The 55,947-nt window shown below is 50.5% G+C and carries 62 protein-coding genes, 1 pseudogene and 1 other annotated feature (1 of these 64 cut by a window edge); of the genes and pseudogenes, 31 read left to right on the plus strand and 32 right to left on the minus strand.

What is annotated here, in order from left to right:
- A protein-coding gene (locus BEB42_RS11480; RefSeq protein ID WP_000028542.1) for a YciC family protein crosses the window boundary here: on the minus strand, positions 1–236 show its beginning. Its footprint begins 508 nt before the window's first position; only the first 236 of its 744 coding nucleotides appear in the window; the start codon lies at positions 234–236; the stop codon falls past the left edge of the window.
- Positions 237–263: 27 nt separating this feature from the next.
- Positions 264–353, minus strand: a pseudogene (locus tag BEB42_RS11485) (YkgJ family cysteine cluster protein); the annotation flags it as partial.
- Between the two features lie 238 nt (positions 354–591).
- Between BEB42_RS11485 and ompW the strand changes: the two are divergent.
- Entirely contained in the window at positions 592–1,230 is a 639-nt protein-coding gene (gene ompW, locus BEB42_RS11490) for an outer membrane protein OmpW (RefSeq protein ID WP_105267375.1), read from the plus strand.
- 58 nt (positions 1,231–1,288) lie between these two features.
- On the opposite strand, the gene BEB42_RS11495 is transcribed toward ompW, so the two are convergent.
- From BEB42_RS11495 to trpL, 9 genes are all read right to left on the minus strand, one after another.
- On the minus strand, positions 1,289–1,795 hold the full coding sequence (locus tag BEB42_RS11495) for a ferritin-like domain-containing protein (protein ID WP_001079516.1): 507 nt from the start codon (positions 1,793–1,795) through the stop codon (positions 1,289–1,291).
- 45 nt (positions 1,796–1,840) lie between these two features.
- Positions 1,841–2,341: a YciE/YciF ferroxidase family protein gene (locus tag BEB42_RS11500; RefSeq protein WP_001056440.1), complete on the minus strand. Its 501-nt coding sequence runs from the start codon at positions 2,339–2,341 to the stop codon at positions 1,841–1,843.
- A 92-nt stretch (positions 2,342–2,433) separates the two neighbouring features.
- On the minus strand, positions 2,434–2,613 hold the full coding sequence (locus BEB42_RS11505) for a general stress protein (RefSeq protein WP_000807647.1): 180 nt from the start codon (positions 2,611–2,613) through the stop codon (positions 2,434–2,436).
- Between the two features lie 380 nt (positions 2,614–2,993).
- Positions 2,994–3,800 (minus strand): tryptophan synthase subunit alpha, encoded by an 807-nt coding sequence (gene trpA, locus BEB42_RS11510; protein ID WP_000443077.1) that lies wholly within the window; start codon positions 3,798–3,800, stop codon positions 2,994–2,996.
- Complete coding sequence (gene trpB, locus BEB42_RS11515) at positions 3,800–4,993, minus strand: tryptophan synthase subunit beta (protein ID WP_000209510.1); 1,194 nt, start codon at positions 4,991–4,993, stop codon at positions 3,800–3,802. The genes trpA and trpB overlap by 1 nt, the downstream gene beginning before the upstream one ends.
- Before the next feature lie 11 nt (positions 4,994–5,004).
- Complete coding sequence (gene trpCF / locus BEB42_RS11520; RefSeq protein ID WP_000983864.1) at positions 5,005–6,366, minus strand: bifunctional indole-3-glycerol-phosphate synthase TrpC/phosphoribosylanthranilate isomerase TrpF; 1,362 nt, start codon at positions 6,364–6,366, stop codon at positions 5,005–5,007.
- Positions 6,367–7,962, minus strand: coding sequence for a bifunctional anthranilate synthase glutamate amidotransferase component TrpG/anthranilate phosphoribosyltransferase TrpD (gene trpD, locus BEB42_RS11525; protein WP_000763524.1), 1,596 nt, complete (start codon positions 7,960–7,962; stop codon positions 6,367–6,369).
- A complete protein-coding gene (trpE, locus tag BEB42_RS11530) occupies positions 7,962–9,524 on the minus strand; it encodes an anthranilate synthase component I (RefSeq protein ID WP_001194646.1) in 1,563 nt (520 codons plus the stop codon). The genes trpD and trpE overlap by 1 nt, the downstream gene beginning before the upstream one ends.
- A gap of 21 nt (positions 9,525–9,545) precedes the next feature.
- Positions 9,546–9,639, minus strand: a sequence feature (Trp leader region).
- Entirely contained in the window at positions 9,616–9,660 is a 45-nt protein-coding gene (gene trpL, locus BEB42_RS11535) for a trp operon leader peptide (protein WP_071986690.1), read from the minus strand. Its footprint overlaps the feature before it by 24 nt.
- Before the next feature lie 136 nt (positions 9,661–9,796).
- Here trpL and rnm point away from each other — a divergent pair, with 136 nt between their 5' ends.
- From rnm to BEB42_RS11560, 5 genes are all read left to right on the plus strand, one after another.
- A complete protein-coding gene (gene rnm, locus BEB42_RS11540) occupies positions 9,797–10,678 on the plus strand; it encodes an RNase RNM (RefSeq protein WP_001353241.1) in 882 nt (293 codons plus the stop codon).
- Complete coding sequence (locus tag BEB42_RS11545; RefSeq protein WP_001353240.1) at positions 10,675–11,295, plus strand: L-threonylcarbamoyladenylate synthase; 621 nt, start codon at positions 10,675–10,677, stop codon at positions 11,293–11,295. Before rnm ends, BEB42_RS11545 begins: the two co-directional genes overlap by 4 nt.
- Positions 11,296–11,395: 100 nt before the next feature.
- Positions 11,396–12,271 (plus strand): 23S rRNA pseudouridine(2605) synthase RluB, encoded by an 876-nt coding sequence (gene rluB, locus BEB42_RS11550; RefSeq protein WP_001291206.1) that lies wholly within the window; start codon positions 11,396–11,398, stop codon positions 12,269–12,271.
- A gap of 169 nt (positions 12,272–12,440) precedes the next feature.
- Positions 12,441–13,442: a hypothetical protein gene (locus tag BEB42_RS11555; protein ID WP_105267376.1), complete on the plus strand. Its 1,002-nt coding sequence runs from the start codon at positions 12,441–12,443 to the stop codon at positions 13,440–13,442.
- Between the two features lie 11 nt (positions 13,443–13,453).
- Positions 13,454–13,762: a hypothetical protein gene (locus BEB42_RS11560; RefSeq protein WP_001000709.1), complete on the plus strand. Its 309-nt coding sequence runs from the start codon at positions 13,454–13,456 to the stop codon at positions 13,760–13,762.
- Between the two features lie 52 nt (positions 13,763–13,814).
- On the opposite strand, the gene cobO is transcribed toward BEB42_RS11560, so the two are convergent.
- On the minus strand, positions 13,815–14,405 hold the full coding sequence (cobO, locus tag BEB42_RS11565; protein ID WP_001278877.1) for a cob(I)yrinic acid a,c-diamide adenosyltransferase: 591 nt from the start codon (positions 14,403–14,405) through the stop codon (positions 13,815–13,817).
- Positions 14,402–15,160, minus strand: coding sequence for a YciK family oxidoreductase (locus BEB42_RS11570; RefSeq protein ID WP_000559303.1), 759 nt, complete (start codon positions 15,158–15,160; stop codon positions 14,402–14,404). Before BEB42_RS11570 ends, cobO begins: the two co-directional genes overlap by 4 nt.
- A gap of 219 nt (positions 15,161–15,379) precedes the next feature.
- On the opposite strand from BEB42_RS11570, the gene sohB reads away from it, so the two are divergent.
- On the plus strand, positions 15,380–16,429 hold the full coding sequence (gene sohB, locus BEB42_RS11575) for a protease SohB (RefSeq protein ID WP_000422059.1): 1,050 nt from the start codon (positions 15,380–15,382) through the stop codon (positions 16,427–16,429).
- 35 nt (positions 16,430–16,464) lie between these two features.
- Here sohB and BEB42_RS11580 read toward each other — a convergent pair whose 3' ends face one another.
- Positions 16,465–16,716, minus strand: coding sequence for a YciN family protein (locus BEB42_RS11580; RefSeq protein WP_001031530.1), 252 nt, complete (start codon positions 16,714–16,716; stop codon positions 16,465–16,467).
- Between the two features lie 379 nt (positions 16,717–17,095).
- Here BEB42_RS11580 and topA point away from each other — a divergent pair, with 379 nt between their 5' ends.
- The 6 genes from topA (at position 17,096) to acnA (ending at position 24,554) form a co-directional block, all read left to right on the plus strand.
- Positions 17,096–19,693 (plus strand): type I DNA topoisomerase, encoded by a 2,598-nt coding sequence (topA, locus tag BEB42_RS11590; protein ID WP_001309471.1) that lies wholly within the window; start codon positions 17,096–17,098, stop codon positions 19,691–19,693.
- Between the two features lie 209 nt (positions 19,694–19,902).
- Entirely contained in the window at positions 19,903–20,877 is a 975-nt protein-coding gene (cysB, locus tag BEB42_RS11600) for an HTH-type transcriptional regulator CysB (protein WP_000776253.1), read from the plus strand.
- Positions 20,878–21,195: 318 nt separating this feature from the next.
- Positions 21,196–21,336: a YmiA family putative membrane protein gene (locus BEB42_RS11605; protein ID WP_001300896.1), complete on the plus strand. Its 141-nt coding sequence runs from the start codon at positions 21,196–21,198 to the stop codon at positions 21,334–21,336.
- A 2-nt stretch (positions 21,337–21,338) separates the two neighbouring features.
- On the plus strand, positions 21,339–21,506 hold the full coding sequence (yciX, locus tag BEB42_RS11610; RefSeq protein WP_001353237.1) for a protein YciX: 168 nt from the start codon (positions 21,339–21,341) through the stop codon (positions 21,504–21,506).
- 113 nt (positions 21,507–21,619) lie between these two features.
- The gene (gene ymiC / locus BEB42_RS26240) at positions 21,620–21,715 is read left to right on the plus strand and encodes a small membrane protein YmiC (RefSeq protein ID WP_001310756.1); all 96 of its coding nucleotides are present in this window, start codon (positions 21,620–21,622) and stop codon (positions 21,713–21,715) included.
- A 163-nt stretch (positions 21,716–21,878) separates the two neighbouring features.
- The gene (gene acnA / locus BEB42_RS11620; protein ID WP_000099554.1) at positions 21,879–24,554 is read left to right on the plus strand and encodes an aconitate hydratase AcnA; all 2,676 of its coding nucleotides are present in this window, start codon (positions 21,879–21,881) and stop codon (positions 24,552–24,554) included.
- Between the two features lie 63 nt (positions 24,555–24,617).
- On the opposite strand, the gene ribA is transcribed toward acnA, so the two are convergent.
- Complete coding sequence (gene ribA / locus BEB42_RS11625; protein ID WP_001176295.1) at positions 24,618–25,208, minus strand: GTP cyclohydrolase II; 591 nt, start codon at positions 25,206–25,208, stop codon at positions 24,618–24,620.
- A 169-nt stretch (positions 25,209–25,377) separates the two neighbouring features.
- Between ribA and pgpB the strand changes: the two genes are divergently transcribed.
- The 5 genes from pgpB (at position 25,378) to yciH (ending at position 29,030) form a co-directional block, all read left to right on the plus strand.
- On the plus strand, positions 25,378–26,142 hold the full coding sequence (gene pgpB, locus BEB42_RS11630) for a phosphatidylglycerophosphatase B (RefSeq protein WP_001256529.1): 765 nt from the start codon (positions 25,378–25,380) through the stop codon (positions 26,140–26,142).
- Positions 26,143–26,290: 148 nt separating this feature from the next.
- Positions 26,291–26,599 (plus strand): lipopolysaccharide assembly protein LapA, encoded by a 309-nt coding sequence (gene lapA, locus BEB42_RS11635; protein WP_000876284.1) that lies wholly within the window; start codon positions 26,291–26,293, stop codon positions 26,597–26,599.
- A gap of 6 nt (positions 26,600–26,605) precedes the next feature.
- Complete coding sequence (gene lapB, locus BEB42_RS11640; protein ID WP_000891336.1) at positions 26,606–27,775, plus strand: lipopolysaccharide assembly protein LapB; 1,170 nt, start codon at positions 26,606–26,608, stop codon at positions 27,773–27,775.
- A 191-nt stretch (positions 27,776–27,966) separates the two neighbouring features.
- A complete protein-coding gene (gene pyrF, locus BEB42_RS11645; protein ID WP_024218644.1) occupies positions 27,967–28,704 on the plus strand; it encodes an orotidine-5'-phosphate decarboxylase in 738 nt (245 codons plus the stop codon).
- Positions 28,704–29,030, plus strand: coding sequence for a stress response translation initiation inhibitor YciH (gene yciH, locus BEB42_RS11650; protein ID WP_001353236.1), 327 nt, complete (start codon positions 28,704–28,706; stop codon positions 29,028–29,030). Before pyrF ends, yciH begins: the two co-directional genes overlap by 1 nt.
- A gap of 125 nt (positions 29,031–29,155) precedes the next feature.
- Here the strand turns inward: yciH and osmB are convergent, their stop codons facing one another.
- The 3 genes from osmB to BEB42_RS11665 all read right to left on the minus strand — a co-directional run bounded on the left by osmB (position 29,156) and on the right by BEB42_RS11665 (position 30,655).
- Positions 29,156–29,374, minus strand: coding sequence for an osmotically-inducible lipoprotein OsmB (gene osmB / locus BEB42_RS11655; RefSeq protein ID WP_000498253.1), 219 nt, complete (start codon positions 29,372–29,374; stop codon positions 29,156–29,158).
- A gap of 268 nt (positions 29,375–29,642) precedes the next feature.
- On the minus strand, positions 29,643–30,392 hold the full coding sequence (gene yciT, locus BEB42_RS11660; RefSeq protein ID WP_001088621.1) for a DNA-binding transcriptional regulator YciT: 750 nt from the start codon (positions 30,390–30,392) through the stop codon (positions 29,643–29,645).
- A gap of 89 nt (positions 30,393–30,481) precedes the next feature.
- Positions 30,482–30,655 carry a YciZ family protein gene (locus BEB42_RS11665; RefSeq protein WP_001288368.1) on the minus strand — a complete coding sequence of 58 codons (174 nt, stop codon included), beginning with the start codon at positions 30,653–30,655 and terminating at the stop codon, positions 30,482–30,484.
- Positions 30,656–30,692: 37 nt separating this feature from the next.
- On the opposite strand from BEB42_RS11665, the gene BEB42_RS26685 reads away from it, so the two are divergent.
- On the plus strand, positions 30,693–30,821 hold the full coding sequence (locus BEB42_RS26685; protein WP_213054837.1) for a hypothetical protein: 129 nt from the start codon (positions 30,693–30,695) through the stop codon (positions 30,819–30,821).
- Here BEB42_RS26685 and pdeR read toward each other — a convergent pair.
- Positions 30,803–32,788 (minus strand): cyclic di-GMP phosphodiesterase, encoded by a 1,986-nt coding sequence (pdeR, locus tag BEB42_RS11670; protein WP_000859968.1) that lies wholly within the window; start codon positions 32,786–32,788, stop codon positions 30,803–30,805. The two genes, BEB42_RS26685 and pdeR, sit on opposite strands and share 19 nt — an antisense overlap.
- Before the next feature lie 53 nt (positions 32,789–32,841).
- Here pdeR and BEB42_RS11675 point away from each other — a divergent pair, with 53 nt between their 5' ends.
- The gene (locus BEB42_RS11675) at positions 32,842–32,946 is read left to right on the plus strand and encodes a hypothetical protein (protein ID WP_000221855.1); all 105 of its coding nucleotides are present in this window, start codon (positions 32,842–32,844) and stop codon (positions 32,944–32,946) included.
- Between the two features lie 76 nt (positions 32,947–33,022).
- Here the strand turns inward: BEB42_RS11675 and rnb are convergent, their stop codons facing one another.
- The 3 genes from rnb to fabI all read right to left on the minus strand — a co-directional run bounded on the left by rnb (position 33,023) and on the right by fabI (position 37,072).
- On the minus strand, positions 33,023–34,957 hold the full coding sequence (gene rnb / locus BEB42_RS11680; RefSeq protein ID WP_105267377.1) for an exoribonuclease II: 1,935 nt from the start codon (positions 34,955–34,957) through the stop codon (positions 33,023–33,025).
- Between the two features lie 67 nt (positions 34,958–35,024).
- A complete protein-coding gene (locus tag BEB42_RS11685; protein ID WP_105267378.1) occupies positions 35,025–36,140 on the minus strand; it encodes a carboxymuconolactone decarboxylase family protein in 1,116 nt (371 codons plus the stop codon).
- Positions 36,141–36,283: 143 nt separating this feature from the next.
- Positions 36,284–37,072: an enoyl-ACP reductase FabI gene (gene fabI, locus BEB42_RS11690; protein WP_000506490.1), complete on the minus strand. Its 789-nt coding sequence runs from the start codon at positions 37,070–37,072 to the stop codon at positions 36,284–36,286.
- Positions 37,073–37,265: 193 nt separating this feature from the next.
- Here fabI and BEB42_RS11695 point away from each other — a divergent pair, with 193 nt between their 5' ends.
- The gene (locus BEB42_RS11695; protein WP_198444746.1) at positions 37,266–37,898 is read left to right on the plus strand and encodes an SMI1/KNR4 family protein; all 633 of its coding nucleotides are present in this window, start codon (positions 37,266–37,268) and stop codon (positions 37,896–37,898) included.
- On the opposite strand, the gene sapF is transcribed toward BEB42_RS11695, so the two are convergent.
- The 9 genes from sapF to puuA all read right to left on the minus strand — a co-directional run bounded on the left by sapF (position 37,895) and on the right by puuA (position 46,975).
- Positions 37,895–38,701: a peptide ABC transporter ATP-binding protein SapF gene (gene sapF, locus BEB42_RS11700; RefSeq protein ID WP_000573407.1), complete on the minus strand. Its 807-nt coding sequence runs from the start codon at positions 38,699–38,701 to the stop codon at positions 37,895–37,897. The genes BEB42_RS11695 and sapF overlap by 4 nt on opposite strands.
- 1 nt (position 38,702) lies before the next feature.
- On the minus strand, positions 38,703–39,695 hold the full coding sequence (gene sapD / locus BEB42_RS11705) for a peptide ABC transporter ATP-binding protein SapD (protein WP_001128858.1): 993 nt from the start codon (positions 39,693–39,695) through the stop codon (positions 38,703–38,705).
- On the minus strand, positions 39,695–40,585 hold the full coding sequence (gene sapC, locus BEB42_RS11710) for a peptide ABC transporter permease SapC (RefSeq protein WP_001146163.1): 891 nt from the start codon (positions 40,583–40,585) through the stop codon (positions 39,695–39,697). Before sapC ends, sapD begins: the two co-directional genes overlap by 1 nt.
- Positions 40,572–41,537, minus strand: coding sequence for a putrescine export ABC transporter permease SapB (gene sapB, locus BEB42_RS11715; RefSeq protein ID WP_105267380.1), 966 nt, complete (start codon positions 41,535–41,537; stop codon positions 40,572–40,574). Before sapB ends, sapC begins: the two co-directional genes overlap by 14 nt.
- Positions 41,534–43,177: an ABC transporter substrate-binding protein SapA gene (gene sapA, locus BEB42_RS11720; protein ID WP_001250213.1), complete on the minus strand. Its 1,644-nt coding sequence runs from the start codon at positions 43,175–43,177 to the stop codon at positions 41,534–41,536. Before sapA ends, sapB begins: the two co-directional genes overlap by 4 nt.
- A 312-nt stretch (positions 43,178–43,489) precedes the next feature.
- On the minus strand, positions 43,490–43,735 hold the full coding sequence (locus tag BEB42_RS11730) for a YmjA family protein (RefSeq protein ID WP_001015099.1): 246 nt from the start codon (positions 43,733–43,735) through the stop codon (positions 43,490–43,492).
- 133 nt (positions 43,736–43,868) lie between these two features.
- Complete coding sequence (gene puuP / locus BEB42_RS11735) at positions 43,869–45,254, minus strand: putrescine/proton symporter PuuP (RefSeq protein ID WP_000996856.1); 1,386 nt, start codon at positions 45,252–45,254, stop codon at positions 43,869–43,871.
- Positions 45,244–45,408: a YmjE family protein gene (locus BEB42_RS26245; RefSeq protein ID WP_123058307.1), complete on the minus strand. Its 165-nt coding sequence runs from the start codon at positions 45,406–45,408 to the stop codon at positions 45,244–45,246. Before BEB42_RS26245 ends, puuP begins: the two co-directional genes overlap by 11 nt.
- 148 nt (positions 45,409–45,556) lie before the next feature.
- The gene (gene puuA / locus BEB42_RS11740) at positions 45,557–46,975 is read right to left on the minus strand and encodes a glutamate-putrescine ligase (protein WP_001296746.1); all 1,419 of its coding nucleotides are present in this window, start codon (positions 46,973–46,975) and stop codon (positions 45,557–45,559) included.
- Positions 46,976–47,186: 211 nt separating this feature from the next.
- Here puuA and puuD point away from each other — a divergent pair, with 211 nt between their 5' ends.
- From puuD to puuE, 5 genes are all read left to right on the plus strand, one after another.
- Complete coding sequence (gene puuD / locus BEB42_RS11745; RefSeq protein ID WP_105267381.1) at positions 47,187–47,951, plus strand: gamma-glutamyl-gamma-aminobutyrate hydrolase; 765 nt, start codon at positions 47,187–47,189, stop codon at positions 47,949–47,951.
- 26 nt (positions 47,952–47,977) lie between these two features.
- Entirely contained in the window at positions 47,978–48,535 is a 558-nt protein-coding gene (gene puuR / locus BEB42_RS11750; RefSeq protein ID WP_001278727.1) for an HTH-type transcriptional regulator PuuR, read from the plus strand.
- Between the two features lie 150 nt (positions 48,536–48,685).
- Positions 48,686–50,173: an aldehyde dehydrogenase PuuC gene (gene puuC, locus BEB42_RS11755; protein WP_105267382.1), complete on the plus strand. Its 1,488-nt coding sequence runs from the start codon at positions 48,686–48,688 to the stop codon at positions 50,171–50,173.
- A 1-nt stretch (position 50,174) separates the two neighbouring features.
- Positions 50,175–51,455, plus strand: a complete 1,281-nt coding sequence (puuB, locus tag BEB42_RS11760; protein WP_105267383.1) for a gamma-glutamylputrescine oxidase — start codon at positions 50,175–50,177, stop codon at positions 51,453–51,455.
- A gap of 36 nt (positions 51,456–51,491) precedes the next feature.
- Positions 51,492–52,757, plus strand: a complete 1,266-nt coding sequence (puuE, locus tag BEB42_RS11765; RefSeq protein ID WP_000069238.1) for a 4-aminobutyrate transaminase — start codon at positions 51,492–51,494, stop codon at positions 52,755–52,757.
- Between the two features lie 119 nt (positions 52,758–52,876).
- Here the strand turns inward: puuE and pspF are convergent, their stop codons facing one another.
- On the minus strand, positions 52,877–53,854 hold the full coding sequence (gene pspF, locus BEB42_RS11770) for a phage shock protein operon transcriptional activator (protein WP_105267403.1): 978 nt from the start codon (positions 53,852–53,854) through the stop codon (positions 52,877–52,879).
- A 166-nt stretch (positions 53,855–54,020) separates the two neighbouring features.
- Between pspF and pspA the strand changes: the two genes are divergently transcribed.
- The 5 genes from pspA to pspE all read left to right on the plus strand — a co-directional run bounded on the left by pspA (position 54,021) and on the right by pspE (position 55,945).
- On the plus strand, positions 54,021–54,689 hold the full coding sequence (gene pspA, locus BEB42_RS11775) for a phage shock protein PspA (RefSeq protein ID WP_000511033.1): 669 nt from the start codon (positions 54,021–54,023) through the stop codon (positions 54,687–54,689).
- Positions 54,690–54,742: 53 nt separating this feature from the next.
- Positions 54,743–54,967: an envelope stress response membrane protein PspB gene (gene pspB, locus BEB42_RS11780; protein ID WP_001274963.1), complete on the plus strand. Its 225-nt coding sequence runs from the start codon at positions 54,743–54,745 to the stop codon at positions 54,965–54,967.
- Positions 54,967–55,326 (plus strand): envelope stress response membrane protein PspC, encoded by a 360-nt coding sequence (gene pspC, locus BEB42_RS11785; RefSeq protein ID WP_039020818.1) that lies wholly within the window; start codon positions 54,967–54,969, stop codon positions 55,324–55,326. Before pspB ends, pspC begins: the two co-directional genes overlap by 1 nt.
- Before the next feature lie 8 nt (positions 55,327–55,334).
- Positions 55,335–55,556 (plus strand): phage shock protein PspD, encoded by a 222-nt coding sequence (gene pspD / locus BEB42_RS11790; protein ID WP_001295585.1) that lies wholly within the window; start codon positions 55,335–55,337, stop codon positions 55,554–55,556.
- 74 nt (positions 55,557–55,630) lie between these two features.
- Positions 55,631–55,945 carry a thiosulfate sulfurtransferase PspE gene (gene pspE, locus BEB42_RS11795; protein WP_000473128.1) on the plus strand — a complete coding sequence of 105 codons (315 nt, stop codon included), beginning with the start codon at positions 55,631–55,633 and terminating at the stop codon, positions 55,943–55,945.
- Positions 55,946–55,947 lie beyond the last annotated feature (2 nt).

Consider the following 55,947-nt stretch of genomic DNA (forward strand, 5'->3'; position numbering starts at 1 on the left):
AGCAAAATTTGTTGCTGTTCAGGTGACATATTCTGAACCAGGTCGAACAATCCACTACTGCCGCTAACGGGCACGCCGTCATTGAGCTGAGCAAGCTGTGCATCACTGGGTGAGAAAACATGCCCTAACACCACTGTGATAAACGCACATAGCAACGATACCAACAGAATGGTCATAAATTGATTACGGAAGAAATTTCCGGTGTCACGGTATACGGACTGCGCCGTGATAGACATGCACTCTCCTTGAGTTTTATGCAGGTGTTAATTAGCGGGCAATTGTACCCTGGTTAAGCCTCGGGTGGCAGCATCAGGTCTTGTATGGAAAAGCATATCTTTGTAAAGCGGAGGTAATTGCGGGGCTAAGCTATGGGCAAACCGCTGCAAGTGGCGAGCGAGTTAATATTTGCGTAGCGAAAATATTTAAAAATTGATTTAAATCACATTAACCAGGATTTCCAGTGCAACTTCTAAATTAATCCAGATCAATAAATGGTGAATTATCATATGTAATGTGATCTATGTAGGATCATTTGTTACTCCAATGTGGGTATATTCGTCACGTTTTTATAACCATAACGACGGAGCGGATATGAAAAAGTTAACAGTGGCGGCTTTGGCAGTAACAACTCTTCTTTCTGGCAGTGCCTTTGCGCATGAAGCAGGCGAGTTTTTTATGCGTGCAGGTTCTGCAACTGTACGTCCAACAGAAGGTGCTGGTGGTACATTAGGAAGTCTGGGTGGATTTAGCGTAACCAATAACACTCAACTGGGCCTGACGTTTACTTATATGGCGACCGACAATATTGGTGTGGAATTACTGGCAGCGACGCCGTTCCGCCATAAAATCGGTACCCGGGCGACCGGTGATATTGCAACCGTTCATCATCTGCCGCCAACACTGATGGCGCAGTGGTATTTTGGCGATGCCAGCAGCAAATTCCGTCCTTACGTTGGTGCAGGTATCAACTACACCACATTCTTTGATAATGGATTTAACGATCATGGCAAAGAAGCGGGGCTATCCGATCTCAGTCTGAAAGATTCCTGGGGAGCTGCCGGGCAGGTGGGGGTTGATTATCTGATTAACCGTGACTGGTTGGTGAACATGTCAGTCTGGTACATAGATATTGACACCACCGCAAATTATAAGCTGGGTGGTGCACAGCAACACGATAGCGTACGCCTCGATCCGTGGGTGTTTATGTTCTCAGCTGGATATCGTTTTTAATTCCGCACAAAAATGACCCCGTGATTACGGGGTCAAGAAGGACATGGCATAAAGGGTATTATTTCTTCGCTTCTACGCCATCAGTTTCGGAGCGAATTAAAAATTTCTCCGTTGTTTGCGGAATATGCTGAATCAGCCAGTCGGCCATTTGCTTTTCCTCATTTAAAATCGCTTCGATAATCGGAATTGAGGCTGTATCACCGGCATTTTTTGCTGCTGCTAAGAGTGAGGTATAACAGGCGATTTCAAATTGCTCGAAGACATATCCGCTAATAGAGCCTTTGACTATTTCATCAGAAGGGAATATACCACCGATTGACTGCCCAAGTGCAGCCATTTTACTCATAGAATCTTTAATGACTGAGCGTGAAATGTCATTACGATCAAGAATAGTTTCCAGTTGTACAATCTGGTTTTTGGTTTCACTAACATGTTGTTCAATACGAGCGCGTAGCTCAGGATAATTATCTATGCGGCTGGCCATGGATTCAAGCATAGATTCTGCTTGCTTTTCCATTGCGTGGGCGTCACGTAACCAGTCATGATAATGTTCAATACGATTCATGAAAATGTCCTCTTTATAAAATGACTAAAAGTTAAAGTTCATATTTCAGGCTTTATTTTCGGCTTTCTTATTTACGTTATTAAGGGCCAGATCAGTTAGTTTCATGTCGGTGGCCTTTTCTTCTTCCAGAGTTTCTTTCAGAAGCTTCGCTGCTTTACGATAACCTAATTGCTCAGCCAGTGTCGCTAATGTCCCATAACTGGCGATCTCATAGTGCTCAACTTTCTGTGCAGCGGCAATCAGTGCGGCATCACGTACTTCGTTTTTCTCGGTACTTTCGATGACCTCATTAGCTTCTTCAATGAGACCTTCCATTGCCACACATTTCATGCGCTTAATTTTCAGGTTCGGTTCAGATTCCACAACTTGATCAATACGTTCAATCTGTCCATGAGTTTCCTCGAGGTGTGCATGAAAAGCCTGACTTAATTTTTCGTTTGATGTTGCTCTGGCGAGTTTTGCTAGTGCCCGTGTTAATTGTTTTTCTGCACTGTAGGTGTCTGAAAGCAGGTGAATAAATACATCTTCAATGGACTTCATATTCATATTTTTACTCCAGTGAAATCACTGCGAGCCATACGGCCCGCAGAAGAAATTATCTTTATCAACGTCAGCTGATATTAATAATTAACGGCGGATCAGGATTTTCCTGATTTATTTCCACCGCTGTGCTGACCGCCTTTTTTACCCGCTTCGGATGCGCGTTGCGGATCATTTTTAAAATTACCGCCGCTGTGTTGACCGCCTTTACGGCCTGCGTCGGATGCCTTCTCACGATCTTCGGCGAAATTTCCTGAACCACCACGATGTTCGGCCATGTTATTTCTCCCGTTACGTTGTATTGTTTCATAAATATAAGTGTTGTGTGTCGACACTCATTAAAATTAGTCGGTAATGAGAATTAGTCAAATTGAGCAAAGTGAGGAGGAATGTGAGAAATATATTTTGAAAAAGACTTTCGATATATTCATAAATACCCAAGAAATAAGTGGGTTAGAGAAAATTATTGATTTTAGTAGTGTTTTGTTGCGGGATTAATTTGTTTGATTATATTACTTTTGGGCGGAAAAATGACGTAAGTTGACGTACGTCAGGGGTAAGCGAAACGGTAAAAAGATAAATAATAAATGAATTTAGGATTTTTCCTGCTTCATTAAAGATAGTTAAAATGCCGCCAGCGGAACTGGCGGCTGTGGGATTAACTGCGCGTCGCTGCTTTCATCGGTTGTACAAAAGCTTTCAGTACCGCCAGCATTTTCTCTGGCTCATTAACATATTGCTCGATGATTTTAACAATTGCCGAACCAGAAATCGCGCCCGCAGCTCCTGCATCAATCGCTGCTTTTACCTGATCCGGGGCGGAAATACCAAATCCTTGCAATGGAGGCGCAGCGTTGTACTCTTTCAGCTTCGCAACCAGATGATTGAGAGGTAACGCGGCGCGGTTTTCAGCTCCGGTCACGCCCGCACGCGACAATAAATAGGTGTAACCACGGCCATAAGAGGCAATCTGGCGCAGCAAATCCTCGTCGGCATTCGGCGGGCAAATAAAGATAGGTGCGACATTATGGCGCAACGCGGCCTGGCGGAAGGGCGCAGACTCTTCCACGGGCACATCGGCAACCAGCACCGAATCGACGCCGACTTTTTCGCACTGGGCATAAAACTCATCAATGCCTTTGTTAAACACCAGGTTGGCATACATCAAAAGGCCGATGGGAATGGTCGGGTGCTTCTGGCGAATGAGTGCCAGCATCTCAAAGCACTGCGCCGGGGTTACTCCCGCCGCAAAAGCACGCAGTGTGGCGTTTTGAATCGTCGGACCATCTGCCAGTGGGTCGGAGAAGGGGATACCTAACTCCAGCGCGTCAGCACCGGCTTCAATTAGCGTATCGATAATTTTCAGCGACTGCTCAATGCCCGGATCACCGAGGGTGACGAAAGGAACGAATGCGCCTTCTTTGCGCTCCTTCAGTTGGGCAAACAGAGATTCATAGCGTTCCATCAGATTTCCCCTCGTGCTTTCAAAATATCGTGAACGGTGAAGATGTCTTTATCGCCGCGACCGGAAAGGTTAACCACCAGTAGCTGCTCTTTTTCCGGGTTTTCGCGCATCATTTTCAGTGCGTGGGCCAGCGCGTGGGAGGATTCCAGCGCCGGGATAATCCCTTCGTGCAGGCACAGCGTTTTGAAGGCTTCCAGTGCTTCATCATCGGTAATCGACACGTAATTAGCACGACCTATGCTGTTGAGATACGCATGCTGTGGGCCAACGGACGGGAAATCCAGCCCGGCAGAAATCGAGTAAGACTCTTCAATCTGCCCGTCTTCGGTTTGCATCATTGGCGCTTTCATACCGAAATAGATGCCCACGCGACCATGTTTTAACGGTGCGCCGTGCTCGCCAGTTTCGATACCGTGACCACCAGGCTCTACACCAATCAGGCCGACGTCGGTTTCATTGATGAAATCTGCAAACATGCCGATGGCATTCGAACCGCCGCCAACACAAGCGATGACGGCATCCGGCAGACGACCTTCTCTTTCCAGAATCTGCGCTTTCGTTTCTTCGCCAATCATCCGCTGAAACTCACGCACAATGGTCGGGTAAGGATGCGGGCCAGCTGCAGTGCCCAGCATATAGTGCGCGGTTTCATAACTGCCGGACCAGTCGCGTAGCGCCTCATTACAGGCATCTTTCAGCGTCGCGGAACCGCTATGCACCGGGATCACTTCCGCACCCATCAAGCGCATACGAAAAACGTTAGGCGACTGGCGTTCAACGTCTTTGGCACCCATATAAATACGGCATTTCAGGCCGAGCAGGGCGCTGGCAAGCGCAGAAGCCACGCCATGCTGACCTGCACCGGTTTCGGCAATGATTTCAGTTTTACCCATCCGCTTCGCCAGTAAAGCTTGACCGAGCACCTGGTTAGTTTTATGCGCGCCACCGTGCAGTAAATCTTCACGCTTCAGATACAGCGTGGTGTTAGTGCCGGCTGTAATGTTCTGGCATTTGGTCAACGCGGTTGGGCGCCCGGCATAGTTTTTCAGCAGGTCGTTGAACTGGGCCTGAAATTCAGGATCTTTTTGCGCGCTGACAAAAGCTTCTTCCAGCTGGCGCAGAGCAGGCATCAGGATTTGTGGCACATACATGCCGCCAAACTCACCAAAATACGGGTTAAGTAATGTTGTCATTGTTCCTTTCCTTAATATGCGCGCAGCGTCTGGAAAACCGAGGCCAAAAGACGTGCGTCTTTGATGCCCGGTTGCGACTCTACAGCAGAATTAAAATCAAGCCCGGCGCAGCCGGTTTGTGCCGCTTCCACGCAGTTATCTGCGCCTAAGCCACCCGCCAGCAGAACGTTGCCAAGCGATTGACCGTTTAACAGTGACCAGTCGAAACGTTGTCCGCTCCCGCCCTGACCGTTGTCGAATACATATTTATCGATGTGCTGAAAATCGCGCGCGGGAAGAGTTTCACCGACACTTAAAGCCTTCCAGATGGCGACGTTTGCTGGCAGAGCCTCACGCAGAGTGTCGATATACAGCTGATCTTCATTACCATGCAGTTGCACTGCCGCCAGCGATAACACCTTAGCTTTGTCCACCACATCGGCAATATCGTGATTGCGGAACACGCCAACGTATTGCAACGGTGCCGCAGCCATCACTTCCTGCGCCTGTTCAACGCTGACGCAACGGGGTGACGTTGTAACAAATATCAATCCACCGTAAATCGCGCCCGCGTCATGAGCTGCTTTAGCATCTTGCCCACGCGTCAGACCACACACTTTATTCTCACCCAGCAACACCCGGCGCACGGCGGCGTTCAAATCATCATGGGCCATCAACGCCGAACCAATTAAAAAGCCGTTAGCGAAGTGGCTTAACTCACGCACCTGGCCGTAAGTATTAATGCCGGATTCGCTGATCACCGTCACGTTGTGCCCCAGTTTCGGCGCAAGCTCGCGGGTACGGTTAAGATCAATCGACAAATCACGCAGATCACGGTTGTTGATACCAACGACTTTTGCTCCCAATGCAATGGCGCGCTCCAGTTCCTCTTCATTACTGACTTCGGTCAGCACGCCCATCTCCAGACTGTGGGCTACAGCAGCGAGCTGGCGATACTGATCGTCGTCCAGCACCGACAGCATTAATAAACAGGCATCGGCCTGGTAATAGCGCGCCAGATAGATCTGGTAAGGGTCGATAATAAAGTCTTTACACAAAATCGGCTGCGGGGCGATTTGGCTGACGATGGGGAGGAAATCAAAGCTCCCCTGAAAATATTTCTCATCAGTCAGCACCGAAATTGCCGAAGCGTAATGTTTATAAATGGCGGCAATGCGTGCCGGATCGAAATCATCACGGATCACGCCTTTTGACGGTGACGCTTTTTTGCATTCCAGAATAAACGCCGTGCGTGCGCCTTGCAGTGCATCATAAAAATGTCGCGTGCTCGGCTGAACCTCATTCTGAAAACTGGCCAGCGGTTGCTGCTGTTTGCGGGCTTCTACCCAAATCGCCTTGTCTGCGACGATTTTCGCTAAAACGGTTTGCATCATTTACCCTCGTGCCGCCAGTGCGGTGACTCTGTCGTAAGCGGAACCACTGCGCAGTACCTCAAGAACGGTTTGCGCATTGGCTTGCAGATCTTCATGGCCATGCAGGCGCATTAACATGGCGACATTCGCCGCGACGGCTGCTTCATGGGCGGCGTCGCCTTTACCTTGTAACAAGCGTGTTAAAATGTCACGGTTTTCTTCCGGTGTTCCGCCTGCCAGTTGCTCCTGATGGTAGGGTGTCAGGCCAAAATCTTCAGCGGTCAACTGATAGCTCTTAATTTCGCCGTCATGCAGTTCGGCAACGATTGTCGGCGCGTGTAATGAAACTTCATCCATCCCACCGCTATGCACCACCGCCGCACGTTGATACCCCAACACGCGTAGGGTTTCGGCAATCGGTAGTACCAGTTCCGGGCTGTAGACACCAATTAATGCCAGCGGCGGATGTGCCGGGTTAATCAATGGCCCCAGCACGTTGAACAGGGTGCGGGTTTTCAGTTGCTGGCGAACGGGCATCGCGTGGCGAAATCCGGTGTGGTATTTCGGCGCAAAGAGAAAGCAGACGCCTAACTCGTCGAGCGCCTGGCGCGATTTATCGGCATTCATATCCAGGTTGATACCGAACGCAGCCAGCAGATCTGACGAGCCAGATTTACTGGAGACGCTGCGGTTACCGTGTTTCGCCACTTTCAGTCCACAGGCCGCAGCGACAAAAGCACTGGCAGTAGAAATGTTGATGCTGTTGCTGCCGTCACCACCTGTGCCGACGATATCAGCAAACAGATAATCAGGGCGTGGGAACGGCGCAGCATTTTCCAGAAGGGCAGTTGCTGCCCCGGCGATTTCGTTCGGGTGCTCGCCGCGAATTTTCATGCTGACCAATGCAGCCGCCAGTTGTTCCGGTTTCAGCTCGCCACGCACCACCGCTGAAAACAGCTGGTGGCTTTCTTGTTGGCTAAGCGTCTGCGCCTGATACAGTTTTTCCAGAATTGGTTGCAGTGTGTTGGTCGGCTCCAGCTTCTGTTGCGCCCAGGCCAGCGTTTGTTCCAGCAGGCGAGCGCCCTGGGTGGTGAGAATGGATTCCGGATGGAACTGGAATCCACAAACGCGATCCGCATCATGACGCACCGCCATCACCATGCCATTAAAATGGGCGTTGATGGTTAAACCGGCCGGAATATTACTGCCAACCAGCGAGTGATAACGCGCCACCGGCAGCGGGTTTGTTAATCCGGCAAACATCGCCTGGCCGTCATGTTCAATGCTCGACGCTTTACCGTGAAGAATTTCGCCCGCCTGACCGACATAGCCCCCGTAAGCTTCGACAATCGCCTGATGACCGAGGCAAATGCCGATAATTGGCAGCTTGCCGCGCAGTCGGGTGAGGAGTTCCGGCATACAACCGGCCTCACTCGGCACACCGGGGCCAGGAGAAAGCATCAGCACCGGATTGCTCATGGTCGCCAGACGTTCAATTAATGTTTGCGCTGGGATATGGTTGCGGTAAATCACCACGTTATGACCATTACTGCGCAACTGATCTGCCAGGTTATAAGTAAAAGAGTCGATATTATCGAGCAGCAGAATGTCAGCCATCAGAAAGTCTCCTGTGCATGATGCGCGGTGGCGATAGCGCGCAGTACAGCGCGGGCTTTATTACGGGTTTCGTCGGCTTCCGACTGCGGAACAGAATCAAGGACTACGCCAGCACCGGCCTGCACGGTGGCGATACCGTTTTCCAACAGCGCCGAACGGATGACAATGCAGGTGTCGAGATCGCCATGTGCGGTGAAATAACCTACCGCACCGCCGTAGCTGCCGCGTCGACGACCTTCCGCTTCGGCAATTAACTGCATGGCGCGCACTTTCGGGGCACCGCTTAACGTGCCCATATTCATACAGGCGCGGTAAGCGTGCAGGGCGTCAAGATCGTGGCGCAGCTCACCGACCACGCGGGAGACGAGATGCATCACGTAAGAGTAACGGTCAACTTTGGTGAGATCGGCTACGTAGCGGCTGCCAGGAGTGCAAATGCGTGCCAGATCATTACGGGCGAGATCCACCAGCATCAGATGTTCAGAAAGCTCTTTATGGTCGGTACGCATCTCCAGTTCAATGCGGCTGTCCAGGTCTCTGTCCAGTGAACCATCGGCGCGACGTCCTCGTGGGCGTGTTCCGGCAATCGGGTAGATCTCAATCTGGCGGCTGGAGGCGTCATACTTGAGCGAACTTTCTGGCGACGCACCGAACAGGGTGAAATCATTATCCTGCATAAAAAACATGTACGGGCTGGGATTACTCTTTTTCAGCACGTAATAGGCCGCCAGCGGTGACGGACAGGGCAGCGAGAAACGGCGAGATGGCACGACCTGGAAAATTTCTCCGGCGCGAATCGCTTTTTGCAACGAACGCACTACGCCACCGAACTCTTCATCGCTCTGATTACATTCACAACGCATATGCGGCACGGAAACTACCGGCAGCGGTGGCGCAGTTTCGGTCAGTTGCTGGCGAAGTTCGTTCAGGCGAGCAGTGAGACGTTGTTTTTCTTCTTCATTTGGAGTAAACAGGCTGGCCTGAATACGGGTACTTTTTTTCTGATGATCGATAACCATCAGCGTTTCAGCGAGATAAAAACAGAAATCAGGGCAGTTATTTTCCGCTGCCAGTTGCGGTAAATCTTCAAACCCCGCCACAAGGTCATAAGAGAACAGGCCGCCAAAGAACATCGCTTCCCGTTCTTCCTTCGGTACATTCAACAGATTCTGTAATAAGCGGAAAGCGTCAAAAACCGAAAGAGAGCATAAGCGGGCGTCTTCATCCAGCAATGGACTGACAGGAGGGAAGCGCAGCACGCGGCAGTTTGGTGATTGTTCATTTTCCACACCCGCAGGCAGGGCGTTATCCAGTAATGCCAGCAGAGCTTCGCCATTGCCGGAAAGTGCCTGAATAGTGACAGTGTCACCTAATGCTATAATGCGCAGCGCACTGTCCACTAGCAATAGACTTTTTAAATCATCTTTGCTGTCGATATCTGCGGATTCCAGCAGCAGCGTTGCCGGACGATCCCCACACAACTGATGAAAAAGCGCGGTCGGATTATCGCGATAAGCACCTTCGCCGGTTAACAGTTCGAGAGTCGGTTTTTGTGTTTGCATTGTTATTCTCTAATTTTGTTCAAAAAAAAGCCCGCTCATTAGGCGGGCTGGGTATCTGATTGCTTTACGCATGGTGAATACACTGCCCGTTTCAGGAAGTGCGCCACCAACCGTTCAGTACGAAAATCGCTTTCATTGTCGATACCCTTTTTACGTGAACTTGCGTACTAGTTAACTAGTTCGATGATTAATTGTCAACAGCTCATTTCAGAATATTTGCCAGAACCGTTATGATGTCGGCGCAAAAACATTATCCAAAACGGGAGTGCGCCTTGAGCGACACGAATTACGCAGTGATTTATGACCTGCACAGCCATACCACAGCTTCCGATGGCTGCCTGACGCCAGAAGCATTGGTGCACCGTGCAGTCGAGATGCGCGTCGGCACCCTGGCGATCACCGACCATGACACCACAGCGGCAATCGCGCCAGCAAGAGAAGAAATTTCACGTTCAGGACTGGCACTGAATCTTATTCCTGGCGTGGAAATATCCACCGTCTGGGAAAATCATGAAATTCATATTGTCGGGCTGAATATTGATATTGCACATTCGGCAATGAGTGAGTTCCTCGCGCAGCAGACAGAACGGCGCAATCAGCGGGCGAAGTTAATTGCTGAAAGACTGGAAAAAGCGCAAATACCTGGGGCGCTGGAAGGCGCTCAACGACTGGCGCAGGGCGGTGCGGTGACGCGCGGTCATTTTGCTCGTTTCTTGGTTGAATGTGGCAAAGCCAGTTCAATAGCGGATGTCTTTAAAAAATATCTGGCACGCGGGAAAACCGGATACGTTCCGCCACAGTGGTGTACAATAGAACAAGCTATTGATGTCATTCATCATTCTGGCGGTAAGGCGGTGCTAGCTCATCCTGGGCGGTACAATCTTAGTGCTAAATGGCTGAAAAGATTGGTTGCGCATTTTGCCGAACACCACGGCGACGCGATGGAAGTCGCGCAATGCCAGCAATCGCCCAATGAACGCACCCAGCTGGCGACACTTGCGCGTCAGCATCATTTATGGGCATCACAAGGATCTGATTTTCATCAGCCATGTCCGTGGATCGAACTGGGTCGTAAACTCTGGCTGCCCGCAGGCGTTGAGGGCGTCTGGCAGCTATGGGAACAGCCGCAGAACACCACAGAGAGGGAATTATGAGCCAGTTTTTTTATATTCATCCTGATAACCCGCAGCAACGTCTGATCAACCAGGCGGTGGAGATCGTGCGTAAAGGCGGGGTGATTGTTTATCCAACTGATTCCGGCTATGCGCTCGGTTGTAAAATTGAAGATAAAAACGCCATGGAGCGTATTTGTCGTATTCGCCAGCTGCCGGACGGTCACAACTTTACCCTGATGTGTCGCGATCTTTCTGAACTCTCGACCTATTCATTTGTCGATAACGTTGCGTTTCGTTTGATGAAAAACAATACGCCGGGTAACTACACTTTCATCCTGAAGGGGACGAAGGAAGTGCCACGCCGTCTGTTGCAGGAAAAACGCAAAACCATCGGTATGCGTGTGCCTTCTAACCCGATTGCGCAGGCGTTGCTTGAAGCATTGGGCGAACCGATGCTTTCCACATCACTGATGCTACCTGGCAGCGAATTTACCGAGTCTGACCCGGAAGAAATTAAAGACCGTCTGGAAAAACAGGTGGATTTGATTATTCACGGCGGCTATCTCGGGCAGAAACCGACAACGGTTATTGATCTCACCGATGATACGCCAGTCGTATTGCGTGAAGGTGTAGGTGATGTGAAGCCTTTTTTATAAGTGCTTAACTCTGTATACTACGCGGCCTTAAAATGGCGCTCTACTGCGCCATTGATTCTCCTGTTCGACGCCTGGGAAGGCGACACCAAAAGGAAGCTCTATGAGCGAAAAGCTACAGAAAGTGCTGGCGCGTGCCGGCCACGGTTCTCGCCGTGAAATCGAATCTATTATTGAAGCCGGTCGTGTGAGTGTAGATGGCAAAATTGCTAAGCTCGGCGATCGTGTTGAAATTACCCCTGGACTGAAAATCCGTATCGATGGTCACCTGATTTCGGTACGTGAGTCCGCTGAACAAATTTGTCGCGTTCTGGCCTATTACAAACCGGAAGGTGAGTTGTGTACCCGTAACGATCCGGAAGGGCGTCCAACGGTATTTGACCGTCTGCCAAAGCTGCGTGGCGCACGCTGGATTGCCGTAGGTCGTCTGGACGTTAACACCTGTGGTCTGCTGCTGTTCACCACCGACGGTGAACTGGCAAACCGTTTAATGCATCCAAGCCGTGAAGTTGAACGTGAATATGCCGTGCGTGTATTTGGTCAGGTTGACGACGCGAAACTGCGTGATTTGAGTCGTGGCGTGCAGCTGGAAGATGGTCCGGCAGCCTTTAAAACCATTAAGTTCAGCGGCGGCGAAGGGATCAACCAGTGGTACAACGTTACTCTGACCGAAGGCCGTAACCGTGAAGTTCGTCGTCTTTGGGAAGCTGTTGGTGTGCAGGTGAGCCGTCTGATCCGCGTGCGTTACGGTGATATCCCACTGCCGAAAGGTCTGCCACGCGGTGGCTGGACTGAGCTGGATCTTGCCCAGACTAACTATCTGCGTGAGCTGGTGGAACTACCGCCAGAAACCAGCTCTAAAGTTGCTGTAGAAAAAGACCGTCGTCGTATGAAGGCGAATCAAATTCGTCGTGCGGTGAAACGTCACAGCCAGGTCAGCGGCGGTCGTCGTTCTGGTGGACGTAATAATAACGGTTAATTTAAGTTAAGTATTAAATAAAGGCCCTGCGGGGCCTTTTCTTCATTTGAAGCATGATAAATAGTCGCAGTATTTTAATTTAATTTCATACTTGCTTATGAATAATGCCAGGGAATAGCCACATTACTATTTAATTATCTGAGATAAACTCAACGTCAAGAGGTGGGTTATGATTAGATATAGTGGATTATTTCTATCGCTGTTAATGCTTTCAGGTTGTGCAACTGAAGCATTGAAAAATGAACAAGCTGAAACTGTTATTACTGCGGGTAACAAGGCGGTTGCGGCGAATGCAAGTTTCTTTAAACAATACTATGCTTCTCGTGAAAACTTTCTTGTTAATTTTTATGCGACTAATCCGGATTGTGCATTGCGACCTGATTATACCATTGATGTTGCGAACGATGGTCAGGGTGGAAAATTATGCAGGCCCCCTGAAGAAAAAACAGATAAAGTACAATTAGTCCCATTCGAAAAAGAGAAACTACTGGCTTCAATGGAAGTCATTAATAGCATGAGTGCTTATGTAGAGCTCTTGACTGAAGACATGAAAACTACAGAAAGTCAGCAAGTGACATTACTTAAACAGGCTCTGGATCACGCAAACAACGCGCAAACACTACTTGATGTTTCACATAGCAAAGATTTAGCTGAATCGGCAGCGGCGGTTAAAGATTTAGTAAGTTATTTCAATGAGTTATATATAATAAAGGTCAATGCCGGGAAAATAGGTAAAACGGCGGATAAAAATTGGGTAAGACTTATAAAAAACATGACTGTTTTGCGTAATGATATTTATACAAAAGGCGATAAGATTGAAAATTATACCTTTGCGAATGTACATAATAATATGCTTTATTATAATTCGGTATCTAAAAACTCTAAGAATACAGAGTTTAACACTCTGAAAAACAGGAAGGAGTTTCTAAGTTCAGTAATCAATGTGAATGAAACCAGACTACAGGCATCGGCTGCTGCAATGCCCGCGATTGAAGCTTTAAATGCCTTTATAGATAAGGGTGATTATCTAAAAGGTTTATACACTAGTAAAACACGCACGGCAGCTGAACAAAAAAGATTAAATGAAATATTACGCGCACAGGTCATTAGTGGGTTAAAGGCGTCTGAGGGGCTGGCGAAATTGCTTATTGCCAGCGGAATAATGTTATAGGAGGGCTTTTTATGAACGATGTACAAAACCGTAGAATACTGGCATTACTTGATATGCTGTATAATACTCTGGGCAACAAAACCACATGCAAGGTTTGTCATAAATATTTTATCCTTATCCTCACGGTGATGAACAATCTGACGATTAACTACGGTACTGAAACTTCGCCAGAGTTAAGCGGAATCAGTTATGAAGATGCCAATGCGTTAATTACTGAACTGATATTATTTATTGAAGATGTTGACGCTGAGAATCATGAAGCATATCCGGGACATTTGAATGAGATTAAACGGATTCTGAGTTTTGCTATTGCCGCTTGAATATAATTATGATTAAAGCACCTCAAGAGGCGAACTTTTGAGGTGCTTTCACTTAATAATCAATCCCGATTTGCGCCTTAACACCAGCATCAAACGCATGTTTGACGGGGCGTAATTCACTTACCGTATCCGCCAGTTCAAGAATATCCCGATGACAGCCTCGACCCGTGATAATCACCGTCTGTTGATGTGGACGTTCATTTAACGCCTGCACCACTTCTTCCAGTGGCAAATAGTCATACGCCACCATATAAGTCAGCTCATCGAGCAAAACCATATCCAGTGAAGGATCGGCCAGCATTCGTTTGGCATGTTGCCAGACTTCACGGCAGGCCGCGGTATCAGATTCGCGGTTTTGCGTATCCCAGGTAAAGCCCGTTGCCATCACCTGAAATTCAACGCCGTGTGGTTCCAGCAGATTTCGTTCGCCATTAGGCCAGGTGCCTTTAATAAACTGCACGACGCCCACTTTTTTTCCGTGACCAACTGCGCGTGTTGCCGTACCAAATGCTGCGGTGGTTTTGCCTTTTCCATTGCCGGTAAAGACGATGATAATACCGCGTTCATCCTGGGCCTGGGCCACACGGGCATCCACTTTATCTTTTACACGCTGCTGACGCTGTTGGTAGCGTTCATCACTCATTGGGATATTCCTGGTTTACGGCCCGGTTGGGCGTCAAAGGTCATGCCGGTTTTACGGCGGCTGTCATCGCCCATCAGCCAGAGGTAGAGCGGCATGATATCAGCGGGTGTTTTAAGTTTCTGTGGATCTTCGGTCGGGAAGGCGCTTGCGCGCATTGCGGTGCGCGTACCACCTGGGTTAATGCAGTTGACGCGCAGGCGCTGCTGATATTCATCGGCCAGTACCTGCATCATCCCTTCGGTGGCAAATTTCGACGCTGCATAAGCGCCCCAGTTTGCACGCCCCTGACGTCCAACGCTTGATGAAGTAAAGACCAGTGAACCGGCGTCCGATTTGAGTAATAAAGGAAGCAGTGCCTGGGTGAGCATAAAGGTGGCATTAACGTTGACCTGCATGACGTCCTGCCAGACCTGCGGATTTTGTTCGCTCATTGGGCAAACATCGCCGAGCAATCCGGCATTATGCAAAACACCATCCAGACGCGGATAATTAACGGCAATGCGCTGTGCCAGTTGTTGGCAATCTTCGGACGTGCAGGTCAGCAAATCGAGAATAAACCACTGTGGCTGACGCCCAGTTTCTTCGTTTATGTGGCTGGCTACCTGACGTAATTTTTCTTCATTACGGCCCAACAGAATCACTGTCGCACCATAGCGTGCATACGTCATCGCGGCTTCACGACCAATACCATTGCTGGCTCCCGTCACCAGGATAATGCGATCATTGAGTAAATCTTGTTTTGGCTGGTAATGCATGGCTACTCCTCAACGACGTTGTCTGTCGCGCTGCCAGTGTACTTTAAGACTTTGGGGCTTTATGCCTGAAACAGAAGGGCATTTCAATCAGCCAGGGGCGATAACACCGCAAAATGGATACTTTGTCATACTTTCGCTGCAATAACATCTCTGCGAGACGGCTTAACATGCCTGTTGTAAACTGTGAGCCAAAGCGTTGTTTAACCAAGGTGGGGACTCGTGGAATTGTTGTCTGAATATGGTTTGTTTTTGGCGAAAATCGTTACCGTTGTGCTAGCGATTGCGGCGATTGCCGCCATTATTGTCAATGTTGCTCAACGTAATAAACGCCAGCGTGGCGAGTTACGGGTCAACAATCTCAGCGAACAGTATAAGGAGATGAAAGAAGAACTGGCCGCGGCGCTGATGGACACTCATCAGCAAAAACAGTGGCATAAAGCGCAGAAGAAAAAGCACAAGCAAGAAGCGAAAGCCGCAAAAGCGAAAGCCAAACTGGGCGAGGTGGCAACTGACAGTAAACCTCGCGTCTGGGTGCTGGATTTTAAAGGCAGCATGGACGCCCATGAAGTGAACTCGCTACGTGAAGAGATAACGGCGGTACTCGCAGCATTTAAACCGCAGGATCAGGTTGTGCTACGTCTGGAAAGCCCTGGTGGCATGGTGCATGGTTACGGGCTGGCGGCTTCGCAGCTGCAGCGTCTGCGTGATAAAAACATTCCTTTAACTGTTACGGTAGACAAAGTTGCTGCCAGCGGCGGTTACATGATGGCCTGTGTGGCGGACAAAATTGTTTCCGCACCGTTTGCTATTGTGGGTTCCATTGGGGTGGTGGCGCAAATGCCCAACTTTAACCGCTTCCTGAAAAGCAAAGATATTGATATCGAACTGCACACCGCCGGGCAGTATAAGCGCACGCTGACCTTGCTGGGTGAAAACACCGAAGAAGGGCGGGAGAAATTCCGCGAAGAGCTGAACGAAACGCATCAGTTATTTAAAGATTTTGTGAAGCGTATGCGTCCGTCTCTGGATATTGAACAGGTGGCAACGGGTGAACACTGGTACGGACAACAGGCGGTAGAGAAAGGCCTGGTTGATGAAATCAACACCAGTGATGAAGTTATTCTTAGCCTGATGGAAGGCCGTGAAGTGGTCAATGTACGCTATATGCAGCGTAAACGACTCATTGACCGATTCACCGGCAGCGCGGCAGAGAGCGCCGATCGATTGTTGCTACGCTGGTGGCAGCGGGGGCAAAAGCCATTGATGTAAAAGACAAACGCGAGGGTAAGACCTCGCGTTTTGCTTTAATCAACCAGGTGATATTTTTCTGAAAGCACATGGGCCAGGTGTTTGAACATATTAAACACCGCGGTGCTTTTGGCTGTTGGCAATCCTTGTTCATCTAAAAAGTAGTCGCCGGTAAATACCAGCACGCCATTACGCTGCGTGACGCCGGTGGCTTCAATCCCTGCGAGCGTATCCTCATGCTCACGAATGATTTTATTGGCCTCTTTCAACAGCGTTTCGCGGTCGATGGGTTGTGTCTCTTTGTTCATTATTTACTCCTTAAACAAGGACATTAGTCTACGCCAGGCATGGCTTGCAGACAAATATACCACGCTGGTGGCAAGAGCGCCTTACTGGCAACTTTGGATTTTGCATGCTAATAAAGTTGCGTATCGGATTTTATCAGGTACAGTGTGACGCTTTCGTCAATCTGGCAATAGATTTGCTTGACATTCGACCAAAATTCCGTCGTGCTATAGCGCCTGTAGGCCAAGACCTGTTAACTCAGTCACCTGAATTTTCGTGAACAGAGTCACGACAAGGGGTTGATATCCGCAGAGAACGAGTCCATATCGGTAACTCGTTGCCAGTGGAAGGTTTATCAACGTGCGACGCATTCCTGGAAGAATCAAATTAGGTAAGGTGAATATGGGTAAAGCTCTTGTCATCGTTGAGTCCCCGGCAAAAGCCAAAACGATCAACAAGTATCTGGGTAGTGACTACGTGGTGAAATCCAGCGTCGGTCACATCCGCGATTTGCCGACCAGTGGCTCAGCTGCCAAAAAGAGTGCCGACTCTACCTCCACCAAGACGGCTAAAAAGCCTAAAAAGGATGAACGTGGCGCTCTCGTCAACCGAATGGGGGTTGACCCGTGGCACAATTGGGAGGCGCACTATGAAGTGTTGCCTGGTAAAGAGAAGGTCGTCTCTGAACTGAAACAACTGGCTGAAAAAGCCGACCACATCTATCTCGCAACCGACCTTGACCGCGAAGGGGAAGCCATTGCATGGCACCTGCGGGAAGTGATTGGTGGTGATGATGCGCGCTATAGCCGAGTGGTGTTTAACGAAATTACTAAAAACGCGATCCGCCAGGCATTTAACAAACCAGGTGAGCTGAATATTGATCGTGTTAATGCCCAGCAGGCGCGTCGCTTTATGGACCGTGTGGTGGGATATATGGTTTCGCCGCTGCTGTGGAAAAAGATCGCTCGTGGTCTGTCTGCAGGTCGTGTGCAGTCGGTGGCGGTCCGCCTGGTGGTCGAGCGTGAGCGTGAAATTAAAGCGTTCGTACCGGAAGAGTTCTGGGAAGTCGATGCCAGCACGACCACGCCATCCGGTGATGCGTTGGCGTTGCAGGTGACTCATCAGAACGACAAACCGTTCCGCCCGGTCAACAAAGAACAAACTCAGGCTGCGGTAAGTCTGCTGGAAAAAGCGCGCTACAGCGTGCTGGAACGTGAAGACAAACCGACAACCAGTAAACCTGGCGCTCCTTTTATTACCTCTACGCTGCAACAAGCTGCCAGCACCCGTCTTGGTTTTGGCGTGAAAAAAACCATGATGATGGCGCAGCGTTTGTATGAAGCAGGCTATATCACTTACATGCGTACCGACTCCACCAACCTGAGTCAGGACGCAGTAAATATGGTTCGCGGTTATATCAGCGATAATTTTGGTAAGAAATATCTGCCGGAAAGTCCGAATCAGTACGCCAGCAAAGAAAACTCACAGGAAGCGCACGAAGCGATTCGTCCTTCTGACGTCAATGTGATGGCGGAATCGCTGAAGGATATGGAAGCAGATGCGCAGAAACTGTACCAGTTAATCTGGCGTCAGTTCGTTGCCTGCCAGATGACCCCAGCGAAATATGACTCCACGACGCTGACCGTTGGTGCGGGCGATTTCCGCCTGAAAGCACGCGGTCGTATTTTGCGCTTTGATGGCTGGACGAAAGTGATGCCTGCACTGCGTAAAGGCGATGAAGATCGTATCTTACCGGCAGTCGATAAAGGCGATGCTCTGACGCTCGTTGAACTGACACCAGCCCAGCACTTTACCAAGCCGCCAGCCCGTTTCAGTGAAGCATCGCTGGTTAAAGAGCTGGAAAAACGCGGTATCGGTCGTCCGTCTACCTACGCGTCGATCATTTCGACCATTCAGGATCGTGGCTATGTGCGAGTAGAAAATCGTCGTTTCTATGCGGAAAAAATGGGCGAAATCGTCACCGATCGCCTGGAAGAGAATTTCCGTGAGTTAATGAACTACGACTTCACCGCACAGATGGAAAACAGCCTCGACCAGGTGGCAAATCACGAAGCAGAGTGGAAAGCTGTACTGGATCACTTCTTCTCGGATTTCACCCAGCAGTTAGATAAAGCTGAAAAAGATCCCGAAGAGGGGGGTATGCGCCCGAACCAGATGGTTCTGACCAGCATCGACTGCCCGACCTGTGGTCGCAAAATGGGTATTCGCACAGCGAGCACCGGGGTATTCCTTGGCTGTTCCGGCTACGCTCTGCCACCGAAAGAGCGTTGCAAAACCACCATCAACCTGGTGCCGGAAAACGAAGTGCTGAACGTGCTGGAAGGTGAAGACGCTGAAACCAACGCGCTGCGCGCAAAACGTCGTTGCCCGAAATGCGGCACGGCGATGGACAGCTATCTCATCGATCCGAAACGTAAGTTGCATGTCTGTGGTAATAACCCAACCTGCGACGGTTACGAGATCGAAGAGGGCGAATTCCGCATTAAAGGTTATGACGGCCCGATCGTTGAGTGTGAAAAATGTGGATCTGAAATGCACCTGAAAATGGGGCGTTTCGGTAAATACATGGCCTGCACTAACGAAGAGTGTAAAAACACACGTAAGATTTTACGTAACGGCGAAGTGGCACCACCGAAGGAAGATCCGGTGCCATTACCGGAGCTGCCGTGCGAAAAATCAGATGCTTATTTCGTGCTGCGTGACGGTGCTGCCGGTGTGTTCCTGGCGGCCAATACCTTCCCGAAATCGCGTGAAACACGTGCGCCACTGGTGGAAGAGCTTTATCGCTTCCGCGACCGTCTGCCGGAAAAACTGCGTTATCTGGCCGATGCGCCACAGCAGGATCCGGAAGGTAATAAGACCATGGTTCGCTTTAGCCGTAAAACCAAACAGCAATATGTCTCTTCGGAAAAAGACGGAAAGGCGACTGGCTGGTCAGCATTTTATGTTGATGGCAAATGGGTTGAAGGGAAAAAATAACCTTTAATTCTGTCAGGTTATTATAAACAAAGGGTCGCGAAAGCGGCCCTTTTTTATTGCATATTATTTTTTCTTCACACCTATACACTAAGGCTATAAATGATATAGTGGTTATAGTTAGCACCTTTTTTATTATTAAATCGTATTAGTCACCCGCCAGGTGTGACGAAAAAACGATGTTCTGATGGCGTCTAAGTGGATGGTTTAACATGAAATTACAACAACTTCGCTATATTGTTGAGGTGGTCAATCATAACCTGAATGTCTCATCAACGGCGGAAGGACTTTACACATCACAACCCGGGATCAGTAAACAAGTCAGAATGCTGGAAGACGAGCTAGGTATTCAAATTTTTTCCCGAAGCGGCAAGCACCTGACGCAGGTAACGCCAGCAGGACAAGAAATAATTCGTATCGCTCGTGAAGTCCTGTCGAAAGTCGATGCCATAAAATCGGTCGCCGGAGAGCACACCTGGCCGGATAAAGGCTCGCTGTATATCGCCACCACGCATACCCAGGCACGCTATGCGTTACCAAACGTCATCAAAGGCTTTATTGAGCGTTATCCTCGCGTTTCTTTGCATATGCACCAGGGCTCGCCGACACAAATTGCTGATGCTGTCTCTAAAGGCAATGCCGATTTCGCTATCGCCACAGAAGCGCTGCATCTGTATGAAGATTTAGTGATGTTACCGTGCTACCACTGGAATCGGGCTATTGTAGTCACTCCGGATCACCCGCTGGCAGGCAAAAAAGCCATTACCATTGAAGAACTGGCGCAATATCCGTTGGTGACATATACCTTCGGCTTTACCGGACGCTCAGAACTGGATACTGCCTTTAACCGCGCAGGGTTAACGCCGCGTATCGTCTTCACGGCAACGGATGCTGACGTCATTAAAACTTACGTCCGGTTAGGGTTGGGGGTAGGGGTTATTGCCAGCATGGCGGTGGATCCGGTCGCCGATCCCGACCTGGTGCGCGTTGATGCTCACGATATCTTCAGCCACAGTACAACCAAAATTGGTTTTCGCCGTAGTACTTTTTTGCGCAGTTATATGTATGATTTCATTCAGCGTTTTGCACCGCATTTAACGCGTGATGTCGTTGATGCGGCTGTCGCATTGCGCTCTAATGAAGAAATTGAGGTCATGTTTAAAGATATAAAACTGCCGGAAAAATAATTTCTTGCGTTATTTTCGGCACCTTTTATGTAGCGAAGGTGCCGGAATATATTCTCTTTTGTTGCTTATTTGTATACCGTGCACAATATTTTTATCCCTCATATTTATAGGGTAAATTACCTGTAAAGTAGTGTCTAATTACCCGCCTCGCAAACTCCAGTTTTCAAATATCTATTTCAGGTCAAAAGATTGAATTATTCACTGGAGACGATTCGTAAATTCGCTGGATTTTTGACTAAAGTTTCTTTAGGATTTGTCTCATCGTATGATTAATTACACCAATCGTTCAACGTCTTGCTGATAAGTGATGGCGATTATATGAGGTTAGCAATGCCTTCTGGAAATCAGGAACCCCGCCGGGACCCTGAATTAAAACGCAAAGCCTGGCTAGCGGTATTTCTTGGTTCTGCACTTTTCTGGGTGGTTGTCGCACTGCTGATTTGGAAAGTGTGGGGATAACTATGGTCGGTCAGGAGCAACTGGAGTCGTCACCATTATGTCAGCATAGTGACAATGAACCAGTAACGAAACGGGAATGTTCCGTCGTTATTCCAGACGACTGGCAACTAACAACGCAGCAGCAAGCCTTTATAGAACTGTTTGCTGAAGATGATCAGCCGAAACAATAATTATCATCATTCTTATTACCCATTTTTAATGAATTAAAGGGCTTTTAATACACCGCAGCAATAACAAGTTGAGTTATCTCAACACAAAGTAATAACCGTTAAGGGTGTAGCCTATGATCAACACAAATATGAAATATTGGTCCTGGATGGGCGCATTTTCTCTGTCGATGCTCTTCTGGGCCGAACTCCTCTGGATCATTACTCACTGATCCCTGACCCCGCTGCGGCGGGGTTTTCATTTGCTTTGCCACAAGGTTTCTCCTCTTTTATCAATTTGGGTTGTTATCAAATCGTTACGCAATGTTTGTGTTATCTTTAATATTCACCCTGAAGAGAATCAGGGCTTCGCAACCCTGTCATTAAGGAGGAGCTATGTCGTCAACCCTACGAGAAGCCAGTAAGGACACGTTGCAGGCCAAAGATAAAACTTACCACTACTACAGCCTGCCGCTTGCTGCCAAATCACTGGGCGATATCACCCGTCTGCCTAAGTCACTCAAAGTTTTGCTCGAAAACCTGCTGCGCTGGCAGGATGGTAACTCGGTTACCGAAGAGGATATCTACGCGCTGGTGGGATGGCTGAAAAATGCCCATGCTGACCGTGAAATTGCCTACCGCCCGGCAAGGGTGCTGATGCAGGACTTTACCGGCGTACCTGCCGTTGTTGATCTGGCGGCAATGCGCGAAGCGGTTAAACGCCTCGGCGGCGATACTGCAAAGGTTAACCCGCTCTCACCGGTCGACCTGGTCATTGACCACTCGGTGACCGTCGATCGTTTTGGTGATGATGAGGCATTTGAAGAAAACGTGCGCCTGGAAATGGAGCGCAACCACGAACGTTATGTGTTCCTGAAATGGGGAAAGCAGGCGTTCAGTCGTTTTAGCGTCGTGCCGCCAGGCACAGGCATTTGCCATCAGGTTAACCTCGAATATCTCGGCAAAGCAGTGTGGAGCGAATTGCAGGACGGTGAATGGATTGCCTATCCGGATACACTCGTTGGTACTGACTCGCACACCACCATGATCAACGGCCTTGGCGTGCTGGGGTGGGGCGTTGGTGGGATCGAAGCCGAAGCCGCAATGTTAGGCCAGCCGGTTTCCATGCTTATCCCGGACGTAGTGGGCTTTAAACTCACCGGAAAATTACGTGAAGGTATTACCGCCACAGACCTGGTTCTCACCGTTACCCAAATGCTGCGCAAACATGGCGTGGTGGGGAAATTCGTCGAATTTTATGGTGATGGGCTGGATTCACTACCGCTGGCGGATCGCGCCACCATTGCCAATATGTCGCCAGAATATGGTGCCACCTGTGGCTTCTTCCCAATCGATGCTGTCACCCTCGATTACATGCGTTTAAGCGGGCGCAGCGAAGATCAGGTCGAGTTGGTCGAAAAATATGCCAAAGCGCAGGGCATGTGGCGTAACCCGGGCGATGAACCGATTTTTACCAGTACGTTAGAACTGGATATGAATGACGTTGAAGCGAGCCTGGCAGGGCCAAAACGCCCACAGGATCGCGTTGCACTGCCCGATGTACCAAAAGCATTTGCCGCCAGTAACGAACTGGAAGTAAATGCCACGCATAAAGATCGCCAGCCGGTCGATTATGTTATGAACGGACATCAGTATCAGTTACCTGATGGCGCGGTGGTCATTGCTGCGATAACGTCGTGCACCAACACCTCTAACCCAAGTGTGCTGATGGCCGCAGGTTTGCTGGCGAAAAAAGCTGTAACTCTGGGCCTCAAGCGGCAACCGTGGGTCAAAGCGTCGCTGGCACCAGGCTCGAAAGTCGTTTCTGATTATCTGGCAAAAGCGAAACTGACACCGTATCTGGATGAACTGGGATTTAACCTTGTGGGATACGGTTGTACCACCTGTATTGGTAACTCTGGTCCATTGCCCGATCCTATCGAAACGGCAATCAAAAAAGGCGATTTAACCGTCGGTGCGGTGCTGTCCGGCAACCGTAACTTTGAAGGCCGTATCCATCCGCTGGTTAAAACTAACTGGCTGGCCTCGCCGCCGCTGGTGGTTGCCTATGCGCTGGCGGGAAATATGAATATTAACCTCGCTTCTGAGCCTATTGGTCACGATCGTAAAGGCGATCCGGTATATCTGAAAGATATCTGGCCATCGGCACAAGAAATTGCCCGTGCGGTAGAACAAGTCTCCACAGATATGTTCCGCAAAGAGTACGCAGAAGTTTTTGAAGGCACAGCAGAGTGGAAGGAAATTAACGTCACACGATCCGATACCTACGGTTGGCAGGAGGATTCAACCTATATTCGCTTATCGCCTTTCTTTGATGAAATGCAGGCAACACCAGCACCTGTGGAAGATATTCACGGTGCGCGGATCCTCGCAATGCTGGGGGATTCGGTTACCACTGACCACATTTCTCCGGCGGGCAGCATTAAGCCCGATAGCCCGGCGGGGCGATATCTACAAGGTCGGGGTGTTGAGCGCAAAGACTTTAACTCCTACGGTTCGCGGCGTGGTAACCATGAAGTGATGATGCGCGGCACCTTCGCCAATATTCGCATCCGTAATGAAATGGTGCCTGGCGTTGAAGGGGGGATGACGCGGCATTTACCTGACAGCGAGGTCATCTCTATTTATGATGCCGCGATGCGCTATAAGCAGGAACAAACGCCGCTGGCGGTGATTGCCGGGAAAGAGTATGGTTCAGGCTCCAGCCGTGACTGGGCGGCAAAAGGTCCGCGTCTACTTGGCATTCGTGTTGTGATTGCCGAATCGTTTGAACGAATTCACCGCTCGAATTTAATTGGCATGGGCATCCTGCCGCTGGAATTTCCGCAAGGCGTGACGCGTAAAACGTTAGGGCTAATCGGGGAAGAGAAGATTGATATTGTCGATCTGCAAAGTCTACAACCCGGTGCGACGGTTCCGGTGACGTTTACGCGCGCGGATGGTAGCCAGGAAGTCGTACCCTGCCGTTGTCGTATCGACACCGCGACGGAGTTGACCTACTACCAGAACGACGGCATTTTGCATTATGTCATTCGTAATATGTTGAAGTAACGAGTATTTGCTTGCCGGTTATTTTGCTTCCGGCAAGCAAATGAATTACACAATGCAAGAGGGTTATTTGTTCAGCAAATGACCCATTTTCTCGGCTTTGGTATCGAGATAATGTTCGTTATTGGGGTTACGACCTACAATCAACGGTACGCGTTCAACAATATTAATCCCTGCTTCGGTCAGAATTTCGACTTTTTTCGGGTTGTTGGTTAACAAGCGGACTTCATTGACGCCAAGGAGTTTGAACATATCAGCGCAAAGAGTGAAGTCGCGCTCATCAGCGGCGAAGCCTAACTGGTGGTTAGCCTCTACAGTATCGTAACCTTGATCCTGCAGTGCATAAGCGCGGATTTTATTCAGCAGACCAATGTTACGACCTTCCTGACGGTGATACAGCAAAATACCACGGCCTTCTTCGGCAATTTGCGTCAGTGCCGCTTCGAGCTGGAAGCCACAATCGCAGCGCAAGCTGAACAGGGCGTCACCGGTCAGACATTCGGAATGGACGCGCGCAAGTACCGGGGTATGCCCGGAAATATCGCCATAGACTAGCGCGACATGATCGTGTCCGGTTGCCAGTTCTTCAAATCCCACCATCAGGAAATCGCCCCATGGGGTTGGCAGTTTGGCTTCTGCCACACGTTTAAGCTGCATGAAATTCTCCAGATAATGCTGGTTCTGTATTGGCTTATTTTGCCATAACGAGAAGGGGTTCACCTAATCACGACACGTCGATCATTCACGGAATGGCACAAATCTGTCAATTTTTCCCGGAACTGGCATTTTCAGTTATGATTGTGGGACTTATCAAAAAGGAGAGGCCATGCGTTCAATTGCCAGACGTACCGCAGTGGGAGCTGCACTATTGCTTGTTATGCCAGTAGCTGTATGGATTTCTGGCTGGCGTTGGCAACCAGGAGAACAAAGTTGGCTGTTAAAAGCGGCTTTTTGGGTTACTGAAACCGTTACCCAACCTTGGGGTATCATCACGCATCTGATTTTATTCGGCTGGTTTCTCTGGTGTCTGCGTTTTCGCATTAAGGCCGCCATTATGTTATTTGCCATTCTGGCGGCGGCGATCCTTGTGGGACAAGGTGTTAAATCCTGGATCAAAGACAAAGTTCAGGAACCACGACCTTTTGTTATCTGGCTGGAAAAAACACATCATATTCCGGTTGATGAGTTCTACACTTTAAAGCGAGCAGAACGCGGAAATATAGTGAAAGAACAGTTGGCTGAAGAGAAAAATATCCCGCAATATTTGCGTTCACACTGGCAGAAAGAGACGGGGTTTGCCTTTCCGTCCGGTCACACGATGTTTGCTGCCAGTTGGGCGCTGTTGGCCGTTGGGTTGCTGTGGCCGCGTCGGCGAACGTTAACCATTGCTATCTTGCTGGTCTGGGCAACAGGAGTCATGGGAAGCCGCCTGCTACTCGGGATGCATTGGCCGCGCGATCTGGTGGTAGCTACGTTGATTTCGTGGGCGCTGGTGGCGATAGCAACGTGGCTTGCACAACGAATTTGTGGGCCATTAACACCACCTGCGGAAGAAAATCGCGAAATTGCGCAACGAGAACAAGAAAGTTAACGCTGGTTGATTTTCCGAATTTAGCCCTTAAATCATCAACAATGCGCGTGGTTGCCATTTCGCAGACGGCGCGAAAATGGTACTTTAAAGGGCTATTGCGGTAAGTTGACCATAATTTATTCGCTCTAACCACATAACGGGAAGTAATGTGAAATATTTACTCATTTTCTTACTGGTGTTAGCGATCTTCGTGATTTCGGTCACGTTGGGTGCGCAGAACGATCAACAGGTAACGTTTAATTATCTGTTAGCGCAAGGGGAGTACCGTATTTCCACATTGCTGGCGGTATTGTTTGCTGCGGGGTTTGCTATCGGTTGGCTGATTTGCGGCCTGTTCTGGCTGCGAGTTCGTGTTTCCCTGGCGCGCGCTGAACGTAAAATAAAGCGACTGGAAAACCAGCTTTCACCCGCGACTGACGTGGCTGTAGCGCCGCATTCGTCAGCGGCGAAGGAATAACTTTCTATGCTGGAGTTGTTGTTTCTGCTTTTGCCTGTAGCCGCTGCCTATGGCTGGTATATGGGCCGCAGAAGTGCGCAACAAAACAAGCAAGATGAAGCCAACCGCTTGTCGCGTGATTACGTAGCGGGGGTTAACTTTCTGCTTAGTAATCAACAGGATAAAGCGGTAGACCTGTTTCTCGATATGCTTAAAGAGGATACGGGTACCGTTGAAGCCCACCTTACGCTCGGAAACCTGTTCCGTTCGCGTGGCGAAGTTGATCGCGCTATTCGCATCCATCAGACCCTAATGGAAAGCGCCTCGCTGACCTATGAACAGCGTCTGTTGGCGATTCAACAACTGGGGCGTGATTACATGGCCGCCGGGTTATACGACCGCGCGGAAGACATGTTCAATCAACTGACCGATGAAACTGACTTCCGCATTGGCGCGCTGCAACAGTTGCTACAAATCTACCAGGCTACCAGCGAGTGGCAGAAAGCAATTGATGTTGCCGAACGCCTGGTGAAGCTGGGTAAAGATAAGCAGCGCGTCGAAATTGCACATTTCTACTGCGAGATAGCCCTACAGCATATGGCCAGCGACGATCTCGATCGTGCCATGGCCTTGTTAAAAAAAGGTGCGGCGGCAGATAAAAACAGCGCCCGCGTATCCATCATGATGGGACGCGTATTTATGGCGAAAGGAGAATACGCCAAAGCCGTCGAAAGTTTGCAACGCGTGATATCCCAGGACAGAGAACTGGTCAGCGAAACGCTGGAAATGCTGCAAACCTGCTACCAGCAGTTGGGTAAAACTGCCGAATGGGCTGAGTTCCTGCAGCGCGCGGTGGAAGAGAACACCGGTGCCGATGCTGAACTAATGCTTGCGGACATCATCGAAGCGCGCGACGGTAGTGAGGCCGCACAGGTCTATATTACGCGTCAGCTTCAGCGTCATCCGACCATGCGTGTGTTCCATAAGCTAATGGATTACCACTTAAATGAAGCGGAAGAAGGGCGTGCCAAAGAGAGTCTGATGGTGCTGCGTGACATGGTTGGCGAGAAGGTGCGTAGTAAGCCTCGTTATCGCTGCCAGAAATGTGGTTTTACCGCATACACCCTCTACTGGCATTGTCCATCTTGTCGGGCCTGGTCAACCATTAAACCGATTCGCGGTCTTGATGGCCTGTAATTTTTAAAAAAATCCGACTTTAGTTACAACATACTAATTATTGATGTTCCATTGTGCTCCGGTAACTCGGGCGCAGAAAAGCCTGCCAGGGGAGAAATCGCAACTGTTAATTTTTTATTTCCACGGGTAGAATGCTCGCCGTTTACCTGTTTCGCGCCACTTCCGGTGCCCATCATCAAGAAGGTCTGGTCATGACGTTAACTGCTTCATCTTCTTCCCGCGCTGTTACGAATTCTCCTGTGGTTGTTGCCCTTGATTATCATAATCGTGATGCCGCGCTGGCCTTTGTCGACAAGATCGACCCACGCGATTGTCGTCTGAAAGTCGGCAAAGAGATGTTTACGCTGTTTGGACCTCAATTTGTACGCGAACTTCAACAGCGTGGTTTTGATATCTTCCTCGACCTGAAATTTCACGATATTCCCAACACTGCAGCGCACGCTGTCGCTGCTGCAGCTGACTTAGGCGTGTGGATGGTGAATGTTCACGCCTCCGGTGGGGTGCGTATGATGACCGCAGCGCGTGAGGCACTCGTCCCGTTTGGCAAAGATGCACCGCTTTTGATTGCTGTGACGGTGTTGACCAGCATGGAAGCCAGCGACCTGGCCGATCTTGGCGTGACGCTGTCACCTGCAGATTATGCAGAACGTCTGGCGGCACTGACGCAAAAATGTGGCCTTGATGGTGTGGTGTGTTCTGCTCAGGAAGCTGTGCGCTTTAAACAGGTATTCGGTCAGGAGTTCAAACTGGTTACGCCGGGCATTCGTCCGCAGGGGAGTGAAGCTGGTGACCAGCGCCGCATTATGACGCCAGAACAGGCGTTGGCGGCTGGTGTTGATTATATGGTGATTGGTCGCCCGGTAACGCAATCGGTAGATCCAGCGCAAACGCTGAAAGCGATCAACGCCTCTTTACAGCGGAGTGCATGATGAGTGATTCCAACAGCCGTCTGGTCTACTCAACGGAAACCGGACGTATTGATGAGCCAAAAGCGGCCCCTGTACGCCCTAAAGGCGACGGTGTGGTGCGTATTCAGCGTCAGACCAGTGGACGTAAAGGTAAGGGCGTTTGCTTGATTACCGGTGTCGATCTCGATGATGCCGAACTGACAAAACTGGCAGCGGAACTGAAGAAAAAATGCGGCTGCGGCGGGGCAGTTAAAGATGGAATTATTGAAATCCAGGGTGATAAGCGCGATTTATTAAAATCACTGCTTGAAGCGAAAGGGATGAAGGTAAAACTCGCCGGCGGTTAACATAAAAAGCCACGGATATATCCGTGGCTTTAGAATATTTTACTGTGTGTATTATTCAGTTATTTCGTACTGAACAGAATCAAGCGTATTATAATTGCGAGTCGATAATCGACATTTATTTACGATTATTTACCGACCTGGTGACCAATAACACCACCGACGGCTGCACCACCTAATGTACCCAGCGTACTGCCATCGGTCAGTACTGCACCGCCTAATGCACCTGCGCCCGCGCCAATTGCGGTGTTACGGTCTCGTTTAGACCAGTTAGAACAGGCACTCAGAGACATTGCCAGGGTAATTGCCAGAACAGCCGCGGTCATTTTTTTGCTCGTTACAAACATAATACTCTCTCCTGAATTTATGATTCACGGAAGTAAGCTCTCTATAACTATAATAGCTAAGAATAAGCCTGGTGAAATTATTCCGTGAAATCCGCTCGCGCGCAGGGTTATATCACGCAGGTGATAATGACTTCCTGTTATATCGCTGATAATAATTTTATATCTTGAGAGTGTTAATAACAGGTAAATAGTCTTAATTATCAACCAGGAATCATCTTAGAGCGGATGATTTGCAAAACAGCAAATCATCCGTAGAGAAGGGAAATGGTTAAATGTCAACGACGTGAACGGTGAGTTTACTGTGCTCAAGATGCATCAGATCGCTGGCGCGTATTTTCGAATCGGTAATCACGCGATTGAATCGCTCAACGGGGCCGATGGAGTATGAATGTACAGCACCAAATTTCGAACTGTCAGTCAGGACTATCGCTTCGCACTCTTTTTCCAGCACGGCATTGACCACATCGGTACGCATCATATCGCGACCGGTAAACCCAGTTTCAGGCTGCCAGCCATCAATACCAATAAATGCCTTGCTGAAATGCACCTGTTGGATGCACTGGCGTGTCAAAGGACCAACCATACTTTCGCTTTTTTTCTGGTACACGCCACCGAGCAAAATGACTTCACAAGGCGCGTCTTTCAGCAAATGCGCGATGTAGCTGCTGACCGTGATGATCGTGACATTTTTCTTCTGCTCGCCCAGAGTCCGGGCGAGCAGGGCATTGCTGCTGCCATTTTCGATAAAGATGGTTTCGCCCGGTTGAACCAGTGACGCGGCAAACTCGGCGAGTTCACGCTTCAGTGTATAGTTGCTCATCATACGGGTTTCGACGTCATCACTATCAAGCGAAACTGCAAAACCATGTGCACGGCGGAGGTAACTCAGTTTTTCGAGGGTGTTGAGATCCTGGCGAATGGTAACTTCAGAAACTCCAGTGGCTTTTGCCAGATCGGTTACGCTAACCTGACCCTGGTCAATGACCATCTGTAGAATAGTTTGTTGTCGGGAATTCATCGCTGTAATTCTTATAACGTTATAATACTTAATAAAAAAATACTGACGCGCCGGGCATCCTCAAATAGGAAAACCTGAAGGCACGATTGTTAAATCTCCCACGGTGCCTTCGGGATGTCTGGCGTAGATTCAGCAACCTGGCGCAAGAGTTCTGCTTTAAGTATCTCGAGATTATGGATCGCAGAGTGGTAATCGCCTGCCACAAGGATATCTAACACAATATCAATACGTTCGGCAACGCGCTGGGCATCAAATTCAGACATCAAGGACATCCTTATAGCAAAAGGGAGAAAATGAATAATGCAAAAATTGCCGCTAAAAGAGAAGTGTTTAACAGCAACGGTTAATTTTCATCCGGGAATACGATATATAATTACAGAATATATCGCTAAGTATATATATTCATCTACTTATGCGCGCTTCAGATAGCGTTTATACCAACGTTCGAAGGCGACGGCGGGCATCGGTTTGGCAAACAAAAATCCTTGCCGCTCATTGATCCCGTTCTTGGTTAAAAAAGCATCTTCCTTTTTACTCTCCACTCCTTCAGCGATCACCTGAAGATTCAATGCCTGGGCCACAGCGACGATCGCCCGGACCAGCGACTGCGATACAGGTTGTTTGTGAATATCTCGAACAAAAACCTGGTCAAGTTTAATCGCATCGATCGGAAAGCGCGCCAGTTGCGAAAGTGAAGAGTAGCCGGTACCAAAATCGTCCAGATGGACTTGCGCACCTAGTTGGCTAAATTGTTGAATAACAGACAGTGCCAGTTCATCATTCTCAATCAGGCAGCTCTCCGTCAGTTCAACATCAATAGGGCAGTATTCAAAATTGAGTTCCTGGAGAACCTGTTTCAGGGCGGTGAAAATGGTTTGATCGGCGAGCTGACGTGCAGAAATGTTTACCGCCACTCGCAGGTTAATGCCTTTATCCCGCCACTTCGCCACCTGGCGTACGACATCGAGAATCACCCAACGGCCTAAAGGCACAATTAGCCCTGACTCTTCGGCGTAGGAAATAAAGTCCAACGGTGGAATCAACCCACGTTCAGGTGACTGCCAACGTACTAAAGCTTCCAGACTGCGTACTTCGCCACGCCAGGTGATTTTCGGTTGATAGTGAATAACCAACTGATCGTTTTCCAGTGCTTTACGCAAGTTGGTATCCAGCCAGAGATATTCAAATACCCGCTGATTCATTTCTGGGGTAAAAACGCAAAATTGTCCTCGTCCGCCTTCCTTCGCTGTGTACATTGCTGTGTCGGCGTGACGAATAATAGCCGCGCTGTCCGAACCATGTTCGGGAGAGAGTGAAATACCCACTGAACAGCTGGTATAAACTTCAATTAAACCAATGCGGAAGGGGAGTCGTAAGCGGGTCAAAATTCGTGATGCCATTGCTTCCAGCGCGCTTTGTGAGGTATTGGATGCCAGTACCAGAAACTCATCGCCACCTGGACGCGCCAACACCTGATCATGTTCGAGACAGCTTAAAATGGCCAATGACACTTCGCGTAATAGCTGGTCACCAAACAAATGCCCATAAGCGTCGTTGACCTTTTTAAAATTATCCAAATCAAGATACACAACCCCAACTTTATTGTTATCTGCCTGATTAATGGCGTGATCGATTAACTCCTGCATTGCGTTACGATTCGGCAGTCCGGTGATACTGTCGGTATTTGCCAGAATACGCAGTCGCTCCTGAGCGCGGCGCTCTTCGGTAATGTCGGTGCCGGAACAGATTAAAAAAATCTCGTTCTTGCCACTGCCGCTGTGGACAAATTTATTGCGAAACAGAAACAGCCGCTGGCCTTTACGTGTTGGTATCCACAGTTCGACTTCATATGCATTGCCGCTTCGAAAAAATACACGGTTATTGCGCCTGGATGCCGCAGCTTCACGACGGCTCATAAACAGTTTAAACACGCTTTGCCCAATGACGTCGTGTTCTTTCAACCCTGTGTAATCTTCACATAACCGATTGAAGCGTTGGATATTCCCCCGACTGTCGAGAATCACTATTGCGGAATGTGCTTCAGAAACTACCTGCTCAGCAAAGGAAAGCCCGTGTGATAAATCACGAGCAACCGCCGGTGTGTCATGCCATGCCGACGCGTTGCCAGCCCATTCCCGTTTATTGATTTTTCGTCCTACCAGATGCACAGAAAGATCGCTTTCATCGACGGTCAGACTCATCATCAGGCTGGAAGTGATGACCGTCATTTCCCTGATGCGAGCAGCCTGTTCGGCAGATAACTGCAACGTACGTTCAGGTTCTGTGGTTTCGGTGGTAGAAAAGCGCAAAACATCGCTGCTTTCCGTCAACCGCCAGTATGGATTGTGCGATCCGAGAAAGTTGTACAACGTTGTGGACTCCCTAACGGTTTTCATGATGCATATCCTCCGGTTAACAGCGGAGTCCGCGGTTAAATAAAAGGAACAACATGACTTACATGAAATTAACGGCGGCTAAACGCATTGTTTTTTTTATCTATTTATTTGTAATCCAGTTTTGGAAAAACGCCAGTTTTCAAACGAAAGTCAGTTAAAAATCTGCCGGGATATGGCGAAGGTGGAGCGGGGAAATAAACGGCCCATTCATGAGGAATGGGCCGTGAAAGGAGATTACGCGACCGGGCGTGCAATAATGCTGCGGGTTTCCATGCGGACTTCGGCAATGGTGACGTCAATAACGTCGGTCACTTTGTAAGCCGTTTCACCTTTAATTTGTACAGTGCCGTTTTCCTGGCTGCAAACCAGTTCATCGCGCACAGCGTGTAAGAAAGGTGCTGGAATAAAGGCGATAGCGCCGTTATCAACCAAACGCACACGCATGCCGCCACGGCTGATATCGACAATTTCCGCCGCGAAACGGGTGTTGGTTCCGGCTTTGTCTTTCAGGAAGCGTGCGTATAACCAGTCGCCAACATCACGTTCTGCCATTCGGTTGAGACGGCGACGCTCGGCCATTTGGACAGTGATTTCATCCTGCGGACGCGTCGCAGTTTCGCCTTTGATAACCGCTTTCAGCAGACGGTGGTTGATCATGTCGCCATATTTACGGATTGGCGAAGTCCAGGTGGCGTATGCTTCCAGACCGAGGCCAAAGTGAGGACCGGGTTCAGTGCTAATTTCAGCAAATGACTGGAAGCGACGAATGCGGCTGTCGAGGAAACCAGTTGGTTGCGCATCCAGTTCACGACGCAGTTTGCAGAAACCGTCCAGCGTGAGCACTTCTTCGGCATCGACATGCAGACCATGGGTTTTCAGCAACGCCGCCAGCGCGTCGGCATTCGCCGGATCAAAGCCCATATGCACGTTATAGATGCCAAAACCGAGCTTATCGCGCAGTACGCGGGCCGCACAAATGTTAGCGGCAATCATCGCTTCTTCGACGATACGATTGGCAATGCGACGAGGCTCGGCGACGATATCCAGCACTTCACCTTTTTCACCGAGAATAAAGCGGTAATCCGGGCGATCTTTAAATACCAGTGCGTGGTTATTACGCCACTCGCCACGGCGTTGGCAAATTTGCGCTAACAAACGGACTTGTTCGGCAATTGCTTCACTTTCAGGCTGCCAGTCACCGGTATTTTCCAGCCAGTCAGAGACCTGGTCATACACCAGCTTCGCTTTGGATTCGATGGTGGCGGCAAAGAATTCGATATTATCTTCAATGGTGCCATCAGCGGAGAGCGTCATGCGGCATGCCAGTACCGGGCGGACTTCATTGGCGCGCAGTGAGCAGAGATCGTCAGAAAGCTCGCGAGGCAGCATAGGGATGTTGAAGCCAGGCAGATAGTTGGTGAATGCGCGAATTTTCGCGGCTTTGTCCAGCTTGCTGCCTTCTGCGATCCACGCGGTTGGATCGGCAATCGCCACAATCAGCTGCAGTTTGTCATCCGGCAACGCCTTAGCGAAAAGGGCATCATCCATATCTTCCGTGCTGGCACTGTCGATGGTGACAAAATCCAGTGCAGTCAGATCTTCACGAACCAGACCTTCATCAAGCATTTCTGTAGCGACGCCGTCTGGTGCTTCTTTTTCCAGGTTATGGCGCGCCAGGGTAACCCACCACGGTACAAAGTGGTCGTCACCAAAAGTGATGTATTGTGTCAGTTCAGCATAGAAAGAACGATCGCCTTTCAGCGGATGACGGCGCATTTCGGCAACCGCCCAGTCGCCTTCTTTAAACTCGTGGGTCAGGCCACGGGCTGCGCGACAAGGAATAGCGTCTTTTAACAGTGGATGATCAGGAACGATGGCCAGACGGTCATTTTTGCCCTGGACTTTACCCACGAAACGAGTCAGAAACGGCTCAACCAGTTCTTCTGGCTCTGCGGATTCACGATCTTTTTCACTGTGGATCACTGCGATAATTCGGTCGCCATGCATGACTTTTTTCATCTGCGGCGGCGGAATGAAATAACTTTTTTGCGCGTCGACTTCCAGGAAGCCAAAGCCTTTTTCTGTGGCTTTTACCACCCCTTCAGCGCGTGGCGTCTGGGAATGCAGTTGCTGTTTAAGCTGCGCTAGCAGCGGGTTGTCCTGAAACATAATTGTCTATTTTGGTGGCCATTAGAGCGGCTGACAGTTTTACGCGAATCTGTCTGACGCAGCAAGGTTAATATGTCTCACCCAATGCGATTTTTAAGCGATTTATCCAGCCACACATCCCGCTCCATACCAGCAGATTAATAATCTGCGTTGATGATTTTTCGTGTTCGAGTAATGGACTGAATTGGGCGGCGCTAAAGCGATCGGGTGCTCGGGTCAGCCATTGTATCGCCTGAACGGTAGCGCGCTCAACAGAATGACGGTCAGCCCATTGGTTAATTTCATTTTCGCCCTTGCGCAGAAGGGGGCTGATTTTTTTATATTCATTTGATGAATTCATACAGGCGGCAAAACAAGCAGGACTGCCATTAATACGCGCGCATAACAACGCCGCAAGCTGGTTACCCGGCCGTGTGTTATTTAACAACTGTTCGAGAAGGGAAAGTGAATTAGGGTGGAGAGAGAGCGTTTCAGCCAGTTGGCACAGTTCTGCAGTTGAACTTTTTGTCTGTTCTTCAGGGAGTTTTTCCACCTCATAGCAGCTTCGCCAGCGTATTGATTCAACCGTAAACAGTGACGCGTCGGCGTACTTTTGTATCTCCAGACCGGGTAACCAGCGTACCGGATGCCCGAGATAAGCCTGAAATGTCGCAATTGCCCGCGCCTGAAAGCCAATAAAACCAATTATTTGGTTGATTATCACACAGTCCCAGGCAGTAAGACCGACGTCATTCAGATGTTGGCGCGATCGGTTGTCGATAATAGAAGGCGAGCTGGCCAGTTGGCGGGCATATTGCGTGATTTGTGCCAACCGATGATTACTTTCCCTGGAGGAATCAGGCCCGGGGAGCGGCGTAAGTCGCGCCGAATAGTAGTTACATAACCGCTGGACGCCGCAAACCTGAGCAACCGTCAGGGCCGTCGACAAGCGTTCATAAGCGGTGAAGGTCTGTGAACGGGTCACAGTAAGCTGGTCAGGGAACAACTCCGCTGCAAGAATGCGCGCCGGGACCATCCATGAAAGGAAGGGGGCCAGCGTTTCTTCATCAAGGATCACGTCGAGCAGAAAGGGATCGCGAACCTTTGCGGCTTCCGGGACCAGAGGCAGAACGTCATTCTCCGCAGTACTGGATTGCGTTTCATGATACCAGTGGCTTTTGCCGGTGATGTGGCGTTGTTCCATGGGCGCTCCTTGGTCGTAAAGGAAATCGTTATCCTGACGCAAGGCGGGAAGGGGAGAAAGACGGATCGGCGATAACAAATATCAGAAAGGTATAACAGAGATAATGGGCGGCAGAACGCCGCCCATCTTGACCAACAGAACGATTATTTCAGTTCGAGTTCGTTCATTGCAGCGATGCTGAAACCGCCGTCAACGTGGACCACTTCACCGGAGATACCGGCAGAGAGATCGGAGCACAGGAATGCCGCAGAGTTACCCACATCTTCAATAGTAACGGTACGGCGAATCGGGGTAACGGCTTCGCAATGAGCCAGCATTTTGCGGAAGTCTTTGATACCGGAAGCCGCCAGAGTACGGATCGGACCAGCAGAGATGGCGTTAACACGCACACCTTCCGGACCCATCGCGTTCGCCATATAGCGCACGTTCGCTTCCAGAGACGCTTTTGCCAGACCCATAACGTTGTAGTTCGGGATAGCGCGCTCAGCGCCAAGGTAGGAAAGGGTCAGCAGGGCAGAACCCGGATTCAGCATGGAGCGGCAAGCTTTTGCCATTGCAACGAAGCTGTAGGAGCTGATGTCGTGGGCAATTTTGAAGCCTTCACGAGTAACGGCGTTAACATAGTCACCATCCAGCTGATCGCCAGGTGCAAAACCAATAGAGTGTACGAAACCGTCAAATTTCGGCCAAACTTTCCCCAGTTCAGCGAACATGGTGTCGATGCTGGCATCTTCGGCAACATCGCACTGCAGAACGATGTCAGAACCCAATTGAGCGGCAAATTCTTCTACGCGGCCTTTCAGTTTGTCGTTCTGGTAGGTGAATGCCAGTTCAGCTCCTTCGCGGTGCATCGCCTGAGCGATACCGTAGGCGATGGACAGTTTGCTGGCAACACCGGTTACCAGAATGCGCTTACCGGAAAGAAAACCCATAGCTTTAATCCTTATTGTTGATACTCGTTTCAGTGCCTGTACATCAGGCAGCTTTTCTCTTGAGAAAGAGGAAGACCGAAAAAGCTATTATAAGCGACGAAAGGACTAAAGAGCCAGAGCGTTGCACAGCAGGAACTTTTGTTAAGAAAAACAGTCAAAACACGCTGTTCATTATGGATTAAAAAAGGACGTTATGATGACAATGTATCAGGAATATTTGGCCGGGCTTGCCGCACATTTGCCAACGGATGTCAGGGCATTATTTGCAACACTGTCTGGAGCGCAAGAAAGCGATATAACAGAACTTCTCCATGAATATCCTGATTCTTCAGAGGATTTACTCGGTTTGCTTCGCCAGATCAAGGGAACTTATTTTCAACAACATCAGGATAAAAAGGTATTTTTACCCGTTTTAGGGGCGGATGTTGAAGGCGGAGAATATCCCTATTATCTCCAGTCTGCCCAGCAGATTTTGGAGGAAAGAAAGTCATGGTTTGGTCAAGAATCCATCATGAAAATCTACGATGGGCAAATGGATGAAGTCGATGTTGATGAACGTATAGATCCAACTGTACCGTTTCATCGCTGGCTCTGTTTTGCTCATTGCATTAATAATGGCGGCACTTCACGTTTATATATCGACTTTTCTCCATCTCCAAAAGGAAAATCTGGACAAATTGTTCGTTATTTACATGATCCCGATAGCTATCAGGTCATTGCTGATAATTTTGCACAATATGTACAGGATATTATGCAAAATGAGTATCCCTTTATCGACCCTGATGCTATCGGTGAAGAATATTGTACTAGCCAGGAAACCTGTTAACGGTCCTTACGCCACGCATCCGCCGTCAATGCCTCGCCAAAATGACCGGCGATCAGCCGTTTGGTGAGTTCATGCAGCGGCGATGCCAGCACATCTGCGGTGCTGCCTCGCTCGACAACCTCTCCCTGATGCATCACCAGCACCTGGTCGCTAATGTGCTTCATCATTCCGATATGCTGGGTAACATAAATATACGAAATGCCCTGTTTTTCCTGTAATTCCAGCATCAGATTAATCAACTGCGAACGCATCGACATATCCAGTGAGGCGAGGGCTTCATCGGCAATAATCACTTTTGGGCGCAATATCAGCGCGCGTGCCAGACCCAGACGTTGTTTTTGTCCGGGCGCCAACATATGCGGATAGTAACTGACGTGATCCGGTAGCAGCCCAACCATCCGCATCGTTTCAATAATCTGTTTGCGACGCTGTTCAGGTTCCAGATCGGTGTTCAGACGCAGTGGAAAATCCAGAATTTGCGAGATACGTTGACGGGGATTCAACGAGGTCGAAGGATCCTGAAAAATCATGCGAATACGCTGACTGCGGAAGGAATAATCGCCAAAATGCAGCGGATGATCGTCAATCAATAACTCGCCGCTGGTAGGTTCTATCATTCCCGCCAGCATTTTTGCCAGCGTGGATTTACCCGAACCATTCTCGCCGATAATCGCCAGTGTCTGGCCTTCACGTAGCGTAAAGCTCAAGGGTTTTACCGCTTCTACGGTCTGACGACGAAACCAGCCGGTCCGGTAGCGGAACGTTTTACTTAAATTACGCACTTCAAGTAGCGTTTCGATCATCTCACTCTTTCTCCATGTTCAGTGGGAAATGACAGGCATAGAGATGATTTTTCGCCCCCGTCAAACGTGGCGTCACAATGCATTCTCGTTGTGCATACGGGCAACGTGGCCCCAGACGACAACCAATCGGTAACTGTTCCAGCAGCGGGATAGCGCCTGGCAGCGTATTGAGGCGACTTTTATGCGGCATCGCGCTGCCGAAGTCTGGTATCGCGCGGATCAGCGCCTGGGTATAAGGATGGTGTGGCATCGTCACCAACTCCTTACTGGGCGCGGTTTCCACCGTTTGACCGCAGTAAAGCACGTTAATTTTATCCGCCCATTGGCTAAGCATTTGTAAGTCATGGCTGATAAGCAAAATAGTGGTATTGCTGTTTTGGTTGAGACGCGTCAGCAGGCGAAAGATTTGCGCCTGGGTTGTTGGCTCCATTGAGTTGGTCGGTTCGTCAGCAATTAGCAGACGCGGTTGATTCGCCAGTGCAATGGCTATCATCACTTTCTGACATTCACCTTCGGTCAACTCATAGGGAAAACTGCGCATCGCATCTTTGTGATCTTTAATCCCCACACGGTGCAGTAGTTCAATGGCACGGCGTTTGCGCCAGCCAAAACGCTGCCACCAACGGCCTTTATAGGTCCAGGCTGGGATGTTTTGCATCAACTGACGACCCACACGTTCTGAAGGGTCAAGACAAGACTGCGGTTCCTGGAAAATCATCGACACGTTGTGACCAACCAGCTTGCGCCGTTCGCGTGCGGAGAGACGCAGCAAATCGATATCATCAAAACGCATACGGTCAGCAGTAACACGCCAGTTATCTTTATTCACCCCACAAATTGCTTTTGCAATCAAACTTTTGCCGGAACCGGATTCGCCAACAAGACCGCGGATTTCACCTTCGGTTAAGGTCATACTTACGCGGTCGACGGCTTTAACCCACTCATCACCGGTTTTAAATTCAATGGTCAGGTTACGAATATCGAGTAATGGCATTATTCCACCCCCGCAATAATTGCACGACGAACACCGTCGCCAAGGAGGTTAACCAACAGCACGCTAATCATAATTGCCGCACCTGGCAGCATGACCGTCCACGGGGCGACATAAATCAGTTCCAGCGCATCACCGAGCATCGCTCCCCATTCAGGCGAGGGGAGTTGTGCGCCGAGATCGAGAAAGCCCAGCGCGGCGATGTCAAGAATTGCCATCGACAGTGCGCGGGTGATTTCGGTGACCAGCCCGGCGGTGATGTTAGGCATCACCGCAAACCAGAGAATATTCAGCGTTGATGCGCCATCCAGACGGGCGGCGATAACGTACTCTTTTTCCAGTTCGTCATGCACCATGCTGTAAATTGAACGTACCATACGCGGCAGCAGCGCCAGCCAGACGGCAAACATGGCGTGCGACAAACTCGGTCCGGCAAACGCTACAACGATAATTGCCAGCAATAGGGAAGGGATCGCCAGTAAGGTATCCAGAATATGGTTAAGCACCGCTGAGCGTAGGCCGTGCGTCGCCCCGGCGAAGGTGCCCAGTACCAGGCCACAGATCGTCGCGGCAAGCGTCACCACAAATGCGCCACCTACGGTTGGCGCAGCTCCGCTCAGTAAACGGCTTAAAACATCGCGTCCGAGGTCGTCAGTCCCCAGGAAGAAAGAAACTTCGCCATAGCGTGACCATGAAGGCGGCAATAATTGATAGCCGAGAAATTGCTGATCGATTCCGTAAGGCGCAAACCAGCCGCCAAAAATACACAGTACAGCCAGTCCCGCGCAGCCGTACAGACCGACCATCGCAGAGGCATCACTATAAAATTTGCGCCAGGCGGTACGCAGCGTGCCCGGCGGGCGCTTTTCGCTGTATACGCTATCGTAAGGCATACCATTCCTTATGTTTCAGAGGGTTAGCCATGGCACCCAAAATATCAGAAATCACGTTAACAATAATGACCAGTGAGCCACACACCATCACTCCGGCGGAAATGGCCGCGTAATCTTGCTGGCGGATGGCGTTAATTAACCAGCGCCCTAAACCCGGCCAGCTAAAAACCATTTCGGTGATCATCGCCAGCGTCAGCATGGTAGAAAACTGTAAGCCCAGGCGAGGAATAACTGGAGGTAACGCGTTATGCAGAACGTGGCGACGCAAAATAGTAAAGCGTGACAACCCGCGTGTCGCCGCCGCTTTCACATAGTTCTGGTCATACACTTCGATAGTGCTGATACGCATCAGTCGGATGACTTCAGTTGTTGGCGCAACCGACAAGGTGATAACGGGCAATACCATATGACGTATTGCGCTCATAATCATTTCATCCCGCCACGGTGAGTCCGAAAGCCAGGCATCAATCAACGCAAAACCGGTAATCGGTTTCACTTCGTAGAGCAGATCGAAACGCCCTGAAACGGGCAACCAACCTAGCGTGAGTGAACAAAACAGCGTCAATAGAAGCGCCAGCCAGAACACCGGGATTGAAAAGCCCAGTAAGGCGATGGCGTTGATCAAGTTATCCTGCCACTTATGGCGCGTAATCCCGGCAATCATTCCTACGGGGATGCCAACAATCAGCGCAAAACCGAAGGCGAGGATGCACAGTTCCATCGTCGCCGGGAAGACCTCTTTTAACTGTTCGGCAATCGGTTGACCGTTAATGCTGGAAACACCAAAATCCCAGTGGATCAGGCCGTTAAACCAGAACACCCAGGCATTCCACAGTGACGCGCCTTGTAACGGCGCATGTGGGGTGAAATAGCTCAAGCTAAAGCCAACGAACGTCAGCAGGAACAAGGTGACAATCAATAACAAAATGCGGCGTAAGGTGAAGATAATCATGGTTTTTTCACCTCATCCTGTTTCTCGCGATACACACCAGCAAAGGAGGCGTTACCAAACGGGCTAAGAACCAGCCCTTTGATATCGTAACGGTAGGCTTGCAAGCGCAATGACGACGCCAGCGGCAAAATGGGCAATTCCTGCGCCAGAATACTTTGCGCTTCGTCATAGGCTTCAATACGCGCCGCTAGCTGCTGCGAGGAGAGCGCCTTACGCAACACGCTGTCGAATTTCGGATCGCACCAGTGGGCGAGGTTGGTCTGGGAATGTATTGCTGCGCAGCTCAGTAGCGGACGAAAGAAACTGTCCGGATCGTTACTGTCTGTCGCCCAACCGGATAACGTCAGATCATGGCTCATATCCATCAACCGCGCCTCCTGAAAACGACCTTCTACCGGCACAATCACCACTTTTACGCCAACCTGCGCCATATCCGCCTGAATCAGTTCGGCGGTTTTCAGTGGACTGGGGTTCCACGCCTGCGAACGTGTTGGCACCCACAGTTTCAGCGTTAAGTTTTCCAGCCCCAACGCCTTCAACTGTTCGCGCGATTTCGCCGGATTGTATTCAGTAATTTTAGCCTCGTTGTCATAGGCCCACGAGGCGCGCGGTAAAATAGAGGCCGCCGTTTCAGCCGTACCATAATAGATGGATTGCATCAGGCGCTGGTTATTGATCGCCAACGCCAGCGCATGGCGGACCGCCGGATTATTTAGCGGCGGTTTAGCGGTGTTAAACGCCAGATAGGCGACGTTCATCCCCGGGCGCAGCGTTAAACGCAAACGCGGGTCGTCACGCAAAATGGATAGCTGACTGGCTGCAGGCCAGGCCAGGACGTCGCACTCCCCGGTCAGGAGTTTCGACAGACGTCCGGTACCGCCAGAGCCTAAATCCACCACCACCTGCGGCATTAACGGTTTACCGCGCCAGAAGTCATCATGACGTTGTAGGCGAATAAATTGCCCGGCGCGGTATTCCGACAACTGATACGGTCCAGTGCCGACCGGTTGACGGTCGAGTTGCTCCTGGCGATCTTCTTTCTCTAACTTCCGGGCATATTCTGCCGACATGACCGAAGCATAATGGGTCGCCAGGTGCCACAAAAAAGAAGCATCCGGCTGGGCGAGTCGGAACTCAACGGTATGATTATCCAGTTTGCGAACGCTTTTAACGTTATCGGCAAATTGCAGGCTGTCGAAGTAGGGAAAGTTGCTGCCGTTGACGTTATGCCACGGGTTGTTACGGTCAAAAATTCGCTGGAAGGTAAACACCACATCGTCGGCATTCATTTTACGAGTGGGAGTAAACCAGTCGGTTTTTTGAAACGGAACATCGCGACGCAGGTGGAAGCGATAGGTCGCGCCGTTGTCGAGCACTTCCCAGCTTTCGGCAAGTTCCGGCATCAGGCGATAGGTATAGGGATCGACATCCAGGAGTCGATCATAAAACTGGGCGGCAAGGGTATCGACAATTAACCCACTGCTCGCTTTGGATGGGTTAAAGGTGTTGACTTGCCCGCTGACGCAATAGACAAAACCGCTGTCGCGGATATCAGCATGCGGGGGGGATTCAGGCGCGGCGATTGCCTGACCACTCACAAGTCCAGCAATCACCAAAAGAGACGATAATACCTGGCGCATAATATTAAGGGATTTTATGTAAAGAGGCTATCTTACTAATATTTAATGACATTTGCCATTACCGTTTGTGTTCAGGGGTCGTAATGAGGGCCGTGTGGTTGGTCGTTGAACAGGTGACGTCGCCATCTGTTCAACATTCGTACCCGTGATTTCTCTATAACTATAACTCACAGAACAACTTAGCGAGGAGCAGAGCGGTACGATCGTGAGAAACCCATTAAAGCACGCTGCAGTGCGTGTCATTTTTAGCCGGATGCGGCGTGAACGCTTTATCCGGGCAACGATACTGACCGAGCGTCTGCAATGAAATAATTACTCATTACCCCATTGATTCAAAAACTCTGCGATCTCATCAATGCGTACGGGATTAATCCCCGCTTCAGCAGCCATTTCATGTTGGGCTTCTTCGCTGATCTCTTCATTGTTCATCAAACGGGTGAGCAGTAACTGGAAGTAGTGGGCCAGCGGTGTGCGTTCAGCGTCTGCGACAGGCTCTGCGCATTCGGTCGCGTACTCATCGGCAATATCAAAATATTTTAGCGGGATATCGTGGTTCATTATTTGCCCCTGGGGTTAATGCGCTAAGCATAAGGGCGGATGATAGCACTCGTGATCCGGGTCATACATCTTTTTATAGTTAATGGCGCGGCGCATTACCCTCAGGCAGGATAATGCGCCGCGCATCCGACTATTACGTTTCGCTCACCGGCGTTCTGTCACCATCATACAACGGCACTTTGCGATAGCGGCGGATCAGATACCACAAATATGCGCCGCCTAATGAAGCCCATACCAGACCGAGTGTCAGTGACGTTGACTCGAGGTTAACCCACAGCACACCCACCGTCAGCGCGCCAACCAGCGGCATCAGCAAATAGTGGAAGTGATCCTTCCAGCTTTTATTCATTCCTTTACGCCGCCAGAAATGATTAAACACCGACAGGTTAACGAAGGTAAACGCCACCAGAGCACCGAAGTTAATCAATGCTGTCGCGGTGACTAAATCAAAGAACAGCGCTGACAACGCGACAATCCCGACCATAATGACATTCAGTGCCGGAGTCCGCCATTTCGGGTGCACATAGCCAAACACGCGTTCCGGAAACACATTGTCGCGCCCCATCACATACAGCAGACGCGACACGCTGGCATGTGACGCCAGGCCAGACGCTAACGTGTTCACAAACGTCGTGCAGAGGAAAATCGACTGGAACAACTTGCCGCCAACGTACAGTGCGATTTCCGGCAGTGCGGCGTCCGGATCTTTAAAGCGGCTGATATCCGGGAAGAACAGCTGCATAAAGAACGACGCGGCGATAAAGATAACGCCGCCGTACACCGCCGTCAGGAAGATGGCTTTCGGGATCACGCGTGCGGCGTCCGGCGTCTCTTCTGAAAGCGTGGTCACCGCATCAAAACCGAGGAACGAGAAACAGACAATCGTCGCCCCGGTAATAATCGGGATCAGGTGCGCGTTCTCGCTGATAAACGGCTGAAGTGACCAGACGGTGCCAACGCCTTCTCCTTTATGTAGTCCCTGAACCACCAGGAAGATAAACACCACCATGATGGAGATTTGCACCAGTACAAACAAGGTATTGAAGTTAGCGACCAGGTTGACGCTCTTCAGATTCGCGGCGGTTAAAATGGCGACGAAGGTTACCACCCACACCCACGGCGGCACTTCCGGGAAGAGGGCGGAGAGATAGATTTTCGCCAACAAAACGTTGATCATCGGCAAAAAGAGATAATCCAGCAGCGATGACCAGCCGACCATAAATCCGACGTGCGGGTTAATCGACTTTTGCGCGTAGGTATAGGCCGAACCGGCCTCCGGAAACTGGCGAACCAGTTTGCCGTAGCTGATCGCGGTAAACAGCACACCCGCCAGCGCCAGCAAATAGGACGCCGGAACGTGACCGTCGCTAATGCCGGAAACAATGCCAAAGGTATCGAACACAGTCATCGGCGTGAGATAGGCCAGACCCATCATCACCACCTGCCACAATTTCAGTGATTTTCGCAGACGGGTTTTGCCGGGTTGCGCAGCAATATTCAGTGGTGAATTAATAGCCATAATTGCTGCCTCCCCTGCGTAATAAGGTTTGCGGTCGTATCGACCTGAAATCAAACCTGTTTAGCAAGGGAAGCAAAGGGGGCGGAGTCCAGTCAGTCGCAGGAGGGGCGCATACGCAGCCTCCCTCGCCATGCGGGGATTTAATCATCGGCATCATCTCATTTCCTCGTCACAGTCTTAATCGTTAACGGAAGCCCGTTGCCGCCTGCGCTCCATAACGCGACATCCGGGAAATGTCTGGATTACCAGCAAATGTCAGGCCTGGCTCCGCTCAGGCCGCTGAAACAACCCCGCAAGGGGTATTACGCGTTTTTCAACATCCACTCAATTTCTGTTTCTGTGATGAGGCGCTCAAACTGCAACAGCTCATCATTTTTACAGGCGTGATAGACATGGCAGAAGCGTTCGCCTAAATAGCGGCGCAGGTGATCATTCTCGATAAACTCACCCAGGGCATCGCTCTGGCGAATCGGGAAGGGTAAGCCTTCCTGTTCCAGCCCGTTGCCTTCGACTTCTTCCTGTAATGGCAGTTCGTTATCAAGGCCATGCAAAATACCAGCAAAAATCGCTGCCATCACCAAATACGGGTTGGCATCGGCACCCGCCACGCGATATTCCACGCGGTGATTATGGCGATCGCCGCAGGGAATACGCAGGGCGACGGTGCGGTTGTTATGGCCCCACGACGCCTGCGTCGGTACATACATCCCCGGCTGGAAGCGGCGATACGAGTTCACGTTTGGTGCCAGCAACGCCATTGATGACGGCATCAGGTCAATCATCCCGGCGAGCATCTTTTTCAGCAGCGGCGAATCTTCGCCTTCCGCGTCAGAAAGCACGTTCTCGCCACGATTATTTTGCATACTGATATGGATATGCATCCCGCTGCCCGCGTGCTCTTCATACGGCTTCGCCATAAAAGTGGCGTGCATCTTATGCTTTTCTGCCATCAGACGCACCAGGCGTTTTAGTGCCAGCGCATCATCGCAAGCTTCCAGCACGTTATCGGTATGGTAAAGATTGATTTCAAACTGACCTGGCGAGGCCTCGGCGACCGCGCCATCTGCCGGAATCAGCTGTAACTGCGCCAGCTCATCAATATCATTGAGCACGTCGGCGAAGTGGTTGAGGTTATCAACGGAGTAAACCTGACTTTGTGTATTGCGGTCATCGGTGCCGGGCGCGCAGGGCGGTTGCAGATACCCTTCAGCGTCGCGCTGGCGATCCAGTAAATAGAACTCCAGCTCTACCGCTACAACCGGGAACAATCCGCGCTGGCGTAGCTGCTGCCACAGGCGGTTGAGAACGTTCCGCGGCTCAACGTCAAAGGGAGCGCCATCTTCATCGACCATGGTCAGGAGCATCTGACCGATAAACTCAGGATCTGCAGCAGAAGGGGTTAAGGAACCGAGAACAGGAACACAGGTACGATCCGGCTCGCCCATTTCCTGACCCAGGCCCGCTTCTTCTACTACGTTGCCCAGAATATCCATTGCAAACACCGAGGCCGGGAAATAACACCCTTTCTCGAGCTTCTTCAGGCTTGAAACAGGAATACGTTTCCCACGAAAACAACCATTCAGATCGGTAAGTAAAACATCAACATATTGCGTATTCGGGTAGCGCTCCAGGTAGCGTTTCACTTCCTGCGTAAAGGCGCTACCCCGCCTCTCTTCTGACTGCTGAACAAAGTTCTCTACTTCAACGATATTGGTTTCCATGATTCTTCGCCTTTGGTTTGTTTTCCGCTCGTTATCAAAGCGTAAAATATAATGACCACCATTCGAATCTGTATGCAAACTAAATGTTTGTCAAATGTTAAATTGAGTTTGCAAAAATGAAAACCCGCTGCTAGATTGAAAAAATATTGAACATAAAGGTCATTTAAAGCGCAGTAATGGCGATAATTTAGTCCACTTTGTGAGATTGAGCATGGAAAATATAATGAACAATCCGATTATCGGTGTCGTAATGTGCAGGAACAGGCTTAAGGGTCATGCGACCCAGACTCTGCAAGAAAAGTACCTGAATGCCATCATCCACGCAGGCGGCTTGCCAATTGCGCTGCCACATGCGCTGGCGGAACCGTCATTACTTGAACAACTTTTGCCGAAACTCGATGGTATTTATCTTCCTGGTAGTCCCAGCAATGTGCAGCCGCACCTATATGGTGAAAACGGCGATGAGCCTGACGCCGATCCCGGGCGTGATCTTCTGAGCATGGCGTTAATTAATGCCGCACTCGAAAGGCGCATCCCCATTTTCGCCATCTGCCGGGGTTTACAGGAACTGGTGGTGGCAACCGGTGGTTCGTTGCATCGCAAGCTGTGCGAACAGCCTGAATTGCTGGAACATCGGGAAGATCCCGAACTGCCGGTGGAACAGCAATATGCACCGTCGCATGAAGTTCAGGTTGAAGAGGGGGGATTGCTGTCTGCGTTGTTACCTGAATGTAGCAACTTTTGGGTAAACTCTCTGCATGGACAAGGGGCGAAGGTCGTTAGCCCACGGTTGCGTGTTGAAGCTCGCTCGCCGGATGGCTTAGTTGAGGCGGTTAGCGTCATCAATCATCCTTTTGCGCTGGGCGTACAGTGGCACCCGGAATGGAACAGTAGCGAGTACGCGCTTTCGCGTATATTGTTCGAGGGCTTTATCACCGCTTGTCAGCACCATATCGCTGAAAAACAGCGACTCTGACCACTACAGTTTAAGGAAATGCAAATATGAGTGATGAGGGACTGGCGCCAGGAAAACGCTTGTCGGAAATCCGCCAGCAGCAGGGGCTTTCACAACGTCGTGCCGCCGAACTCTCCGGGCTGACTCACAGTGCTATCAGTACGATAGAACAGGATAAAGTCAGCCCTGCCATCAGTACGCTGCAAAAGCTGCTGAAGGTGTATGGTCTGTCACTCTCGGAATTCTTTTCCGAGCCGGAAAAACCTGATGAGCCACAGGTCGTCATTAATCAGGACGACTTAATTGAGATGGGCAGTCAGGGTGTGTCAATGAAGCTGGTTCATAACGGTAACCCGAATCGTACGCTGGCGATGATATTTGAAACGTACCAGCCAGGCACAACCACTGGGGAAAGAATTAAGCATCAGGGTGAGGAAATAGGCACTGTACTGGAAGGTGAAATTGTTCTGACGATTAATGGTCAGGATTACCACCTCGTCGCGGGGCAAAGTTATGCCATTAATACCGGCATCCCGCACAGTTTCAGTAATACGTCGGCAGGTATTTGCCGAATTATCAGCGCCCATACGCCCACCACGTTTTAATCTTTTTTGTTCTGTAAGCCGGGTAAGCGCAATGCGCCCGGCAATCCATAAAGAATGTCGCCAGAAATAAGCGGGCATGCGGCCCGGGGATCTCTGCGCCCTGACGTTCACAAACTGCATATATCTGATACACGTGAAACAGGAGTCATAATGAATTTTCATCATCTGGCTTACTGGCAGGATAAAGCGTTAAGTCTCGCCATTGAAACCCGCTTATTTATTAACGGTGAATATACTGCTGCGGCGGAAAATGAAACTTTTGAAACCGTTGATCCGGTCACCCAGGCACCGCTGGCGAAAATTGCCCGCGGCAAGAGCGTCGATATCGACCGTGCGGTGAGCGCAGCACGCGGCGTATTTGAACGCGGCGACTGGTCACACTCTTCTCCGGCAAAACGTAAAGCGGTACTGAATAAACTCGCCGATTTAATGGAAGCCAACGCCGAAGAGCTGGCACTGCTGGAAACTCTCGACACCGGCAAACCGATTCGTCACAGTCTGCGTGATGATATTCCCGGCGCGGCGCGCGCCATTCGCTGGTACGCCGAAGCGATCGACAAAGTGTATGGCGAAGTGGCGACCACCAGTAGCAATGACCTGGCGATGATCGTGCGTGAACCGGTGGGCGTGATTGCTGCCATTGTACCGTGGAACTTCCCGTTGCTGCTGACCTGCTGGAAACTCGGCCCGGCGCTGGCGGCGGGAAACAGCGTGATTCTAAAACCGTCTGAAAAATCACCGCTCAGTGCGATTCGTCTCGCCGGGCTGGCGAAAGAAGCAGGTCTGCCGGATGGCGTGCTGAACGTGGTGACCGGTTTTGGTCATGAAGCGGGGCAGGCGCTGTCGCGTCATAACGATATCGATGCCATCGCCTTTACCGGTTCGACCCGTACCGGGAAACAGCTGCTGAAAGATGCAGGCGACAGCAACATGAAACGCGTCTGGCTGGAAGCAGGCGGCAAAAGCGCCAACATCGTTTTCCCCGACTGCCCGGATCTGCAACAGGCAGCAAGCGCCACCGCAGCAGGCATCTTCTACAACCAGGGGCAGGTGTGTATCGCCGGAACGCGCCTGTTGCTGGAAGAGAGCATCGCCGATGAATTCTTAGACCTGTTAAAACAGCAGGCGCAAAACTGGCAGCCGGGCCATCCACTTGATCCCGCAACCACCATGGGCACCTTAATCGACTGCGCCCACGCTGACTCGGTGCATAGCTTTATTCGGGAAGGCGAAAGCACAGGGCAACTGCTGCTGGATGGTCGTAACGCCGAGCTGGCTGCCGCCATCGGCCCGACCATCTTTGTGGATGTAGACCCGAATGCGTCCTTAAGCCGCGAAGAGATTTTCGGTCCGGTGCTGGTGGTCACGCGTTTCACAGCAGAAGAACAGGCGCTACAGCTTGCCAACGACAGCCAGTACGGACTTGGCGCGGCGGTATGGACACGCGACCTCTCCCGCGCGCACCGCATGAGTCGCCGCCTGAAAGCCGGTTCCGTCTTCGTCAATAACTACAACGACGGTGATATGACCGTGCCGTTTGGCGGCTATAAGCAGAGCGGCAACGGTCGCGACAAATCCCTGCACGCCCTTGAAAAATTCACCGAACTGAAAACCATCTGGATAAGCCTGGAGGCCTGAAATGACCGAACATACCAGCAGTTATTACGCCGCCAGTGCGAATAAATACGCGCCATTCGACACGCTGAATGAGTCGATTTCCTGCGACGTTTGCGTGGTCGGCGGCGGCTATACCGGGCTTTCCTCCGCGCTGCATCTGGCGGAAGCGGGCTTTGACGTGGTGGTTCTTGAAGCCTCACGCATCGGCTTCGGCGCAAGCGGACGCAACGGCGGGCAGCTTGTGAACTCCTACAGCCGCGACATCGACGTTATCGAAAAAAGCTACGGCATGGATACCGCCCGTATGCTCGGCAGCATGATGTTCGAGGGTGGCGAGATCATCCGCGAACGTATCAAACGTTATCAGATTGACTGCGACTATCGCCCCGGCGGCCTGTTTGTGGCGATGAATGATAAACAACTCGCCACACTCGAAGAGCAGAAAGAGAACTGGGAACGCTACGGTAATAAACAGCTTGAATTGCTGGATGCCAACGCCATTCGCCGCGAAGTCGCCAGCGATCGCTACACGGGTGCGCTGCTGGATCACAGCGGTGGACATATTCACCCGCTGAACCTCGCTATTGGTGAAGCCGACGCCATCCGTCTGAACGGTGGACGCGTGTATGAGCTTTCTGCGGTGACGCATATCCAGCACACCACGCCAGCCGTTGTGCGCACTGCCCAAGGGCAGGTGACGGCGAAGTATGTGATTGTCGCAGGCAACGCGTATCTGGGCGATAAAGTAGAGCCGGAACTGGCGAAACGCAGCATGCCGTGCGGCACGCAGGTGATCACCACCGAGCGGCTGTCGGAAGATTTAGCCCGTTCGCTGATCCCGAAAAACTACTGTGTGGAAGACTGTAACTATCTTCTTGATTACTACCGCCTGACTGCCGATAACCGCCTGCTGTACGGTGGCGGCGTGGTCTACGGCGCGCGCGACCCGGATGACGTTGAGCGTCTTGTTGTGCCGAAACTGCTGAAAACCTTCCCGCAGCTGAAGGGCGTGAAAATTGATTACCGCTGGACGGGCAACTTCCTGCTGACTCTGTCACGGATGCCGCAGTTTGGTCGCCTTGATACCAACATCTATTACATGCAGGGCTATAGCGGTCACGGCGTCACCTGTACCCATCTTGCCGGGCGTTTGATTGCTGAACTGCTGCGCGGCGACGCCGAGCGTTTCGACGCCTTCGCCAATCTGCCGCATTACCCGTTCCCCGGCGGGCGCACGCTGCGCGTGCCGTTTACCGCGATGGGTGCGGCTTATTACAGCCTGCGCGATCGTCTGGGCGTTTAATTTCCGATTAACAGTGAAGAGCTAAAGGTGTGAAACATGAGCAACAATGAATTCCATCAGCGTCGTCTTTCTGCCACTCCGCGCGGGGTTGGCGTGATGTGTAACTTCTTCGCCCAGTCGGCTGAAAACGCCACGCTGAAGGATGTAGAGGGCAACGAATATATCGATTTCGCCGCAGGCATTGCGGTGCTGAATACCGGGCATCGCCACCCTGATCTGGTCGCGGCGGTGGAGCAGCAATTGCAACAGTTTACCCACACGGCGTATCAGATTGTGCCGTACGAAAGCTACGTCACCCTGGCGGAGAAAATCAACGCCCTTGCCCCGGTGAGCGGGCAGGCTAAAACTGCGTTCTTCACCACCGGTGCGGAAGCGGTGGAGAACGCGGTGAAAATCGCCCGCGCCCATACCGGACGCCCTGGCGTGATTGCGTTTAGCGGCGGCTTCCACGGTCGTACATATATGACCATGGCGCTGACCGGAAAGGTCGCGCCGTACAAAATCGGCTTCGGCCCGTTCCCCGGTTCGGTGTATCACGTACCTTATCCGTCAGATTTACATGGCGTTTCAACGCAGGACTCCCTCGATGCCATCGAACGCTTGTTTAAATCGGACATTGAAGCGAAGCAGGTGGCGGCGATTATTTTCGAACCGGTGCAGGGCGAAGGCGGTTTCAACGTTGCGCCAAAAGAGCTGGTTGCCGCCATTCGCCGCCTGTGCGACGAGCACGGTATTGTGATGATTGCCGATGAAGTGCAAAGCGGCTTTGCGCGTACCGGTAAACTGTTCGCGATGGATCACTACGCCGACAAGCCGGACTTAATGACCATGGCGAAAAGTCTTGCGGGCGGGATGCCGCTTTCAGGTGTGGTTGGGAACGCGAATATTATGGACGCACCCGCGCCGGGCGGGCTTGGTGGTACCTACGCCGGGAACCCGCTGGCGGTGGCTGCCGCGCACGCGGTGCTCAACATTATCGACAAAGAATCACTCTGTGAACGCGCTAATCAACTGGGCCAGCGTCTGACAAATACGTTGATTGATGCCAAAGAAAGCGTTCCGGCCATCGCTGCGGTACGCGGTCTGGGGTCGATGATTGCGGCAGAGTTTAACGATCCGCAAACGGGCGAGCCGTCAGCGGCGATTGCACAAAAAATCCAGCAACGCGCGCTGGCGCAGGGGCTGCTCCTGCTGACCTGTGGCGCATACGGCAACGTGATTCGCTTCCTGTATCCGCTGACCATCCCGGATGCGCAATTCGATGCGGCAATGAAAATATTGCAGGATGCGCTGAGCGATTAATAGCCCAACGCAATAATGTCTGATGCGCTGCGCTTATCAGGCCTGCAAACGACGTATTGATTATGTATGCCGGATAAGGCGTTCACGCCGCATCCGGCAAGTTGTATTGCCCAACTTCGCTAAATCTGGTGCTTTTTCAACAACGCGCGGAACTGATGATAGGTTAACCCCAGTAATTCAGCCGCGCGCTTCTGGTTATATTTCCCTTGTTGCAAACTGAGTAGCAGCAACTCTTTTTCCTGCTGCATCTGAAACTCACGTAAATCCAGTGGCAGCGTCGGAAGTGAGGTGGTTTCTGAAACGGCGATAGCGTCTTCAGGCGGACGCCGTTTAAAGGGATCAATAATAATTTCATCCAGCGGATACTCGCTGGTGCCGTGGCGATACACTGAACGTTCCACCACGTTTTTCAATTCACGAATATTTCCCGGCCAGCGATAATTCAGCAATGTTTCTCTGGCGCGCTCCGTAAAACCCGGGAACAGAGGCAGCTTGATTTCCCGACACATCTGAATGGCAAAGTGTTCTGCCATCAGCATAATGTCGCTTTCGCGCTCGCGCAGGGGCGGCAGTTGCACTACATCGAAAGCCAGCCGGTCGAGCAGGTCAGCGCGAAAAGTACCTTCATTGACCATCGCGGGGAGATCGGCATTCGTCGCGCATACTAACCGCACATTCACCTGCAATGGCTGGCTGCCGCCAACGCGCTCCAGTTCACCGTACTCAATCACGCGCAATAATTTCTCCTGTACCATCATCGGTGCCGTAGCGAGTTCATCAAGAAATAGCGTACCGCCGTCGGCACGTTCAAATCTCCCTGGATGACGTTTTTGCGCACCGGTAAACGCGCCCGCTTCGTGACCAAACAGTTCGGAATCCAGCAGATTTTCATTTAACGCCGCGCAGTTAAGGGAAATAAACGGCCCCTGCCAACGGGAGGAGAGATAATGCAGACGGCTGGCAATCAGCTCTTTACCTGTGCCGCGCTCGCCGATGATGAGCACCGGTTTGTCCAGCGGTGCGAGATGCGAAACCTGTTCCAGCACTTCGAGAAAGCTGTTCGCCTCACCGAGTAAATTATCTTTGTATTCTGCCATGATGAAATTCGCCACTTGTTAGTGTAATTCGCTAACTCATCCTGGCATGTTGCTGTTGATTCTTCAATCAGATCTTTATAAATCAAAAAGATAAAAAATTGGCACGCAAATTGTATTAATAGTTCAGCAGGACAATCCTGAACGCAGAAATCAAGAGGACAACATTATGGGTATTTTTTCTCGCTTTGCCGACATCGTGAATGCCAACATCAACGCTCTGTTAGAGAAAGCGGAAGATCCACAGAAACTGGTGCGTCTGATGATCCAGGAGATGGAAGATACACTGGTTGAAGTACGTTCTACTTCGGCGCGTGCGCTGGCAGAAAAGAAACAGCTGACTCGCCGTATTGAACAAGCGTCGGCGCGTGAAGTTGAATGGCAGGAAAAAGCCGAACTGGCGCTGCTGAAAGAGAGAGAAGATCTGGCGCGTGCGGCGTTAATTGAAAAACAGAAACTGACCGATCTGATTAAGAGCCTGGAACATGAAGTGACGCTGGTGGACGATACGCTGGTGCGTATGAAGAAAGAGATCGGCGAGCTGGAAAACAAATTGAGTGAAACACGCGCTCGCCAGCAGGCATTGATGTTACGCCATCAGGCGGCAAACTCGTCGCGCGATGTGCGTCGTCAGCTGGACAGTGGCAAACTGGATGAAGCAATGGCTCGTTTCGAATCTTTCGAACGTCGAATTGACCAGATGGAAGCGGAAGCAGAAAGCCACAGCTTCGGTAAACAAAAATCGCTGGACGATCAGTTTGCCGAACTGAAAGCCGATGATGCAATCAGCGAGCAACTGGCACAATTAAAAGCCAAAATGAAGCAAGACAATCAATAATAACATCCAGGCGGCGTCCGAACGCGCCGCCGCTCATCGTCTAAGGAGTCCTTATGAGCGCGCTATTTCTGGCTATTCCGTTAACCATTTTTGTGCTGTTTGTTTTACCGATCTGGTTATGGCTGCATTACAGCAATCGTTCTGGTCGCAGTGAATTGTCGCAAAGTGAGCAGCAACGATTAGCGCAACTGGCTGATGAAGCAAAACGGATGCGCGAACGTATTCAGGCACTGGAATCCATTCTTGATGCAGAACATCCGAACTGGAGGGATCGCTAATGGCGGGCATTAATCTCAATAAAAAATTATGGCGTATTCCACAGCGGGGCATGGTACGCGGCGTCTGCGCCGGGATTGCCAACTATTTTGATGTACCGGTAAAACTGGTACGTATCCTGGTGGTGCTGTCGATTTTCTTCGGCCTGGCGCTGTTTACCCTGGTTGCTTACATCATTTTGTCATTTGCGCTTGATCCAATGCCGGACAACATGGCCTTTGGTGAGCAGCTACCTTCCAGCAGCGAATTGCTGGATGATGTCGACCGTGAACTGGCGGCAAGTGAAACGCGTTTACGCGAGATGGAACGTTATGTCACTTCCGATACTTTCACGTTACGTAGCCGTTTCCGTCAACTGTGAGGAAAGTTATGAATACTCGCTGGCAACAGGCCGGGCAAAAGGTGAAGCCTGGTTTCAAATTAGCAGGCAAGCTGGTACTTCTTACCGCACTGCGCTATGGCCCGGCGGGTGTAGCTGGTTGGGCGATAAAATCAGTTGCTCGCCGACCGCTGAAAATGTTGCTGGCCGTGGCGCTGGAACCGCTGTTAAGTCGGGCTGCCAATAAACTGGCGCAGCGTTATAAAAGGTGAGGGGAGTTTCGCAAAAATTGTTAAAGCTAAGGCGTATTATGGATGGCAATTTTCATCCATAGAAGGACGCTTACATGTTTAAAAAAGGCTTACTTGCTCTGACACTGGTGTTTTCACTGCCCGTTTTCGCCGCTGAACACTGGATCGATGTTCGTGTTCCAGAGCAGTATCAGCAAGAGCACGTTCAGGGAGCCATCAATATTCCCCTGAAGGAAGTGAAAGAGCGCATTGCCACCGCCGTTCCGGATAAAAACGACACCGTGAAAGTGTATTGCAATGCCGGACGCCAGTCAGGGCAGGCAAAAGAGATCCTTAGCGAGATGGGATATACCCACGTTGAGAACGCTGGCGGCCTGAAAGACATCGCAATGCCGAAGGTCAAAGGTTAAAA

The sequence above is a fragment of the Escherichia sp. MOD1-EC5990 genome (assembly GCF_002965285.1).
Classification (GTDB): domain Bacteria; phylum Pseudomonadota; class Gammaproteobacteria; order Enterobacterales; family Enterobacteriaceae; genus Escherichia; species Escherichia coli_F.

Bases quoted from the DNA above. Each gene is read 5' to 3' on its own strand.
- ompW (WP_105267375.1), top strand. From the start codon at position 592: ATGAAAAAGTTAACAGTGGCGGCTTTGGCAGTAACAACTCTTCTTTCT.
- BEB42_RS11495 (WP_001079516.1), bottom strand. From the start codon at position 1,795: ATGAATCGTATTGAACATTATCATGACTGGTTACGTGACGCCCACGCA.
- BEB42_RS11500 (WP_001056440.1), bottom strand. From the start codon at position 2,341: ATGAATATGAAGTCCATTGAAGATGTATTTATTCACCTGCTTTCAGAC.
- BEB42_RS11505 (WP_000807647.1), bottom strand. From the start codon at position 2,613: ATGGCCGAACATCGTGGTGGTTCAGGAAATTTCGCCGAAGATCGTGAG.
- trpA (WP_000443077.1), bottom strand. From the start codon at position 3,800: ATGGAACGCTATGAATCTCTGTTTGCCCAACTGAAGGAGCGCAAAGAA.
- trpB (WP_000209510.1), bottom strand. From the start codon at position 4,993: ATGACAACATTACTTAACCCGTATTTTGGTGAGTTTGGCGGCATGTAT.
- trpCF (WP_000983864.1), bottom strand. From the start codon at position 6,366: ATGATGCAAACCGTTTTAGCGAAAATCGTCGCAGACAAGGCGATTTGG.
- trpD (WP_000763524.1), bottom strand. From the start codon at position 7,962: ATGGCTGACATTCTGCTGCTCGATAATATCGACTCTTTTACTTATAAC.
- trpE (WP_001194646.1), bottom strand. From the start codon at position 9,524: ATGCAAACACAAAAACCGACTCTCGAACTGTTAACCGGCGAAGGTGCT.
- BEB42_RS11545 (WP_001353240.1), top strand. From the start codon at position 10,675: ATGAGCCAGTTTTTTTATATTCATCCTGATAACCCGCAGCAACGTCTG.
- rluB (WP_001291206.1), top strand. From the start codon at position 11,396: ATGAGCGAAAAGCTACAGAAAGTGCTGGCGCGTGCCGGCCACGGTTCT.
- BEB42_RS11555 (WP_105267376.1), top strand. From the start codon at position 12,441: ATGATTAGATATAGTGGATTATTTCTATCGCTGTTAATGCTTTCAGGT.
- BEB42_RS11560 (WP_001000709.1), top strand. From the start codon at position 13,454: ATGAACGATGTACAAAACCGTAGAATACTGGCATTACTTGATATGCTG.
- cobO (WP_001278877.1), bottom strand. From the start codon at position 14,405: ATGAGTGATGAACGCTACCAACAGCGTCAGCAGCGTGTAAAAGATAAA.
- BEB42_RS11570 (WP_000559303.1), bottom strand. From the start codon at position 15,160: ATGCATTACCAGCCAAAACAAGATTTACTCAATGATCGCATTATCCTG.
- BEB42_RS11580 (WP_001031530.1), bottom strand. From the start codon at position 16,716: ATGAACAAAGAGACACAACCCATCGACCGCGAAACGCTGTTGAAAGAG.
- topA (WP_001309471.1), top strand. From the start codon at position 17,096: ATGGGTAAAGCTCTTGTCATCGTTGAGTCCCCGGCAAAAGCCAAAACG.
- cysB (WP_000776253.1), top strand. From the start codon at position 19,903: ATGAAATTACAACAACTTCGCTATATTGTTGAGGTGGTCAATCATAAC.
- BEB42_RS11605 (WP_001300896.1), top strand. From the start codon at position 21,196: ATGAGGTTAGCAATGCCTTCTGGAAATCAGGAACCCCGCCGGGACCCT.
- yciX (WP_001353237.1), top strand. From the start codon at position 21,339: ATGGTCGGTCAGGAGCAACTGGAGTCGTCACCATTATGTCAGCATAGT.
- ymiC (WP_001310756.1), top strand. From the start codon at position 21,620: ATGATCAACACAAATATGAAATATTGGTCCTGGATGGGCGCATTTTCT.
- acnA (WP_000099554.1), top strand. From the start codon at position 21,879: ATGTCGTCAACCCTACGAGAAGCCAGTAAGGACACGTTGCAGGCCAAA.
- ribA (WP_001176295.1), bottom strand. From the start codon at position 25,208: ATGCAGCTTAAACGTGTGGCAGAAGCCAAACTGCCAACCCCATGGGGC.
- pgpB (WP_001256529.1), top strand. From the start codon at position 25,378: ATGCGTTCAATTGCCAGACGTACCGCAGTGGGAGCTGCACTATTGCTT.
- lapB (WP_000891336.1), top strand. From the start codon at position 26,606: ATGCTGGAGTTGTTGTTTCTGCTTTTGCCTGTAGCCGCTGCCTATGGC.
- pyrF (WP_024218644.1), top strand. From the start codon at position 27,967: ATGACGTTAACTGCTTCATCTTCTTCCCGCGCTGTTACGAATTCTCCT.
- yciH (WP_001353236.1), top strand. From the start codon at position 28,704: ATGAGTGATTCCAACAGCCGTCTGGTCTACTCAACGGAAACCGGACGT.
- osmB (WP_000498253.1), bottom strand. From the start codon at position 29,374: ATGTTTGTAACGAGCAAAAAAATGACCGCGGCTGTTCTGGCAATTACC.
- yciT (WP_001088621.1), bottom strand. From the start codon at position 30,392: ATGAATTCCCGACAACAAACTATTCTACAGATGGTCATTGACCAGGGT.
- BEB42_RS11665 (WP_001288368.1), bottom strand. From the start codon at position 30,655: ATGTCTGAATTTGATGCCCAGCGCGTTGCCGAACGTATTGATATTGTG.
- BEB42_RS26685 (WP_213054837.1), top strand. From the start codon at position 30,693: ATGCAAAAATTGCCGCTAAAAGAGAAGTGTTTAACAGCAACGGTTAAT.
- pdeR (WP_000859968.1), bottom strand. From the start codon at position 32,788: ATGAAAACCGTTAGGGAGTCCACAACGTTGTACAACTTTCTCGGATCG.
- BEB42_RS11675 (WP_000221855.1), top strand. From the start codon at position 32,842: ATGACTTACATGAAATTAACGGCGGCTAAACGCATTGTTTTTTTTATC.
- rnb (WP_105267377.1), bottom strand. From the start codon at position 34,957: ATGTTTCAGGACAACCCGCTGCTAGCGCAGCTTAAACAGCAACTGCAT.
- BEB42_RS11685 (WP_105267378.1), bottom strand. From the start codon at position 36,140: ATGGAACAACGCCACATCACCGGCAAAAGCCACTGGTATCATGAAACG.
- fabI (WP_000506490.1), bottom strand. From the start codon at position 37,072: ATGGGTTTTCTTTCCGGTAAGCGCATTCTGGTAACCGGTGTTGCCAGC.
- BEB42_RS11695 (WP_198444746.1), top strand. From the start codon at position 37,266: ATGATGACAATGTATCAGGAATATTTGGCCGGGCTTGCCGCACATTTG.
- sapF (WP_000573407.1), bottom strand. From the start codon at position 38,701: ATGATCGAAACGCTACTTGAAGTGCGTAATTTAAGTAAAACGTTCCGC.
- sapD (WP_001128858.1), bottom strand. From the start codon at position 39,695: ATGCCATTACTCGATATTCGTAACCTGACCATTGAATTTAAAACCGGT.
- sapC (WP_001146163.1), bottom strand. From the start codon at position 40,585: ATGCCTTACGATAGCGTATACAGCGAAAAGCGCCCGCCGGGCACGCTG.
- sapB (WP_105267380.1), bottom strand. From the start codon at position 41,537: ATGATTATCTTCACCTTACGCCGCATTTTGTTATTGATTGTCACCTTG.
- sapA (WP_001250213.1), bottom strand. From the start codon at position 43,177: ATGCGCCAGGTATTATCGTCTCTTTTGGTGATTGCTGGACTTGTGAGT.
- BEB42_RS11730 (WP_001015099.1), bottom strand. From the start codon at position 43,735: ATGAACCACGATATCCCGCTAAAATATTTTGATATTGCCGATGAGTAC.
- puuP (WP_000996856.1), bottom strand. From the start codon at position 45,254: ATGGCTATTAATTCACCACTGAATATTGCTGCGCAACCCGGCAAAACC.
- BEB42_RS26245 (WP_123058307.1), bottom strand. From the start codon at position 45,408: ATGCCGATGATTAAATCCCCGCATGGCGAGGGAGGCTGCGTATGCGCC.
- puuA (WP_001296746.1), bottom strand. From the start codon at position 46,975: ATGGAAACCAATATCGTTGAAGTAGAGAACTTTGTTCAGCAGTCAGAA.
- puuD (WP_105267381.1), top strand. From the start codon at position 47,187: ATGGAAAATATAATGAACAATCCGATTATCGGTGTCGTAATGTGCAGG.
- puuR (WP_001278727.1), top strand. From the start codon at position 47,978: ATGAGTGATGAGGGACTGGCGCCAGGAAAACGCTTGTCGGAAATCCGC.
- puuC (WP_105267382.1), top strand. From the start codon at position 48,686: ATGAATTTTCATCATCTGGCTTACTGGCAGGATAAAGCGTTAAGTCTC.
- puuB (WP_105267383.1), top strand. From the start codon at position 50,175: ATGACCGAACATACCAGCAGTTATTACGCCGCCAGTGCGAATAAATAC.
- puuE (WP_000069238.1), top strand. From the start codon at position 51,492: ATGAGCAACAATGAATTCCATCAGCGTCGTCTTTCTGCCACTCCGCGC.
- pspF (WP_105267403.1), bottom strand. From the start codon at position 53,854: ATGGCAGAATACAAAGATAATTTACTCGGTGAGGCGAACAGCTTTCTC.
- pspA (WP_000511033.1), top strand. From the start codon at position 54,021: ATGGGTATTTTTTCTCGCTTTGCCGACATCGTGAATGCCAACATCAAC.
- pspB (WP_001274963.1), top strand. From the start codon at position 54,743: ATGAGCGCGCTATTTCTGGCTATTCCGTTAACCATTTTTGTGCTGTTT.
- pspC (WP_039020818.1), top strand. From the start codon at position 54,967: ATGGCGGGCATTAATCTCAATAAAAAATTATGGCGTATTCCACAGCGG.
- pspD (WP_001295585.1), top strand. From the start codon at position 55,335: ATGAATACTCGCTGGCAACAGGCCGGGCAAAAGGTGAAGCCTGGTTTC.
- pspE (WP_000473128.1), top strand. From the start codon at position 55,631: ATGTTTAAAAAAGGCTTACTTGCTCTGACACTGGTGTTTTCACTGCCC.